The organism is Dyadobacter sp. CY356, from assembly GCF_021440195.1.
Classification (GTDB): Bacteria; Bacteroidota; Bacteroidia; order Cytophagales; family Spirosomataceae; genus Dyadobacter.
This window is the reverse complement of sequence record NZ_JAJTSZ010000003.1, coordinates 173,015-230,685: the sequence shown is the minus strand read 5'-3', so window position 1 is coordinate 230,685 and position 57,671 is coordinate 173,015. Positions and strand designations below refer to the sequence as shown.

47 protein-coding genes (2 of these 47 running past the window's edge) are annotated in these 57,671 nt (G+C 40.2%); 28 read left to right on the top strand and 19 right to left on the bottom strand.

Annotated elements, in window-relative coordinates; genetic code table 11:
• A protein-coding gene (locus LXL81_RS12805) for a SusC/RagA family TonB-linked outer membrane protein (protein ID WP_234647186.1) crosses the window boundary here: on the bottom strand, positions 1 to 1,836 show its 5' portion. 1,497 nt of this gene lie to the left of the window's left edge; 1,836 of the gene's 3,333 nt are visible here — the first part of the coding sequence; it begins with the start codon at positions 1,834 to 1,836; its stop codon lies beyond the left edge, outside the window.
• Between the two features lie 415 nt (positions 1,837 to 2,251).
• Entirely contained in the window at positions 2,252 to 3,040 is a 789-nt protein-coding gene (gene argB / locus LXL81_RS12800) for an acetylglutamate kinase (RefSeq protein ID WP_234647185.1), read from the bottom strand.
• Positions 3,041 to 3,355: 315 nt separating this feature from the next.
• Here argB and LXL81_RS12795 point away from each other — a divergent pair, with 315 nt between their 5' ends.
• Positions 3,356 to 5,446, top strand: a complete 2,091-nt coding sequence (locus tag LXL81_RS12795; RefSeq protein ID WP_234647184.1) for a cytochrome c biogenesis protein CcdA — start codon at positions 3,356 to 3,358, stop codon at positions 5,444 to 5,446.
• A 167-nt stretch (positions 5,447 to 5,613) separates the two neighbouring features.
• Positions 5,614 to 8,097, top strand: a complete 2,484-nt coding sequence (locus LXL81_RS12790; RefSeq protein WP_409013896.1) for a glutaminase domain-containing protein — start codon at positions 5,614 to 5,616, stop codon at positions 8,095 to 8,097.
• A gap of 39 nt (positions 8,098 to 8,136) precedes the next feature.
• Here LXL81_RS12790 and LXL81_RS12785 read toward each other — a convergent pair whose 3' ends face one another.
• On the bottom strand, positions 8,137 to 9,093 hold the full coding sequence (locus tag LXL81_RS12785) for a hypothetical protein (RefSeq protein WP_234647182.1): 957 nt from the start codon (positions 9,091 to 9,093) through the stop codon (positions 8,137 to 8,139).
• A 157-nt stretch (positions 9,094 to 9,250) separates the two neighbouring features.
• Positions 9,251 to 10,708 (bottom strand): M48 family metalloprotease, encoded by a 1,458-nt coding sequence (locus LXL81_RS12780; protein ID WP_234647181.1) that lies wholly within the window; start codon positions 10,706 to 10,708, stop codon positions 9,251 to 9,253.
• A 259-nt stretch (positions 10,709 to 10,967) separates the two neighbouring features.
• On the opposite strand from LXL81_RS12780, the gene LXL81_RS12775 reads away from it, so the two are divergent.
• The gene (locus LXL81_RS12775; RefSeq protein ID WP_234647180.1) at positions 10,968 to 11,780 is read left to right on the top strand and encodes a 1-acyl-sn-glycerol-3-phosphate acyltransferase; all 813 of its coding nucleotides are present in this window, start codon (positions 10,968 to 10,970) and stop codon (positions 11,778 to 11,780) included.
• Positions 11,781 to 11,828: 48 nt separating this feature from the next.
• Positions 11,829 to 12,743 (top strand): TIGR01777 family oxidoreductase, encoded by a 915-nt coding sequence (locus LXL81_RS12770; protein ID WP_234647179.1) that lies wholly within the window; start codon positions 11,829 to 11,831, stop codon positions 12,741 to 12,743.
• 67 nt (positions 12,744 to 12,810) lie between these two features.
• On the opposite strand, the gene LXL81_RS12765 is transcribed toward LXL81_RS12770, so the two are convergent.
• Positions 12,811 to 14,286 (bottom strand): M61 family metallopeptidase, encoded by a 1,476-nt coding sequence (locus LXL81_RS12765; RefSeq protein WP_234647178.1) that lies wholly within the window; start codon positions 14,284 to 14,286, stop codon positions 12,811 to 12,813.
• Positions 14,287 to 14,388: 102 nt separating this feature from the next.
• Here LXL81_RS12765 and LXL81_RS12760 point away from each other — a divergent pair, with 102 nt between their 5' ends.
• The 10 genes from LXL81_RS12760 (at position 14,389) to LXL81_RS12715 (ending at position 22,230) form a co-directional block, all read left to right on the top strand.
• Entirely contained in the window at positions 14,389 to 15,039 is a 651-nt protein-coding gene (locus LXL81_RS12760; RefSeq protein WP_234647177.1) for a hypothetical protein, read from the top strand.
• Between the two features lie 143 nt (positions 15,040 to 15,182).
• The gene (locus LXL81_RS12755) at positions 15,183 to 15,815 is read left to right on the top strand and encodes a NeuD/PglB/VioB family sugar acetyltransferase (protein WP_234647176.1); all 633 of its coding nucleotides are present in this window, start codon (positions 15,183 to 15,185) and stop codon (positions 15,813 to 15,815) included.
• Between the two features lie 145 nt (positions 15,816 to 15,960).
• Positions 15,961 to 16,515: a DUF177 domain-containing protein gene (locus tag LXL81_RS12750; RefSeq protein ID WP_234647175.1), complete on the top strand. Its 555-nt coding sequence runs from the start codon at positions 15,961 to 15,963 to the stop codon at positions 16,513 to 16,515.
• A gap of 70 nt (positions 16,516 to 16,585) precedes the next feature.
• Complete coding sequence (gene rpmF / locus LXL81_RS12745) at positions 16,586 to 16,780, top strand: 50S ribosomal protein L32 (protein ID WP_090337350.1); 195 nt, start codon at positions 16,586 to 16,588, stop codon at positions 16,778 to 16,780.
• A 131-nt stretch (positions 16,781 to 16,911) separates the two neighbouring features.
• Positions 16,912 to 17,850: a phosphate acyltransferase PlsX gene (plsX, locus tag LXL81_RS12740; RefSeq protein ID WP_234647174.1), complete on the top strand. Its 939-nt coding sequence runs from the start codon at positions 16,912 to 16,914 to the stop codon at positions 17,848 to 17,850.
• A 91-nt stretch (positions 17,851 to 17,941) separates the two neighbouring features.
• Positions 17,942 to 18,931, top strand: coding sequence for a beta-ketoacyl-ACP synthase III (locus tag LXL81_RS12735; RefSeq protein ID WP_234647173.1), 990 nt, complete (start codon positions 17,942 to 17,944; stop codon positions 18,929 to 18,931).
• Positions 18,932 to 19,015: 84 nt separating this feature from the next.
• Positions 19,016 to 19,582, top strand: coding sequence for an elongation factor P (efp, locus tag LXL81_RS12730; RefSeq protein ID WP_234647172.1), 567 nt, complete (start codon positions 19,016 to 19,018; stop codon positions 19,580 to 19,582).
• Positions 19,583 to 19,616: 34 nt separating this feature from the next.
• A complete protein-coding gene (accB, locus tag LXL81_RS12725) occupies positions 19,617 to 20,093 on the top strand; it encodes an acetyl-CoA carboxylase biotin carboxyl carrier protein (protein WP_234647171.1) in 477 nt (158 codons plus the stop codon).
• Positions 20,094 to 20,129: 36 nt separating this feature from the next.
• Positions 20,130 to 21,473 carry an acetyl-CoA carboxylase biotin carboxylase subunit gene (gene accC, locus LXL81_RS12720; RefSeq protein ID WP_234647170.1) on the top strand — a complete coding sequence of 448 codons (1,344 nt, stop codon included), beginning with the start codon at positions 20,130 to 20,132 and terminating at the stop codon, positions 21,471 to 21,473.
• 163 nt (positions 21,474 to 21,636) lie between these two features.
• Positions 21,637 to 22,230, top strand: a complete 594-nt coding sequence (locus tag LXL81_RS12715) for a Uma2 family endonuclease (protein ID WP_234647169.1) — start codon at positions 21,637 to 21,639, stop codon at positions 22,228 to 22,230.
• A gap of 86 nt (positions 22,231 to 22,316) precedes the next feature.
• Here the strand turns inward: LXL81_RS12715 and LXL81_RS12710 are convergent, their stop codons facing one another.
• From LXL81_RS12710 to LXL81_RS12700, 3 genes are all read right to left on the bottom strand, one after another.
• On the bottom strand, positions 22,317 to 23,627 hold the full coding sequence (locus LXL81_RS12710; RefSeq protein ID WP_234647168.1) for a Gfo/Idh/MocA family protein: 1,311 nt from the start codon (positions 23,625 to 23,627) through the stop codon (positions 22,317 to 22,319).
• Positions 23,628 to 23,891: 264 nt separating this feature from the next.
• Positions 23,892 to 25,379 carry an FG-GAP-like repeat-containing protein gene (locus tag LXL81_RS12705; protein ID WP_234647167.1) on the bottom strand — a complete coding sequence of 496 codons (1,488 nt, stop codon included), beginning with the start codon at positions 25,377 to 25,379 and terminating at the stop codon, positions 23,892 to 23,894.
• 24 nt (positions 25,380 to 25,403) lie between these two features.
• Positions 25,404 to 26,864 (bottom strand): TonB-dependent receptor, encoded by a 1,461-nt coding sequence (locus LXL81_RS12700; protein ID WP_234647166.1) that lies wholly within the window; start codon positions 26,862 to 26,864, stop codon positions 25,404 to 25,406.
• Positions 26,865 to 27,014: 150 nt separating this feature from the next.
• Between LXL81_RS12700 and LXL81_RS12695 the strand changes: the two genes are divergently transcribed.
• Positions 27,015 to 27,422, top strand: coding sequence for a gamma-glutamylcyclotransferase (locus tag LXL81_RS12695; RefSeq protein ID WP_234647165.1), 408 nt, complete (start codon positions 27,015 to 27,017; stop codon positions 27,420 to 27,422).
• Here the strand turns inward: LXL81_RS12695 and LXL81_RS12690 are convergent.
• Complete coding sequence (locus LXL81_RS12690) at positions 27,412 to 28,191, bottom strand: type III pantothenate kinase (protein ID WP_234647164.1); 780 nt, start codon at positions 28,189 to 28,191, stop codon at positions 27,412 to 27,414. The two genes, LXL81_RS12695 and LXL81_RS12690, sit on opposite strands and share 11 nt — an antisense overlap.
• A gap of 181 nt (positions 28,192 to 28,372) precedes the next feature.
• On the opposite strand from LXL81_RS12690, the gene LXL81_RS12685 reads away from it, so the two are divergent.
• Positions 28,373 to 31,810, top strand: coding sequence for a glycoside hydrolase family 2 TIM barrel-domain containing protein (locus LXL81_RS12685; RefSeq protein WP_234647163.1), 3,438 nt, complete (start codon positions 28,373 to 28,375; stop codon positions 31,808 to 31,810).
• Between the two features lie 28 nt (positions 31,811 to 31,838).
• Here LXL81_RS12685 and LXL81_RS12680 read toward each other — a convergent pair whose 3' ends face one another.
• From LXL81_RS12680 to LXL81_RS12660, 5 genes are all read right to left on the bottom strand, one after another.
• On the bottom strand, positions 31,839 to 32,405 hold the full coding sequence (locus LXL81_RS12680; protein WP_234647162.1) for a YceI family protein: 567 nt from the start codon (positions 32,403 to 32,405) through the stop codon (positions 31,839 to 31,841).
• Positions 32,406 to 32,416: 11 nt separating this feature from the next.
• Positions 32,417 to 33,319, bottom strand: coding sequence for a DUF5777 family beta-barrel protein (locus LXL81_RS12675; RefSeq protein WP_234647161.1), 903 nt, complete (start codon positions 33,317 to 33,319; stop codon positions 32,417 to 32,419).
• 11 nt (positions 33,320 to 33,330) lie between these two features.
• A complete protein-coding gene (locus LXL81_RS12670) occupies positions 33,331 to 33,855 on the bottom strand; it encodes a ubiquinol-cytochrome c reductase iron-sulfur subunit (RefSeq protein ID WP_234647160.1) in 525 nt (174 codons plus the stop codon).
• Positions 33,856 to 33,946: 91 nt separating this feature from the next.
• Positions 33,947 to 35,536 carry a hypothetical protein gene (locus tag LXL81_RS12665; RefSeq protein ID WP_234647159.1) on the bottom strand — a complete coding sequence of 530 codons (1,590 nt, stop codon included), beginning with the start codon at positions 35,534 to 35,536 and terminating at the stop codon, positions 33,947 to 33,949.
• Entirely contained in the window at positions 35,517 to 36,086 is a 570-nt protein-coding gene (locus LXL81_RS12660) for an RNA polymerase sigma factor (protein ID WP_234647158.1), read from the bottom strand. Before LXL81_RS12660 ends, LXL81_RS12665 begins: the two co-directional genes overlap by 20 nt.
• Positions 36,087 to 36,305: 219 nt before the next feature.
• Here LXL81_RS12660 and LXL81_RS12655 point away from each other — a divergent pair, with 219 nt between their 5' ends.
• The 8 genes from LXL81_RS12655 (at position 36,306) to LXL81_RS12620 (ending at position 48,385) form a co-directional block, all read left to right on the top strand.
• Positions 36,306 to 36,716, top strand: coding sequence for a nucleotidyltransferase substrate binding protein (locus tag LXL81_RS12655; protein WP_234647157.1), 411 nt, complete (start codon positions 36,306 to 36,308; stop codon positions 36,714 to 36,716).
• Between the two features lie 239 nt (positions 36,717 to 36,955).
• A complete protein-coding gene (locus LXL81_RS12650; protein ID WP_234647156.1) occupies positions 36,956 to 38,017 on the top strand; it encodes a restriction endonuclease in 1,062 nt (353 codons plus the stop codon).
• A 385-nt stretch (positions 38,018 to 38,402) separates the two neighbouring features.
• Positions 38,403 to 40,220, top strand: a complete 1,818-nt coding sequence (locus LXL81_RS12645; protein WP_234647155.1) for an ABC transporter ATP-binding protein — start codon at positions 38,403 to 38,405, stop codon at positions 40,218 to 40,220.
• Positions 40,220 to 42,034: a MutS family DNA mismatch repair protein gene (locus LXL81_RS12640; protein WP_234647154.1), complete on the top strand. Its 1,815-nt coding sequence runs from the start codon at positions 40,220 to 40,222 to the stop codon at positions 42,032 to 42,034. The genes LXL81_RS12645 and LXL81_RS12640 overlap by 1 nt, the downstream gene beginning before the upstream one ends.
• Positions 42,035 to 42,226: 192 nt before the next feature.
• Positions 42,227 to 43,558, top strand: coding sequence for an RIP metalloprotease RseP (gene rseP / locus LXL81_RS12635; protein ID WP_234647153.1), 1,332 nt, complete (start codon positions 42,227 to 42,229; stop codon positions 43,556 to 43,558).
• 76 nt (positions 43,559 to 43,634) lie between these two features.
• Entirely contained in the window at positions 43,635 to 44,126 is a 492-nt protein-coding gene (locus tag LXL81_RS12630; RefSeq protein ID WP_234647152.1) for a DUF6702 family protein, read from the top strand.
• A 171-nt stretch (positions 44,127 to 44,297) separates the two neighbouring features.
• Positions 44,298 to 46,775 (top strand): endopeptidase La, encoded by a 2,478-nt coding sequence (gene lon / locus LXL81_RS12625; protein WP_234647151.1) that lies wholly within the window; start codon positions 44,298 to 44,300, stop codon positions 46,773 to 46,775.
• Positions 46,776 to 46,873: 98 nt separating this feature from the next.
• Positions 46,874 to 48,385, top strand: a complete 1,512-nt coding sequence (locus LXL81_RS12620; RefSeq protein ID WP_234647150.1) for a tagaturonate reductase — start codon at positions 46,874 to 46,876, stop codon at positions 48,383 to 48,385.
• A gap of 71 nt (positions 48,386 to 48,456) precedes the next feature.
• Here LXL81_RS12620 and LXL81_RS12615 read toward each other — a convergent pair whose 3' ends face one another.
• The gene (locus LXL81_RS12615) at positions 48,457 to 48,840 is read right to left on the bottom strand and encodes a DUF3784 domain-containing protein (RefSeq protein WP_234647149.1); all 384 of its coding nucleotides are present in this window, start codon (positions 48,838 to 48,840) and stop codon (positions 48,457 to 48,459) included.
• Between the two features lie 7 nt (positions 48,841 to 48,847).
• Entirely contained in the window at positions 48,848 to 50,251 is a 1,404-nt protein-coding gene (locus LXL81_RS12610) for a S9 family peptidase (RefSeq protein WP_234647148.1), read from the bottom strand.
• A gap of 113 nt (positions 50,252 to 50,364) precedes the next feature.
• Between LXL81_RS12610 and LXL81_RS12605 the strand changes: the two genes are divergently transcribed.
• The 4 genes from LXL81_RS12605 (at position 50,365) to LXL81_RS12590 (ending at position 55,197) form a co-directional block, all read left to right on the top strand.
• Positions 50,365 to 52,806, top strand: coding sequence for a helix-turn-helix domain-containing protein (locus LXL81_RS12605; protein ID WP_234647147.1), 2,442 nt, complete (start codon positions 50,365 to 50,367; stop codon positions 52,804 to 52,806).
• Between the two features lie 10 nt (positions 52,807 to 52,816).
• Positions 52,817 to 53,398 carry a Uma2 family endonuclease gene (locus LXL81_RS12600; protein WP_234647146.1) on the top strand — a complete coding sequence of 194 codons (582 nt, stop codon included), beginning with the start codon at positions 52,817 to 52,819 and terminating at the stop codon, positions 53,396 to 53,398.
• A gap of 334 nt (positions 53,399 to 53,732) precedes the next feature.
• Complete coding sequence (locus tag LXL81_RS12595; RefSeq protein WP_234647145.1) at positions 53,733 to 54,659, top strand: hypothetical protein; 927 nt, start codon at positions 53,733 to 53,735, stop codon at positions 54,657 to 54,659.
• Positions 54,643 to 55,197, top strand: a complete 555-nt coding sequence (locus tag LXL81_RS12590; protein WP_234647144.1) for a hypothetical protein — start codon at positions 54,643 to 54,645, stop codon at positions 55,195 to 55,197. Before LXL81_RS12595 ends, LXL81_RS12590 begins: the two co-directional genes overlap by 17 nt.
• Before the next feature lie 81 nt (positions 55,198 to 55,278).
• Here the strand turns inward: LXL81_RS12590 and LXL81_RS12585 are convergent, their stop codons facing one another.
• From LXL81_RS12585 to uxaC, 3 genes are all read right to left on the bottom strand, one after another.
• Positions 55,279 to 55,953, bottom strand: a complete 675-nt coding sequence (locus LXL81_RS12585; protein WP_234647143.1) for a bifunctional 4-hydroxy-2-oxoglutarate aldolase/2-dehydro-3-deoxy-phosphogluconate aldolase — start codon at positions 55,951 to 55,953, stop codon at positions 55,279 to 55,281.
• A 230-nt stretch (positions 55,954 to 56,183) separates the two neighbouring features.
• Positions 56,184 to 57,179, bottom strand: coding sequence for a sugar kinase (locus tag LXL81_RS12580; protein ID WP_234647142.1), 996 nt, complete (start codon positions 57,177 to 57,179; stop codon positions 56,184 to 56,186).
• A 158-nt stretch (positions 57,180 to 57,337) separates the two neighbouring features.
• Positions 57,338 to 57,671: the final stretch of a glucuronate isomerase gene (gene uxaC / locus LXL81_RS12575; protein ID WP_234647141.1), read on the bottom strand. The gene runs 1,094 nt beyond the window's last position; 334 of the gene's 1,428 nt are visible here — the last part of the coding sequence; the start codon falls outside the window, past its right edge; its stop codon occupies positions 57,338 to 57,340.

Here is a 57,671-nt window from a genome sequence, read left to right as displayed (position 1 = left end):
TATATTATTTACAGAAGCAGACAAATCAAAGAAACTTTCTGTACTTAGTCCACCGTCTGTGGTCACACCGAGCATTGTGGTAAGTTCTTTACGGGCATTATACCCACCCATAACATTAACAGTTATGTCGGCATTCAATTTTTTAGTATAGGTCAGCAGGGCTTCACCAAAGACATTGTTATATAGATTATTACCCATCGCAAATGAACCTGTGTAACCAAAGGCAATCGGTTTTTCAGTAGCCTGTTTGTCTTCAATTCTTTCAGAAGTGAAATCCGATGCAATTCTTCCTCTCAATTTTAACTCAGGCGTAATATCCCAGTGCTGTGTCAAAGTTGCAATAATACGGTTGCTGTATTCGTCGTATGTATTTTTTCTTGTACTCCATACATAGTCAGCAATATCACTTTTGAAACCGTTGTATTTGATATTTTCATTTGGCGTTAAACTTGGGTTACCCGAAGCCGCCGTTACATATTTATATCCCTGACTTGTCTGGTATTTATTGAAGTACCAGTCAGCAGATTCAAAACGGTTCATCATACCTGTAAAGTTGTTGATCATACGATCTACTTTGTAAGGTCTGTTGTGCGTATGCTGATTTACATAGTTTACCGTAATGTCAGTCTTTAACTTTTTACCCGTGTTAAAGCTTGAATTAAGGTTTGCAATGTTTTTGCTGTTTTTAGAATCGTAGCTGATCATTCCGTTATCCTGACGCGTGAAAGAAAAACGAACATTCGCATTGTCAGTTACTTTTGAAACCGCAAGGTTAATGTTTGAGCTGCTTGCATTCTGGAACAAGTTTGCATAACTGTTGTTTGATGGAGAGTAAGGTCTGATTACACCATCAAATGCCATAACCGGCTGACCATCAAATTTAGGTCCGAAGTTAACAGTAGCTCCAAGTAAACCTCTTGTTTCCTTTGTTCCGTCACCATCTGTGTCATAATAAATAAATCCGGCTGCATCCTGTCCGCCATTAGCATAGTTCAAAGGATAACCCGGACCTCTGACGTTCTGGTATCTTGGAAGATATGCGATTTTATCCACGTTGTAACTTGCGCTGAAATCAACACCAAATCCTTTTTTACCTTTTCCGCTTTTTGTTGTTACCAACAATACACCATTCACAGCTTCAGAACCGTACAAAGCCGCAGCCGATGCACCCTTCAAAACAGTGATACTTTCAATATCCGCTGGGTTCAAGTCCAAAAGACCATTACCACGAATACGCTGATCACCCCAGAAATCAGTATTTCTTGATTCTCCGTTACGGATCGGTACACCATCCAATACCAAAAGAGGCTGGGTATTTCCAGAAATCGAACTGAACCCACGGATACTAACACTTACACCACTGGTTGCTCCACCCGGTGTAGCATTGATCGTAACACCAGGAGCTTTTCCATACAATGCGGTTGCAAAGTTTGGAGAGGCCGTTTTAACAATTGATTCGTTATTGATTGTTGACGTAGCATAACCTAATGCACGTTCTTCTTTTTTGATACCAAGTGCGGTTACAACAACTTCATTTAATTGAGATGCATCCTCTTCAAGGGCAACATCAATTACTGACTGGCTTCCTACAACAACCTCACGTGTTTTATAACCAATGAAAGAAAAAACGAGCGTGTTTTTTCCGGATGCTGAAATACTGTATGCCCCACCGGCATCTGAGGTGGTACCCGAAGTGGTACCTTTTACAAGAACCGATACGCCTGGCAACGGTTGCCCGTCAGGAGTACCGGAAATTTTTCCTGTAATCGTCTGAGCGAATACTGGAGTGCTCATTACCATAATCATGACAACAAGCTTAAGTAAATTTTTTCCCATAGAGAGTAAAAAAGGTTTTTTAGTGAACAGGAAGTATTCTTAATAAAAACATAATACAACACAAACTTAATAAAATATTTTAATAAATATCAAACGCATTTAAAAAAAATTATGTTTAGTCAAATTCTTATTAATAAATATCCCAAAGTTTACTTAATGAAGAAGAATCTTTCGTTTTATAATAAACGCTGAATAACTTCATCCACAAGATTTTATGAAATGCATTATAATTTTAGCCGGAATAATTTAATTAAATGACACCAAGATCCAGCATTACGAATTTACAGTTAACATTGAGTGCAGCTGGATAGTGACAAACAGAAACGTAGATATAAATTCTGAATAATTTGAGTTATACAGAATCTATATGCAGCTAATAGAATAAATACTATAATTAAAATATCTTTATTAAACCTTACAGCTTAGAAATAACGGTGCCGGATTCTCCAAAGACTGCTGTTTCCAAATCATCAGCGTGACAAATAATCACATTGGCTACACCTTGATCCAAAGCGGCAAAAGCGTTATCAAGTTTTGGAATCATTCCTTTATTAATAATGCCCGATGCTTTATATTCCGCATAAGTTCCTGGTATTAAAGACGATATTACAGAATCATCATTATCCGGTTCCGATAAAACACCTTTTTTCTCAAAACAATATATCAGTTTCACCTGATAATTACCTGCCATAGCCACTGCTACCGCCGAAGCCATCGTATCTGCATTGGTGTTTAAAAGTGACCCCTGGTCATTATACGTCAACGGCGCGATCACAGGAATCAGGCTACTGTTTAATATAGATGTGATCTGATTATCATTAACTTTTTCTATATCGCCTACAAAGCCATAGTCAATTGTTTTCACCGGTCTTTTTACAGAACGGATGATTCCTCCGTCCGCACCTGTAAGCCCGATAGCATTGCAACCCATTGATTGTAGACCAGCGACAAGATTTTTATTAACAAGCCCACCGTAAACCATTGTTACCACATCCAGCATCGGTTTATCCGTAATTCGACGCCCGTCAACCATTTGTGTTTCAATCTGAAGTTTCGAAGCAATTTGTGTGGCTACTTTCCCTCCTCCGTGTACCAGAATTTTCATACCGGGCAATTTGGCGAAAGCAGCCAGAAAACGAGAACACGCCTCGGTATTATCGATTACATTGCCGCCTATTTTTATTATGTAAAGAGATTCAGACATCGAATTGTGGTTAATATACTTCATTTGAGCTCACAAAGTTAGAAGAAATCATGAACAGGAATTTAAATGTGCCCGAAGGTTTTAATAAATAAATTTGTCCAAAACTACACTTCATTCTATTGCCGCTGGACCGAAGCTTTTATTTGTACGATCCGGCCTGTGTAATTGATGATAGAATTTATGTTATTTTACATGATGAATTTTTTTAGAAAAATTACGTTGAATAATTAAATCCGGGCACCAAAATCGCTGCCTTCAATCTTATAAATTAGAAACCTGAATGATTCCATTCAGCTCCTACTATCAAAATATCCAATGAAACGAAGTCTTTTTCTATTCATTACTATTGTTCTTGCAGTTCTTGCAAAAACCGATGCTATTGCCCAAATTCAAAAACATGCGCAATGGACTTATACTTTCTCAAAAAACGAAGTAAAACAGGGTGAAACGGTAGATCTGGTTTTCACAGCCGTGCTTGATAAAGACTGGTACATCTATTCTTCCGATTTTGATCCCGAACTCGGGCCCATGTTAACCACCTTTAATTACACCAAAAATAAATCTCTTGAACTGGTAGGTAAACTGAAACCGCAAAACCCGAAGACGAAATATGAAGAAATCTGGGGTGGAAATGTCAAATTTTTTGATGGAAAAGCTGTTTTCAAACAAACTATAAAAGTATTAACCGACAATCCGGTTATTAAAGGAAGTTCAGAATACCAGACCTGCAGCCATACTTCTGGTACCTGCGTACCGGGAGGAGATGACTTTGAATTTAAGGGTTTAAAAGTCGTAGCCGGAATTTCTGCTGAGCAATCCGCTGGTACAACACCTGCTGAAACAAATACAACAGCTTCTGCTGAAATAAAAGATACAACGTCTCAGGAAACAGCTGATATCTCCCTGTCTGCCGGAGATTCTGCAACGGCTTTCAAAACAAAATCAGACGCTCCAAAAATAGATTTGACCGCCGAAGACACCGGGGCACATAAATCTTTATGGGCATTTGCACTGGCCGCATTTCTTTCTGGTTTGGTTGCTTTGTTAACACCTTGCGTTTTCCCTATTATTCCAATGACGGTCAGTTATTTTACAAACCAGACGAATGGAAAAGTAAAAGCCCTATTATATGGAGTATCAATTGTATTGATTTATACGCTTATTGGAACTGTCGTTTCCCGATTAAACGGTCCGGCTTTTGCCAATTTCCTGAGTACACACTGGATTCCAAATGTATTGTTCTTTGCTATTTTCTTCGTCTTTGGATTATCATTTCTGGGACTTTTTGAGATCGTTCTGCCGAGTGCATTTGTTAATAAAATGGATGCAAAATCGGATCAGGGCGGCTATGCCGGGATTTTCTTTATGGCTTTTACATTGGTCCTAGTTTCGTTTTCGTGTACAGGGCCAATTGTTGGTAGTCTGTTGGTAGCCTCAGCCGGTGGTGCCGTTGTCAAACCGATTGTTGGTATGGCGGCCTTTTCTTCTGCTTTCGCCATTCCTTTTACTTTGTTTGCCTTATTTCCACAATGGCTCAAATCTTTGCCGAAATCCGGTGGTTGGTTAAATACAGTAAAGGTGGTACTTGGATTTCTGGAACTTGCGCTTGCGCTTAAATTTTTAAGTATCGCAGATCAGGTATACCACTGGCATTTGCTGGATCGTGAAGTTTACCTGGCGTTCTGGATTGTAATTTTCTCTATGCTAGGATTTTATCTGTTAGGAAAAATCCTGACACCGCATGATTCTCCAATTGAGCGCGTGAGCGTTCCCCGGATTTTGCTTTCGATTATCACTTTCACTTTCGTAGTTTATATGCTTCCTGGTATGTGGGGCGCGCCGTTGAAAGCTTTGGCAGGGTATCTGCCTCCGCAATCCACAATTGATTTTGATTTAAGTAAAAGAGTAGGCGGAGTGGCACCGTCAGCTTCATCAGGCGAAAATAAAAAGTATGCGGATCTGTTCCATTTACCGCATGATCTGGATGGTTTTTTTGATATCAAAGAAGCGCAGGCTTATGCTAAAAAAGTAAACAAACCGGTTTTTATCGATTTTACGGGCCATGGTTGTGTCAATTGCCGTGAGATGGAAGCACGCGTTTGGCCTGATCCGGAAGTTTTGAAACGTCTTCAAAATGATTTTGTTATTGCCGCACTTTACGTGGACGACAAAACAGAATTACCTGAAGCCGACTGGTATACATCTAAATATGATAACAAAGTAAAGAAAACGATTGGGGCTCAAAACGCTGATTTACAAATCGTTAAGTATAATAACAATGCGCAGCCGCATTATTGCATCGTGGATCAGAACGGGGATCTACTGGTCGCACCAAAAAATTATGATTTAAATCCGGCCCATTTCGTAGCGTTTCTGGAAAATGCAAAAGCTGCTTTTAAAAAATAATTTCATTTAGATTCTTCTAAGTGGCTTCATTGTTGAGACAGTGAAGCCACTTTTTATTTATAAATATCAAGAAAATCAGCATATTTTCCAGAACTTCGTATTTCGCTAAAACGTTTTTCCTAATCGCTTACTGATCCTAAAATTTCGTGAAGACAAATTTTTATCAAATAACTAAAACCTACCTTCTTGCATTATTGCTATGCGGATTTGGCACGTGCTTTGCTCAGAATTTTCAGCCGCCGGCTGTCCCGCTGATAACTGTGGATCCCTACACAAGTGTATGGTCATTTGGTGGTGAGCTTAATGGTTCGCCAACCAGGCACTGGACCGGCAAACCAAATCCAATAGACGGATTGATTCGGGTTGACGGAAAAACATATCGATTTATGGGTGCGGCTGTACCTGTTTTGAAATCTGTAATCGGTACTGCAAAAGTTGAAGTATATGAAGCTGCCTATACCACCGAAAAACCCGCTGCGGACTGGAATAAAGAGAGTTTTAAAGCGACTGGCTGGAAAAATGGTAAGGCTCCATTTGGCACAAAAGACCGGAATGATAATATGTTGAAAACGGGTACAGTTTTTCCAAAAGAAATCTGGTATCGTCGTGAATTTATGCTGGACAATATCAATTTTGAGAAGATCGGTCTGAACATTTTTCATGACGACGACGTCTCCGTTTTCATAAATGGTATCTCAGCTTACGAATGTTCTAATTGTTTTACAGGTGGTTATGAAACAAAAAAGATCAGTGAAGCCGCCAAAAAATCGTTAAAGAAAGGAAAAAACATACTGGCTGCATATTGTAAAAACGGAGCCGGACCAGGATATATAGACATCGGTTTGACAGACGAAATCGCGCCAAAAGGTGCAGATGTGATCATGTCTGCAAAACAGACTAGTTTTGAAATGAAAGCCACACAAAGCATTTATTCATTTAATGCAGGTCCGGTGCAGATCACAGCAAGTTTTGTCGCTCCGCTGCTAATGGATAATCTTGCATTACTATCGAGACCGGTAAATTATATTGTTTATGATGTTAAATCGAAAGATGGAAAAGTACATGACGTCCAGGTATTAACTTCTGTTTCCGGCCTGTTGGCTGTTAATGAGGGAAATCAGGAAGTAACTGAAAGAGCTGGAAAAGATGGTGGTTTGATTACACTTGCCATCGGAAGTCTTGATCAGAAAATTTTGCAGCGCAAAGGTGATGATGTGCGGATTGACTGGGGTTACGCCTATTTGGCCGCTTCTGAAAAAACAGTTTCAGGTTCAGCTTTCGGAACACCGGCCGGACTGATCAAAAGTTTTTCTCAAAAAGGCGTACTTGATCCGGTTAATACCATGATGATCGGTAATGGCGAGAACAGGGCAATGGGAATAATTTCGAATGTTGGAAAAGTGGATAGCAAAGGCACTTCGAATCATGTTTTGCTTGGTTATGATGATGAATTTTCTGTTCAATACTTTGGAAAAAATCTGCTTCCATGGTGGAATAAAAATGGCGATAAAACAATTCAGGGTGAATTAAAAGATGCTGAAACAAATTTCATTCAGATTGTGGATGCCTGCAAAACCGTTGATACAAAAATTTATGATGATGCATTGAAGGCTGGTGGCAAAATCTACGCTGAGCTTTGCGTTGCTGCTTATCGTCAGGCCATTGCAGCGCACAAACTGGTTGCCGGTCCAGATGAAACGCCGCTATTTCTTTCCAAAGAAAACTTCAGCAACGGCTCCATTGGTACAGTGGATATTACTTACCCATCAGCACCGCTATTCTTAATTTATAATCCAACATTGCTTAAAGGAATGATGGAACCTATTTTCTTTTATTCAGAAAGCGGAAAATGGAAAAAACCATTTGCAGCGCATGATGTGGGCACTTATCCACTGGCCAACGGACAAACTTATGATGAAGACATGCCAGTGGAGGAATCAGGAAATATGCTGATTTTGACCTATGCAATTTGTAAAACCGAGAAGAATATTGAGTTTGCTAAAAAACATTGGGAAACTCTGAAAATCTGGGCTGGTTACTTGAAAAAAGAAGGTTTTGATCCGGCTAACCAACTTTGCACGGATGACTTTGCCGGACATTTGGCAAGAAATACAAATTTGTCTATCAAAGCCATTATGGGTTTGGCAAGTTATGCAAAAATGGCTGAACAGCTAGGTGACAAAAAAGAAGCGGCTGAGGTCAACGGTTTGGTAAAGGAGTTTGCACAAAAATGGATGGCTATGGCCAATGACGGAGATCATTATGCTTTAACATTTGACAAAAAAGGTACCTGGAGCCAGAAATACAATCTGGTTTGGGATAAACTATTGGAGCTGAATGTTTTCCCGAAAGAAGTGGCCAAAAAGGATATTAATTATTACCTGACAAAACAACTCGCTTTTGGTTTACCACTGGATAGTCGTCGTACCTACACAAAATCTGACTGGATTCTCTGGACAGCAACGATGGCCGATAATCAGAAAGATTTTGAAGCGCTAATCAAGCCAATTTATCGCTACGTAACAGAAACGCCTGACAAAATTCCCTTATCGGACTGGCATGAAACCACAGACGGGAAATCAGTTGGCTTCCGGGCGCGTTCGGTTGTGGGCGGATATTATATGAAGGTTCTGGAAACGAAATTGAAATAAAAATCAGTGCAGGGTGGGTAGTCAAATTACTCACCTTGTTTACTTTCTAATAATATCTTCCTTAACTTCTTTAACAAATGATTCTGGACAATTAACAAGCGCTGCGACTTTTGGGACGTCGAAGTCAGTATTAAGCAAAAGATTTTTGACAATCTCATACGTTTTTCTTTGTTCACCCTTTTCAATACCTTGCGACATACCCTTTTCCATCCCAGTTACGACGCCTTTTTCAAAACCTTCCTCCAAAGTGATCATCTTGATTGCTTCTATAATTCCCATAGATGTCTCATTTCCAGTTAATAAATTTACCTCACTATCAAATTTACTATTTATTTCAGTATTTTCAATGTAAATAAAAGTCTTCAGAAAAAAGAGAAAACGTCTGATTTTTTCACTGTCATAGCGTTTGCTTTCTATCAACGTCCGTACAATTCCCAGTCTTTGTCTGCCGAGCTCTGACTCCGTAATTTTATCTGCTGAAATAACCTTTTGAGCTGCCAAAATTACCAGAGCAAAGAGATTATCCATTCCCTTTAATTGATCCTCATCGTGATCAAATATGTGATAAGAGTTGTATTTGTAGATTATCTCAGTGCCAAGAAAATTTTTTCGATATTCAGACGGCCACTTTTGTTTTTCTTTTCCGGTAAATACTGCCAATGCTGCCACCTCAACTTCAAATCTGTCCAGTATCCTGTAATAATATTGAAACATGCGTTGCGGGAATTTTTTTATGGCGCCGTCCTGTATTTCAATATGAACCAGAATATATTCTTCTGCACCGGTTTTCAGGTAAGTTTTTACCAGCATATCTACGAACCGGCTTCCTCCCTTCTTCTCTAAATCAGGAAAAAGTTCGGTCAGTTCCTTATCCATAAAATCGAAACCGCGTTCCAAATCAAAAATAAGTGCTGCGTCATTGAAGAAAAAAATTAAAAGGTCTGAAAAAGATTCTTCAAATGCACTTTTTAGCAAAATATCATTTTTCTTACGCATAAAAATATGAGTAATTTACTTTCAAACCGATTGACAGATAAGAGCCTGAACAAAATAAAACCACTTGCAAAACTGATATTTCAGTAATACAAGTGGTTTTATTTGTATCGATATCCAGACGTAAAATCCAGCTATTTGTCTCGCAAATGACTGCCTTTTATTTACTCAAAGTTTTGAAAAGCATCCCTTTTTCAACTTTATCAGTCAGAGCCATTCCATTAAGTATTGCTATATCGTCCAGTTTATTATCCGGCATATTTGCATCCTTCAAAAGGTCACGAAGTGTAGCGTCGCGTTGCGCAGTTTTTATTCTGATACGGTCCGGCTCTCTGTTAAGCTTGGATTGATCCGTTATCGATTTAAAACCTTGTGCAACGGATTTGAACTGATTAAAATTCGCTCCGAAATCAGCACTTGCCGCAACACCGTGAATGGCATATATGGACCCGTTATATTGAATTAACCAACTCGCAATCTGCGCGGCATTCGCTGCCGGCGCAGTCTGTCCCTGAGCCACTTGTTTTGCGATCATCGCAATGGCAGGAAATCCGTTAATTGTTGTTTTATTATTTTCAGAAGTTTGCAAACCGTAATTTTTGATCACAGTTTGTGCAGCTTCATCCAGCGTTTTCCCTTCGGCAATTGTAAAAAGCATCATTGCTTTTCCATCTTTGGATGCCATTTGGAATTGTGCAGGCGTATTTTCTGACTGCCAATCCGAAGGAACCGGGAACTGGAATTTTAATTCCGGATGATAAAATTGTCCGCCTTCCACAAAACCTTGTTTCGGATCAACACCATAAATTAATCCTTCGATTTTTCGCAGATAAACATCACGATTGACATTATATTTTGCCTGATGTGCTGATTGATAGCTGGTAGCCAGTTTTTCAACGGTCACCTGGCGATTTCCCGGATCCGGGTGAGTCGACTGGAAAGTTGGGATACTTGCTCCGCTCTTATCACTGATCCTTTTTAAGGTTCCAAAGAAATCTGCCATTTGATGCGCGTCATATCCGATTTTGCTCGAATATTCCACACCCAGTTCATCTGACTGACTTTCATGATCACGACTATATTTCAAAAGTAATAATCCCAAACCTTGCGAAGCCTGATCCGATAAACTTCTGAAAGTGGGAGAAAGTACAGATCCGGCCAATATTACGCCCTGCGTAAAAACCTGTTTTGTCTGCTGACTTGCAGAGTGACGCGCTGCTATGTGACCAATTTCATGGCCCAAAACACCCGCAAATTCTGCTTCATTATTAAAATGAGCCATAATTCCCCGCGTGAAATAAACATATCCGCCAGGCACTGCAAAGGCGTTCACTACCGGAGAGTCTACGATGAAAAATTGATAGTCAACTTCCGGACGATGCGAAACTTTACCCATTGCTTTTCCCTTTTCATTGATAAAAGCAGTCAGATTTTTATCATCATACAATCCCATAGAAGACACAACGGACGGATGGGATTCAGCTCCCAATGCCTTTTCCTTTTCGGGCGACATAAAAATGATTTCTTTCTTTCCCGTTACCGGATTTCTCGAACAACCGGACAGAATTCCTGCGCCCAAAACACAAGCGAGTATGTGTAACTGAAATTTGGTATTCATAAAAATTTGTAATGTTTTTGTTAGTGAGCTCGTCAAAATTAAGTAAGTATAACGCCGTAATCAAAGAATCATGCCAAATGACATGACAATTACTATGACTAAAAAACATACTCCCGGTTACATTTTACGGTAGCATAGTTATTTTATTAATTTATCAATCTCTTTATTAACTTACCCCTGCATACTTGATTGTGGCTCAATATTATCAAATAATTGACGAAAATTAACCCAGACACGATTTATCGAAAGACTTTATCTCATGACATCAAAAAAAAGTACGTTCAGCGCGCTTCCAACCTGGTTGGCTCGATTTGATTTTCTTGGGATATTCGAAAAGGACCCTTTCGGCAATTTTCTGACTGTAAAACGTTTCTTCATTTTTGTGATCGGCTGGTTTACCTATTATCGCTATACGGCAGTCAATAAAATTAAAATTACGGGAAGTGAGCAGCTCGTTGACCTTCCGGATCATGGTGTCATTTTCCTCTCCAATCACCAGACTTATTTTGCAGATGTCATTGCTTTTTACCACATTTTTTGTGCTACGAAATGGGGATACAAAGATTCTATTGCCCCACCCTTTTACCTGTTTTCTCCAAGAGCCCGGTGTTACTACGTGGCTGCGTCTGAAACGATGAAAGAAGGTATTTTACCAAAACTGTTTAGTATCGGCGGAGCAATCACCATTGATCGTTCCTGGCGGGCCAATGGTGAAAACGTAAAACGTGAACTTGATAATTCTGCGCAGGATAAAATCGGTATGGGCCTCAAACATGGTTGGGTTGTCAGTTTTCCGCAGGGTACTACAAAACCATTCGCTCCGGTTCGAAAGGGAACAGCTTATCTGATCAAAGAACATCAGCCGATTGTAATTCCGGTGGTAATTAATGGTTTCAGAAGGGCATTTGACAAAAAGGGTTTACGATTTAAAAAGAGAAATACGATTCTTACAGTTCAGTTTAAAGCACCGATGCAATTTTTACCCGGCGAATCGGTGGAAGATATGATTGACAGGATCACAAAAGCTATTGAGCAGGAACCTCCGAAGGAAAATAGTACCGCAACTCCATAGCAGGGCATCATTTTTGTATTCACTTATTATACCCTCATTTAAAATTTTATGGCACAAAAAGTTGTAATCACCGGCGGAACAGGTTTAATAGGAAAACGTTTAACAACATTGCTTCTGAAGAAAGGCTATGAAGTAGCGTACCTAAGCAGAAGAAAAATAGATATCCCATTTGTCAAAGTCTTTGAATGGGACGTGAAGAATAAATATATTGAGGCAGGTGCTCTTAAAAACACCAGTTATTTAATCCATTTGGCCGGAGCTGGTGTTGCTGACGAAAAATGGACAGAGGATAGAAAAAAACAAATATTCAGCAGCCGGACAGACAGTATAGAACTGATCTGTCAAAAGCTGAAACAAGCGGATATCAGACCGAGATCATTTATCTCGGCTTCCGGAAGCAGTTATTACGGAGAAGATACCGGCGATATTCAACATACTGAAATGTCCCCTCCGGGAAAAGACTTTCTTTCAGAAGTAACCATTGAATGGGAAAAAGCTGCGGATTCCATCAAAAGCCTTGACGTAAGAACTGTAAAACTGAGGACAGGGATTGTTTTAAGTAATGATGGCGGAGCTGTTCCAAAAATGGCCTTACCTGCAAAATTCGGTTTCGGAGCTCCGTTGGGAACAGGCAAACAATGGCTTTCCTGGATTCATATTGATGATCTTTGCCGGTTGTATATTGAATGTATGGAAAAAGATTCCTGGGAAGGCGCTTATAATGCAGTGGCTTTCCCGCCCGCAACGAATGAAGATTTCACCAAACAGATCTGCAAGGCACTGAACAAACCACAATGGCTGCCCAATGTTCCATCATTTGCTCTCCGTCTGGCTTTCGGAGAAATGGCTAACGTAGTTTTGGGAAGCAATTATGTGATCAATCAGCGGATAAAAGATGAAACGGATTTCAAATATGAATTCCCGGATTTGCTGGAAGCGTTAAAGGATGTTTTATCAAAATGATTTTATGAAAATCGAGGATTAAAAATTGACTATTAAAAGCTTTATATAATAGTCAAGAATACACGCACTATTCCTCCTCTTCTTCGTCATTCAACACCTGCCTTGTTTCCAGCCATTTATCCCGCTGTACTTTTGCCCGAAAATCATCCTGAACGTTAAGCTGAATATTTCCATTACTAAAAATCGTCATTTGTAATCCCACAAATGCCAGTGCTTCATTTAGCCTTGTTTCGAGTGGTTCGTTGGTAAAAATGCATTCCTTCCAGTACCAGTCAAGACTCTCACCTGCGATTTCTTCAACAACATTTTTGTAATCTTCAATAGTATAACCAACAAACGGTTTACCATAACGTTGCCATAAAACCTGCATAACCGTATCCAGGGATGATCCATGATCGGATTTTTTCCGAAGATATAAATCCAGGATCAGAGCCACCAAAGCACCTTTGTGATATACCGAAACTTTACGGTGTGGAATTCCCTTTTCATATCCATCAAGCCAGAGATCAAAAGAAGATTCGGCCAGTGATTGTGAGGCCAGTGCATTATTTTCAAAGTGACGTTTCATGTAAACCTGTAATTCTTTGACATAAGCTTCGTCATCGAAAACACCTGAACGTCTTAAAAATAAATCACCATAATAAGTCGTGCAGCCTTCGGCCACAAAACAGGTTTCAAAATAATTTTCTTTTGTAAAATCGTATGGTAAAAGTTCAATGGGACGGATTCTGATGATATTCCAGGCGTGGAACAGTTCGTGAGAGCTTACGCCAAGCAGATCGGTATATAATCCTTCCCCTTCATCGTCCGGACCAAGAACGATCATGGTAGAATTGTGATGTTCAACGCCATGATAAAAAGCATTGGGCAAAATCAGGTTCAGGAAATGATAATCTGATTCAGGAAATTCTCCCATGGTAGCAATCTGCTCTCTGGAAAATCTTCTGAAATCGCGTTGAATACGCTTCCAGTTTGGTTTCAGATTTCCATGCATCCAGATATGAAACTGTACACCGCGTACGATGTAATCAGACTTTTGCAAAGATTCTGATGCAAGAAGCGGACTATCAACCAGTTGATAAAAATCCTTCGCAATAAGTTTATGGCGACCAGAAGATTCCAGTCCGCAGGCTATCTCAAAATTTTCAGGCAATGCCAGAGAAACCGAGCATGGATCATTAATTCTTCCTTCGGTATAAAAACAAAAATTGATAAAATTCAGATACCAAAGATCTTCATCTACATAACTGCTGCCGGCATTTTGTATCGCCGCAAAGAAAGAATAGCGTATTTGAACTGTTTTTTCATAATTTGTTTTAACCTCCCAACGATCCTTCGTGATTTTGCGTAATGGTAGTTTATCACCACTTATTGAAATTGCTTCAATAAATTGAATATTTTTGGCAAAATTTTGAATTTCATAACGTCCGGGACGCCATGCAGGTAATTGAATTTCAATACGATCCGCAGTTATATCAGGAACAGTATAAGTAATCGATAGAAAGTGCGAAACAGGGTCAGTTACTGAAATTTGATAGTGCATAAACGTTGTAATGAGGCGTAATAATGAGGGTCAAATCAATAATAAACCAAAAGTTAGGCATTTTGCGTTAGTATTAACAATATTAAAATAAACCATTTAGAAATGAAAAGGAAAATCCTCCTATCCTGCTTATTTATCATCACACTAGCTATTAAAACAACTGTATTTGCTCAAACTGATGAATACTACCGCCCTGATACTGTAAAAAAGGAAAGGCCGGTCAGAAAGGAAATGCCTCCGGTTGAAGACAAGGCCCCGGTTGAACAAAAAAAAGTTGAAAGTGATTTGAAGAATCTTGCGTTTAAAGAAAGGATACGTTTGGGCGGTAGTTTCGGCCTGAGTTTTGGTACGATCACCAATGTAAACCTTTCACCGATGGCAGGTTATCAGATTACAGACAAACTTGTTGGGGGTGTTGGTGCTACGGTAATGTGGTTTAAGTCAAAATATTTTGGATACAATACCATCAATTATGGCGGCAGGGCTTTCCTGATGTACCAGATTGTGCCGGTTGTCAATATAATTGCGGAGTATGAAACATTGAATGTCCCGATGTCTTATCAGAAAAGAACCTGGCTGAGCTCTCCAATGATCGGTGCCTCATATAGTCAGCCGACTGGCGGGAAATTAATCCGCGCTGTTCATTTTACAGCACTTTATAATGTTAATTATAACAATCAGATTGATCCGTATAATCAGGAAAATCTTTCGCCATACGGAAGTCCTTTTGTTTTCCGCGTGACGTTTCTGTAAATCAATCTGTACTTTTGCAAGAATTTTTTTCTGTTGCTTTTGGTATCTTTTTTATAATCGGTACAGAATGCAATCAGGTTCATTAACAAATACGATTACCAATTTCATTTTCGGTTTAATCCGGAATATGAATCTTATCAATTATGGAAAATCCCGTTTTAATTTTTGGTGCAGGCGCATTAGGTATGCAGGCACTTGATATTTTCAGAAGAAATAATGTGCTCGTCTATGGAATCCTGGACGATAATAAGGAATTGCATGGTAAAGAATTTGGCGATGTAAGTGTTTTAGGCGCAACAGACGACGAAGGTTTTATCAACATCATCGGAGAAAAGTGCGAAACTTTTGTAGCCGTTGGCGAACGTTCTGTCCGCAAACAATTAACAGAAGGTTTGAATGAGCGATTCAAGAGCATGCCCGTCAACGCGATACATGAAAGCGCTATCATTTCAGAAATGGCCGCTGTTGGACATGGAAATCTCTTTGCCGCACGTGCTGTCGTGGGTGCAACATCAAAACTGGGAAGTCATTCATTATTTCTGACAGGATCCATTATTGAAACTGCTGTTCAGGTTGGCGATTATGTCACTGTAGGCGCTGGTGCAATTATCGGCGATAGGGTAAAAATTGCTGACGGCGTATTTATCGGCTCAGGAGCTATCATTGTTGCAGGCATTGAAATCGGGAAAAATGCCCGGATCGGTGCCGGATCGGTTGTTGTGGAAAATGTACCGGCAAATGCAACATTTTTTGGTAACCCGGCCAAGAAGATTTAACTCGGATTGATACGGAAAAATCCAATGCTTGCTGAGTAAGAGCGGGTTCAATGTTAAATACCTCAGTTTAAATCAATAAAATTCGTAGATAGTTTTTTTATTCACACGAAAAGACACTACCTTTGCAGTCCTTTTGACAGAAATAGTGAAAGAGCTAAGTAAATACAACATAGACATTTACGGTTTGGAAGACAAACAGTATGACTATGATATGGAGTCCGGAGACGCTTTTTTTGAAGAATTAGAGCAGGATCTTATTGAACGCGGCCAATTTAAAACCCATGTGGTTTTAAAAAAATCTGCAACAATGCTCCAGTTACATTTTCATACTGAAGGTTCGGTTGAATTGACCTGTGACCGTACTTTGGAACCGTTTGAGGAGCCTGTTATTTCGGACGATCAGATAATTTTAAAATTTGGCGACCGCGATGAAGAGCTGACCGATGAAATAGAAATCATCAACCGAAACACGAACCGGATTAACGTTGCGAAATATGTTTTTGAGTTTATCGCACTTTCGCTTCCGGTAAAAAAATTGCATCCAAGTCTGAGGACAGAAGATGACGCTGACAACGAATCAGAAGATGAAGAAGTGATACTGGTGTATTCTTCGGAGGCAAAAGATGATGATGTCGACAGCGATTCAGAAGAAAAAATTGACCCGCGTTGGGAAGCATTAAAAAAATTAAAAGGGCAATAAGGGATTAATAATCCTGAGCCGCATATAAAAGTTTTTCAAACCGAATATTAACAACCGAACATAAAGCATCATGGCACATCCTAAGCGGAAAATTTCCAAAACCCGTCGCGATACACGCAGAGCACATGACTTCCTGACAGGCAAGCAATTGTCAGTTGATTCTTCAACAGGGGAAATTCATCAGTTCCACCGTGCGCACGTACACGAAGGAAATCTAGTTTATAGAGGCAAAGTTGTTGTTGAAAATTATGCCAAAACGGTTTAATTTTTGATGATCAGAATGCCAATTTCGCAGCAGCCTTATAAAAGTTGTTGCGAAATTCTTTTTTACTAAGGCACAACTGCTAAATTTACACCTTCGATTTCTAACTTTTAGTACAAAATAACAGCGTGTAAATGAAAATTGCGGTAGATGCTATGGGGGGAGATTTAGCTCCACAAGCAATTGTTGAAGGGGTTATGCAAGCCACTTCAGAACTGCCATCGGACGCCCGAATCGTGTTAATTGGCCGGGAAAGCGCTATTTTGGAGATATTTCGCCAAAATAACTTTTCTTCATCAGTTGTTGACATCATTCATGCCGAAGATGTTATTGAGATGGGTGAGCACCCAACAAAAGCTCTTTCTCAAAAGCCTAATTCAAGCATAGGAATTGGATTCAAGCTTCTGAAAGATAAAGAAATTGACATCTTTTGCAGCGCAGGTAATACCGGAGCAATGCACGTAGGTGCTCTTTTTAGCATAAAAGCTATTGAGGGAGTTTTAAGACCAGCCATTGCAGGTTATGTACCGCAGGTTGGAGGCGGATATGCCATCATGGTGGATATTGGTGCTAATGCAGATTGTAAGCCTGAGGTATTGGCGCAGTTTGGAGAAATCGGCTCACTATTTGTTCAACATACATTCCAGATTGAGCGCCCGCGTGTAGCATTAATGAATATCGGTGAAGAAGAACAGAAGGGTTCATTGACTGCTCAGGCGACTTATCCGCTGCTCAAGGATAACAAAAAAATCAATTTTATTGGAAATATTGAAGGGAAAGACCTCTTCACTAATAAAGCAGATGTGATCGTTACTGACGGTTTCACAGGGAATGTATTGTTTAAATTAGGAGAGTCTTTTTACGAAATTGCCAAACAAAAAGGGATTCAGGATGATTTTATTGATCAGACAAATTACGAATCCATTGGCGGAAGTTCAATTATTGGAGTAAATGGTAATGTAATGATTGCTCACGGTATTTCTTCGCCGCTGGCCATCAAGAACATGCTTGGATGGGCATATAAACAAGTCAAATCAAAAGCATATCTGCACATTGCAAATGCGTTGAGTTAACACGGCATGACCGAAAAGTTATAATTGCTAATAAACTCTGATACTATTTTTTACCAAAATTCATATGAATTTTGAATGCTAGAAATTAACCATGACCCACGCAAGAGCCTCTATAACAGGAATACACGGGTATGTGCCTGACTACATTCTGACAAATGCTGAATTGGAAACGATGGTGGCGACAAACGATGAATGGATCGTTAGCCGCACCGGCATTAAGGAACGTCGCATACTTAAAGGAGAAGGTTTAGGAAGCTCACATATGGGCGCTGAAGCGGTAAAAGGGTTGTTGGCAAAAACCAATACCGCTCCGGAAGACATTGATTTGTTAATTTGCGCCACAACAACCCCTGATTTTATATTTCCGGGTACTGCCAATCTGATCTGTGATATGACAGGTATCAGAAATGTGGGAAGTTTTGACATTCAGGCTGCATGTTCCGGATTTGTTTATGCACTTACGATCGGTTCCCAATTTATTGAAACCGGAAAATATAAAAAGATCATTGTAGTTGGTGCTGATAAAATGTCGGCAATTGTAGATTATACGGATCGTAAAACCTGTATCCTTTTCGGCGACGGCGCAGGTGCCGTACTTTTGGAACCGGATACTGACGGATATGGTATTGTAGATTCTATTATTCGTTCTGATGGCGTTGGATATCCTTATCTACACCAGAAAGCAGGAGGAAGCCGGTACCCGCCTACACACGAAACAGTCGACAACAAATGGCATTCTGTATATCAGGATGGCGCTCAGGTTTTTAAATTTGCTGTGAAAAATATGGCTGATATTTCAGCTGAGATCATGGAAAAAAATAACCTGACAAGTGAAGACGTAGCGTGGCTTGTTCCGCATCAGGCAAACAAGCGGATCATTGAAGCAACCGCAAACCGCATGGGTGTGGGAATGGACAAAGTGATGGTGAATATCCAGAAATACGGAAATACAACTTCGGCCACGATCCCCCTTTGCTTGTGGGATTATGAGTCACAGTTGAAAAAAGGAGATAATCTTGTGTTGGCTGCCTTTGGTGGAGGATTTACCTGGGGAGCTATATATTTAAAATGGGCTTTATAATAAAGAAATGAATAATGGACATGCTTCATTATTCATTTTGTGTTTAAGATTTTACAAAATTTTTGCTTTAATTATTAATCAAACATGGCAACGACCGCAGATTTACGTAACGGACTAGTTATACATTTTAACCATGACCTGTTTCAGGTTATTGAGTTTCAACATGTAAAACCTGGTAAAGGAAACGCTTTTGTTCGTACTAAGATTAAAAGCCTTACAACAGGAAAAGTACTGGACAATACTTTTTCTTCAGGTGCTACGATTATTCCGGTTCGCGTAGAAAGACATAAATTCCAGTTTTTATACAAGGATGAAAGTGGATATAACTTTATGAACTCAGAAACGTTTGATCAGGTATTGATCGACGAAAAACTTGTGACAGCTGCTGATCTGATGAAAGACGGACAAGAAGTAGAAATCCTGATCAATACCGAAACGGATGCTGCTTTACTTTGTGAATTGCCCCCATTTGTAGAATTAGAAGTGACCTATGCTGAACCAGGCTTAAAAGGAGATACTGCAAACTCTCCGAAAAAAGCGATTGAGGTAGAAACAGGTGCACGTATCATGGTACCTTTATTTATTGAAGAAGGTCAGAAAATCAAAGTAGATACACGCACGTATGACTACGTTGAAAGAGTAAAATCATAGGCTACAATTCCTACAACTGTATAAACTTGACTAAATGGAAACTAAAGAAATTCAGAAACTAATTGACTTCATCGCCCAGTCTGGTCTTGATGAAGTAAACATTGAAACAACAGATCTTAAAATTAAGGTAAAAAGATACGGTTCCGCTCCGGTAGTATCTGCTGCTCCCGCACCGTTTTCTGCTCCGGCACCTAACACGCTTTCTGCATCAGCCGCTATAACTGCTGCCACCGCACCTTCTGCGCCTGTTGAACCTGCCGTATCTTCAAATCTTGTTACAATCAAGTCGCCTATGATCGGTACGTTCTATCGTGCCTCAAATCCTGAAACGCCTGCTTTTGCAAGCATCGGAGATGAGATCACGCCTGGAAAAACGGTTTGTGTGATTGAAGCAATGAAGTTGTTCAACGAAATCGAATCTGAAATTTCAGGAAGAATTGTAAAAGTTTTGGTTGAAAATGCTACTCCGGTAGAATTTGACCAGCCTTTATTTCTTGTTGAACCAATATAACGGTAATGACCGGTCTTAAAAACTAAATTAAATTTCATGTTTAAAAAGATTCTCATTGCCAATAGAGGTGAAATCGCACTACGTGTGATCAGGACCTGCCGTGAAATGGGTATTAAAACGGTTGCAGTTTACTCAACTGCTGATCGTGACAGCCTTCACGTACGTTTTGCTGACGAAGCTGTTTGTATCGGGCCTCCGCCAAGCCGTCAGTCTTACCTGAGTATACAAAATATTATTTCTGCTGCCGAAGTTACAGGCGCAGATGCAATACATCCGGGATACGGGTTTTTGTCTGAAAACGCTGAATTCTCTCAGATTTGTGCTGATTACGGTATTAAATTTATTGGAGCAACAGCCGCTCAGATCAACGGAATGGGCGACAAGGCAACTGCCAAAGCAACCATGATCAAAGCAGGCGTTCCGGTTGTTCCGGGCTCGGAAGGTTTGCTTGAATCAGTTGAACAGGGCAAACAATTAGCCATTGGTATCGGATATCCTGTTATTGTGAAAGCAACAGCCGGTGGTGGTGGACGCGGTATGCGTATCATCAACAAACCGGAAGAATTTGAAAAGGCATGGAACGATGCACGTACAGAATCTGCTGCGGCTTTCGGAAATGACGGTTTGTATCTTGAAAAATTTGTTGAAGAGCCTCGCCACATTGAAATCCAGATCATCGGTGATCAATATGGTAAAGTTTGTCACTTGTCAGAACGTGACTGTTCTATTCAGCGTCGCCACCAGAAACTGGTTGAAGAAACGCCTTCTCCTGTGGTTACGCCTGAACTTCGCGAAAGAATGGGTGCAGCTGCTATCAAAGGTGCGCAGGCAATCGGTTATGAAGGTGCGGGAACAGTTGAGTTTCTGGTCGACAAATACGGTGAATTCTTTTTCATGGAAATGAACACGCGTATTCAGGTTGAACACCCGATTACGGAAGAGGTTACTGATTTTGATTTGATCAAAGAGCAAATTAAAGTTGCTGCCGGAGATCCGATCAAGGGTATTAATTATACGCCGAAATTATTTGCAATGGAATGCCGTATCAATGCGGAAGATCCTGCAAATGGTTTCCGTCCTTCACCTGGAAAAATCACGAATTTGCATTTTCCGGGTGGTCATGGTATTCGTATTGATTCGCATGTTTACAGTGGATATACTATTCCGCCAAACTATGACTCAATGATAGCAAAACTGATCGTTAGCGGCCAGTCGCGCGAGGAAGTTATTACCAGAATGAAACGTGCCTTGCAGGAATTTGTGATTGAAGGTATCAAAACGACCATTCCGTTCCATATCAAGTTGATGGATGATCCTGGTTTCCAATCCGGAAATTTCACAACGAAATTTTTGGAATCATTTGATTTCACGACGCTTTAAATTTGTTTTAAACGCAGCGTTATCGGAGTTTCGCGCAGAATAGCTGGGAGTTTTATTTGATATAATATTTTGAAAAGGTGTCTGGTTTATAGAACCGGGCACCTTTTCTGGTTTTGAGGTTTATCTTAAATTTAAGTAGCTTTACCTTACTAACTTACATACTATGTCAACGAATGTAACGGATATTAATCAGCTGGATCTGGATGGGACTTATACCTATGCAGATTATTTGCTATGGCGAATTGAAGAACGCCTGGAACTGATCAAGGGTAAAATTTTTACAATGTCACCTGCGCCTTCTTTGCGCCATCAAAAGATATCGGGTAGGTTGCATTTAGAAATGGGTCAGTTTTTTAAAAATCACTATTGCCAGATTTTTTACGCTCCGTTTGACGTAAGGCTTCCCAGAAAAGATTCGTTGGCAAGTGACGGTAAAATATTTACTGTGGTCCAGCCGGATCTTTGTGTGATCTGTGATGAAAATAAATTGGATGAAAAAGGCTGTATAGGGGCTCCGGATCTTGTTATTGAAATTCTCTCTCCGGGTAACTCAACGAAAGAAAAAAACGAAAAATATAATTTATACGAAGAAGCCGGTGTAAGAGAATATTGGTTGGTTGAGCCTTCTGTAAATACAATATACATATATGTTTTAAATGAAAGCGGAAAATACGTTGGATTGAAACCTGCGACTTCAACGCTCAAATCCAGCATTTTTCCGGATCTGGAAATAAATTTAGACGAGATTTTTGACTAAGGAAATTCTTATTTTTATCACTAAAAAACAGCCCGGACAAATTTCATCCGGGCTGTTCTGTTCATAAACACACACACAAATTTTTTCTAAACGATCTCCGGAACGGTATAGGGCGCTCTGTATTTCCTTGTCAGATAGGTATTGGCGTCATTGTCTCCGACAAATTTTTCTGTTTTAGGATCGAAGGTTAACGCTCTGCCTGTCCTGTATGCAATATTTCCCAAATGTGCCAGACCAGATGCCAAATGAGCTGTTTCAACCGGGGCATTTACTTTTTTAGGATCTCTTGCGATGACCGCTTCAATAAAGTTTTTGTAATGATCACCACCTTCCTTACGCGTTGGCCCCGGCTTTTTTTCTTTACCCAGGAAAGTTTCGTAATAATCATATCCCTTAACTACCAGGTAACCTTCACTTCCATAAAATATATTGCCAATTCCTACCCCACCTTCTTCATTGGTCATCCAGGGGCGCACTTCAAATTCGATTATCTTTTTTTCTTTCGGATAAACAAAGGAAGATGTTAAAACCTCAGGTGTTTCCTTTGCATCATTCCATAGGAATTTCCCGCCAGATGAAGTTATTTTTTCCGGGAAACTTTCAACACCCAATCCCCACATACACATGTCGGTTTCATGAATTCCCTGGTTTCCGATATCACCGTTTCCATAATTCCAATGCCAGTGCCAGTCATAATGCACGTAGTTTTTTGAGAAAGGCTTCATTTCTGCCGGACCTGTCCACAGATCGTAATTCAAACCTTCCGGTACCGCAGAAACGCCTTTATCTCCTATGTCCGGTCTCCATTTATAAACAAGGCCACGTGCCATATAAACATTTCCAATCAGTCCATCCCGCATGTGTTTCACAGCTTCCTGCAAAGCAACAGAACTTCTGAGCTGCACACCGTGCTGCACTACACGTTTGTATTTATGTGCCGCCTCTATCATCTTGCGCCCCTCATGCAGGTTATGAGATCCCGGTTTTTCAACATACACATCTTTTCCTGCCTGGCAAGCCCATATCGCCGCCAGAGAGTGCCAGTGATTTGGTGTGGCAATACTAACCGCATCAATGGATTTATCTTCATAAACTTTACGAAGATCGTTTTCAGTTTTGAGCTGTTTGCCGTTATATTTTTCAGCATATTGTTTTGCACGGGTTTGCAAAACGTTGTTATCCGGATCACAAATCGTTACCAGTTCAACATTGGGAAGATTAGAAAAACCTTTGATATGATCTTGTCCACGTCCATTTACTCCGATTACTGCCACCCGTACACGATCATTTGCTCCAAAGGCACTGGCTGGAATAATAGAAGGAATGGAAAGCGCAACAGCAGCACCGGTGGTACTTTTGATAAATTCCCGTCGGGAAACTTCGTTTTCTTTATTCATGAGATATAGATTTAGGAATTTCGTTCTTTTGAAAATAATTACTTTTCTATTTTATCGTCCTGATAAGTAACTCGTTAGACGCACGTATAAGAATTCTACCCCGAATAGTTACTGATAAAAAATACAATTATTTTGAATTATAATTATATACAGAAAACAAAAAAGGACGAATCTCCTAAAACTAAAATAGAATAAGTTTGGCCGCTGTCAGCTTGGATTAAATTGGCAGGACAAATGAGAAAGGATAAGTGAAGGCAAATGAAATTATTTTCCATCTGTATGGAAAACGCCATCATAATACGTTCCCATATAAGCACCCCAACGGATGGGCTTCGTGATTTTTATATTCGTTTTGATCAGACTAACCTGCATACCATCGAAAGCATAGGTCCGGTATTTATTTGTACTGCTGCAAAAAACAATATCCAGCATATTGTCATTATCAATGTCTCCGATCCATGGCGTGGAAGAAAGATTATGTCCGGGAAGCCCTTTTATTAACTCAACAACTTCATTCGTTCTGAAACCAATAACTGCCAGCGTATTTAAAAACTCTTTTCTGCCAAACTGATCCCTGTTTTCGTAATTAACGCTCATAATTACCTCTTCCTGATCATCCTCATCTATATCGACAACGACCGGTGTGCTTGTCTGATATTTGCCCAGAGAATCCCTGAACGCAACCTCACCGTTTTTTCCATTGATCATATATTGTTCTGTCGTTTCCAGTTTAGGCCACCGTCCCTTGGCGACTGAAACAAAGAAATCGGGAATTTTATCAGGTGTAAAATCGCCCACCGCGATTGAAGTATATGCTTCCGAGTTGGGAATTTTAACATTCCAAAGTGGTGCCAGCGTTTTGCCGTCAAAAGCTAAAACACGACCGTCCACGGCATTGGCTACAACATCAGCAATGCCATCTTCATTAATATCGACCCAAACTGCGGGGGCAATAAATCCCTTGTCCGGGCTTGTGGCAATTTTAACGGAAGCAGATAAATCTCCTGCCAGAATATCTTTTAAAGACCCTACATAAAGATTTCCGCCAATGGTTTCTCCACCGGTTCCGAATATCACTCTGTAATCATCACTTGAGAAATGTTTTATAACAGAAACTGACATATAGGTTTCCTTTCCATCGGGCATCATGGCTTCTGCAATTACCTTTCCGGTTGCGGAACTTAGTATCGCCAGTTTCCCGGCCGGACGTTTGGGATCATAAGGTTTTACAGTTACATCACCGCCATTGGAAATCAGGATATCTTCCATTCCATCACCATCCTGATCCGGAATCAGTTGGGGATTATAGAAATTATACCACTTTTTACTTTTCTGAGAAGGCGTTTTTTTATCGAATTTCCAGATAATGGCTCCGGTATTTCCATTGATCGCCTGCAACTCTCCTACCCTTCCGCCAATGATAATATCATCAATGCCATCTTTATTCAGATCTTTCAAAATTGCGGAACCAAAGATCTGGTCCTTCGCAGGATTCTTCCAAAGCAACGCACCCGTTTTTCCATCGAGCGCGATGATAGCCGAATCACAGGCCATAAATTCCAATCTGCCAACGCCAAGCACGATATCTTTTACACCATCACGGTTAAGATCGGTAACTCTGGGAGAAGAAAAAGTAGAAACCTTCGGCAGCATTTTTGACCACAGAGTCTGAGAAATTCCTGCAAGCGGAAACAAAACTGCCAGAATAAACAACAGCGATTTTGAAAACAGCAAACTTTGTCTGAATGACATGGAATTAATAAACAATGATTTCTACTACATATTACCAACCACCTGATGAATAGACTTCACCACATTGGTGTTTGATTCCTCGCTTGGTAATCCAAAAAGTGATTTTTCTTTGATAATTTTTGCTACATTTTCCGGCACGAGGTTTTCCCATCCAGGCTCTCCTCTTTTTATCTTTTCAAGAACACTATCCGTTGTAATATGCATATGTTCTTTATTATAATTAATTATATCCTCAATTTTATTATTGATGATCAGGTATTGGAATAACGGACGCAGATGGTCATCAACAATGAAATTCTCGCAACTATACACCGAGCCATCCGGCTGTAAGGTCGGATAAATAAACAGTTTCACTTTACGACTGAAAAGTGTTGCAAAGGATTCTAAAATACCACCCGGAAGAAACTCATAATGTTTTTCATCAAAAATATCCTGCAAGCTCGGACTTCCCAAAAGCAAGCCGGCTTTTAATTTCGACAAACGGGAAAGGTAAGCAACCAAACGGAAATATTCGTGGTGGTTGGATATCATTACCATATGCCCAAGCGAGCACAGGATATCCACACGGTCAAGAAAATCCTTTTCGTCAATATCCTTGTCAGAACCTTTCAGGTTGTGTAAAGTCAGCTCAGAAACAAGAACCACCTTGGATTCGTCCACATCAGGCTCAGCTAAAAACTGCTTTTGTCCGTTACTGATCAAATCAATATGCACATTGGTGATCGGGCGCAAACGGCCACGCATCATCAGAATATGTTTTTTGTATAAGGCTTCCGAAGGCTGCAAAACGCCACCATCAGAACCAAAAAGTGCTGCATCGGTAAAACCGTTCTTAACCAGACGAAGGCTCATCAAACGGTTATCAACCTTCACAAAATCCGGCCCGCTGAAACGAACCATATCAATTTCAATACGATCCGGTGTTAAATCGTCCATTAGGGACAACAACAAAGTTTCAGGAGATTTATGATAAAAGAAACAGCCATACATCAAATTAACGCCGATTATCCCCAAAGCCTGCTGCTGAAGAAGATTTTCGTCATCCCGCATACGTACGTGAATCACGACATAATTTGACGGTCCGAGTGGTGTTAACTGAAACTGAAGGCCTATCCAGCCATGCGATTCATTCGTTTTTTGAAAATTTAAAGCAACAACCGTATTAGCAAAAGCAAAAAACTGGCTTTCTGAACCCCGTTTTTCCTGAAGACGTTTTTCAACAAGATTATATTCCCGGTTCAACATTTTCATCAGCCTTGACTCCACTACGTAACGCCCGCCTTCCTCTGTTCCGTAAATTGCGTCACTGAAAGTCATGTCATAGGCCGACATGGTTTTGGCCACCGTACCCGATGCACCACCTGATTTGAAAAAAAATGCTGCTGTCTCCTGCCCTGCGCCGATTTCAGCAAATGAGCCATAAATCCGACGGTCGAGATTAATTCTTAACGCCTTTTGTTTAGTACCAAGATTCTTTTCGTACATATCAATTCTGGGTTAGATGAAGAGCTTTACACGTAAATATAAGAAAAATCCCATTCCGAATAGTTAATAACAGTTACAGAATATATATTAGAATCGAAAAATTCTATAATTTATTACTATTAACAGAAGGAATTAAACTATTTTATTTCTATGCCTTCACACGCTGATTTTCTGTTTACATACGGGACACTGATGCAGGGATTTAGCAATCCATTTGCCGAGCGCCTCCATACCTTATCAACATTTACAGGGAAAGGATCATTCCCGGGAACGCTGTATAAAATTGACTGGTACCCTGGTGCGGTTTATGAAGAGGAAAATCAAAGCCGGATTTTTGGCGAAGTATATAAAATCACAGTTCCGGAAATTCTTTTCCCTGAACTGGACGAGTATGAAGATGTTTTTGACGACGAAGAGAAAAGTCTTTATCTGCGTAAGATCATTCCGGTTTTAATGACCGACGGATCTACTATAAATTGCTGGATTTATCTTTACAATCAGGATACCACAGACCTTGAAATCATTGAAAGCGGAGATTTCCGGCAGGTTAATTTGTAATCTTGCCGCCCACTTTTTCTCCGATAATACGCAATCCGTCCAACGTGAGTTTCCTGTCAATTTCAACAAATTCATCGCGGAGTGTATCGATAATTGAAGATAATCCGCCGGTGGCTACGGCGATACATTGCCCACCCATTTCTGCACGAATACGCTGGATCAGCGATTTTACCAGACCTTCATATCCGAGTAAAATACCTGCCTGAATGGATTGTACTGTATTTTTTCCAATAGCAGATTCTGGTAATTTTAAAGGAACTTCCGGGAGTTGCGCAGTATTGGCAAACAATGCTTTTACGGCGGTTAACAGTCCGGGCAAAATGGCGACCCCTAAAATTTCACCTTCTTTGGAAACGGTTGTAAAAGTTAATGCGGTACCAAAATCAACTACAACACAGTTTTGCTGGTAACGTGTAATTACCGCAACGGCATTGGCAATTAAATCCGCGCCCAATTCGTGTGGATGATCGATTGCAATAGTCAATCCGGGAAAGGTATTGGGGCCGACAACAATCGTATCATCACCAAACAGTGACCGGAGCATTTTCTGTATGACAGGAGTAAGTGCAGGAACAACACTGCTCAAAACCACCGTTTTCACCTCATTGAATGAAATTCCTGCTTCCAGAAAATGCAGCATTAGCTTCGACGCGTAGTGCGACTCACTTTCCTGGGCCAGCGATCGTTCACGCCAGACATGTTCCCACACGCCGGTTTTGTATAGCCCAAAAACAGTATCCGTATTACCAACATCGACAGCTAACAGCATAATCAGATTTTATATGAGAGGACAAATAAAAGCATAATCGAAATAAAACGGCAATTGCAGGCGTTTTTAAACATGGTTTCTTTTTGTTTAAACCTACTTTTAATACTTTTACGAATATCCCGCTCCGTGCCTTACGGTTACTTTTGTAATAAGTAAAATTCACTCCGATTTAGTAAAAAACATGTATTATTTGAATAGCTGCCGGTTTTTAATCCTTTATACTTTTCTCTTTTTTACCACAATTACGCTTAAAGCCCAAAGAATTCCTGAATGGAAAGATCCGGAAGTGATCAGCGTCAATACAGAAAAAAACCGTGCTGATTTTGTGCCATATGCTGACGAAAAAAGCGCACTTAAATTTGATAAAAAATCACCTTTTGTAAAATCACTAAACGGAACCTGGAAGTTTAAGTGGGTTTCCCATCCGTCCAAAGCACCTTCCAATTTTTTCCAGCCAAATGTGCCAACGTCAGACTGGGATGATTTGCCTGTTCCATCCAACTGGCAGGTTTTCGGAGCAAGAGAAGGCCGCGCTTATGATAAACCGATTTTTACCAATATAAAACATCCCTTCAAAGCCAATCCTCCCGGGATTGATGCGGATACCAACGCCACCGGACTTTACCGAACCACTTTCAACATTACCGACGCGGATAAGGGAAAAACGTACTTTCTTCAATTTGGCGGTGTTCAGTCGGCTTGTTACGTTTGGCTGAATGGAGAAGCGATCGGTTACCATGAAGATGGGATGACACCTTTTGAATTTAATGTCACCGACGATATCAAAACGGGTATTAATCATTTGGCTGTTGAAGTAATCAACTGGTCGGATGGCAGTTATCTGGAAGACCAGGACTTCTGGCGTTTGTCAGGGATTTTCCGGGATGTGAACCTGATCACTGTTCCCGATGTGCACATGAATGATTTTTCAGTCCGGACGGATCTGGATGCCAATTATCAGAATGCAACTTTAAAGATCAGCACCTTCATCAAGAATTTTTCAAAGCAGGCCGCTGCCGGAAATCAGTTGGTTTATACTTTATACGATGCCAATAAATCCGTTGTCATTTCTCCGGTCAGTCGCCCGATTACTACGATTGAACCATCAGGAGAACTGCCGGTCCGTATCGATCTGCCGGTAACCAATCCTTATAAATGGAGCGCAGAATCTCCGAATCTTTACACGCTGACAATCCAGATTTTAAATTCAAACGGGAAAACAATTGAAGCAGTAAGCCAGCGCGTTGGTTTCCGTGAGATTAAAATTTCCGGCGGACAGCTGATGGTTAACGGAAAACCGATTATGATCAAAGGTGTGAACCGCCATGAATTTGATCCGGAAACAGGCCGTGTGATAAACCGCGAATCCATGATCAAAGATATCGTTTTGATGAAACAACACAACATCAACGCGGTTCGGACTTCGCATTATCCAAACGTGCCTGAGTGGTATGATCTGTGTGATGAATATGGTCTGTACGTCATGGACGAAGCCAATATTGAAAGTCATGAATTGTGGGGCAAAAACATAATCCTGGCCGATAAGTCCCAGTGGAAAGCTGCTTTTCTTGCGCGGGGCACTGCGATGCTGGAACGCGATAAAAATCATCCTTCCATTATCATCTGGTCTCTGGGAAATGAATCCGGTATGGGTGCCAATTTCACAGCCATGGCCGATTATATCCGCCTGTCCGATCCTACACGCCCTATTCATTATGAAGGAAGAAGTAATTACAAACCGACCACGCTGAGCAATTTTGATATTATTTCGGTGATGTACCCGTCGGTTAATGACATGATCGAACTGGTAAAAAAAGATAAAAACCGGCCGTTGATCGTTTGTGAGTATGCACATGGAATGGGTAACAGCATCGGAAATTTTAAGGATTATTGGGACGTAATTGAAAAATATCCGACCATGCAGGGCGGTTTTATCTGGGACTGGGTAGATCAGGGGCTTAGCCTGAAAAGAGCCGACGGAAAACAATACTGGGATTATTTTAATTATATCGACGGTGCCAATGCCGGCGACGGACTCGTAAATCCTGACCGCGTTCCTCAGCCTGAAATCAATGAAGTTAAAAAGGTTTATCAAAATATAAAATTTGAAATTCCAGATACATTACGTGCCGGACAACATCAGATTACAATTAAAAACACTTATGATTTTATTTCATTAAGTGGATTTGAGCTGATTTGGTCATTACAGGAAAATGGTAAATCAATCGGGGAAGGGACGATTTCAAATCTGACCGCACTTTCAAAACAATCGCAGCAGCTTACGATTCCTTACCAGATACCTTCCAATCCAAAACCAGGTTATGAATATTTCCTTAACCTGAGCATACGGACAAAAAAGGCTAATTTATGGGCTTCTGCCGGTCATGAAGTGGCCTGGTATCAGGTTCCGCTTCAAGTTTCTACGGATGAAATGAAAGACATTGCCTACACACGCAGCCCGGCGTTACGTTTGTCGCTGACACGTGGAAAGGGAATTACCATCAGCGGGCAAAATTTCTCTGTTAGTTTCAATAAGAAAACGGCACGGATGTCTTCTTTTATGTACAAAAAAGAAGAGCTACTGGAATCGGGACCATTTGCAAATTTCTGGCGTGTACCGACAGATAATGATGAGGGTGGAAAAAAACAAAGTTTTGCAACCAGCTGGAGAAATGCCAATCTGGATTCTTTGAGGCTGACAGGTTCTGACCTGCGTGTGGAAAAACTGAACCCCCATGTATTCAAAGTAACGATGATGAAAAGTCTGCGCAGCAAAGCCGGTGCGATGATCGTCAGTTCAATTTACACCATTTACGCGTCGGGAGATATTGAGGTAAAAAACACTTTTACACCAAGCGGAGAATGGCCTTCACTGGCGAAAGTAGGTATGCAGCTGCAAATGCCCGCGACTTTTGACAAATTTGAATGGTATGGAAACGGGCCTTACGAAACCTATGCCGACCGGAAAAGCAGCGGGCGAATCGGATTATATTCCGGAACTGTGGCAGAGCAGCATTTTCCTTATATCAGTCCGCAGGAAAATGGGAATAAAACCGACGTTCGCTGGGCGAGTGTTACTAACGAAGACGGCCTTGGTTTGCTGGCAATCAGTGATTCGGTTTTAAATGTCAATGTCCACGATTATACGGACAAGGAATTGGTGGCTGCCAAGGAAAGAGCTTCTGATTTTTCAAGAGGAAATACAACCGTTGTCAATCTGGATCTGGCGCAGATGGGACTTGGCGGCGATGATAGCTGGTCGCCGCGGGTGCATGACAAATACAGATTACCCGCCAAACCCTATTCTTATTCTTTCCGATTGAAAGGTATTGATAATTCCTCAAACGTTGAGCAGATTGTTCATACCAAACTGCCTGCAATCGCCCCAAAACCAATTCCAGGTGTTACTGCCACCACCGCAGATGAAACCGAAGAAGTGGCTGGCGACGATGCCGAAGAAGAGGAAGTTGTTAAACCGACCACCAGAAGATATTCTTCAAAATATTCTAAAAAACGCGTTTCACACAAAAAGAAACCGACCCGTAAAAAGAAGTCGGTTTCAAGAAAAAAATCAAGCTCGAAAAAGAAATCATCTTCAAAAAAGAAAAGAAGAAGATAGACTTTCACTAACCTGAATACAGCCTTTGTTACTTTTTATATGGAGCAAGGATGTATTCAGATTTTACTTTTATAGACTGCGCGATTTTAACAAAAACGATGGAAGGAACTTCAATTTTATGATCCGTCAGCGCCACTTCAAAGTCAGAACTAATCGTAATTTTTGATCCTTCTACTTTCAGTTTTCCCTTAATCGTTCTTGTTTTAGCCACGCCGTGAATGGTGAAACTTCCGGTTACAGAAGCATCATAAGTACCATCTTTTGTAAAATCAATTGTCTGGTCAAGTTTCCCGCTGAATGTCCCTGTCGGATATTTCGCAGACTCCATATAATTTTCATTAAAATGTTCCTGCATCAGTTTGTTTGGAAAAACAAAATCACGCATCGTCATTCGGATAGCAATTTCGCCTGTTCCGGTATTAAGTAAAACCTGCGTTTTCTTATTTTCGGCATAAATGTTTTCCATCGGGGTTTCTGACGAAAAACGTGTATTGCCGGTCGCCGTTGCGAACATCCCTCCCTGCGCAAAAGCTTTGCCGGATATTCCCGAAATCGTCATCAAAAAGATTACGCTCAGGACTATATGTCGTTTCATAAATCTCGTGTTTAGTAATTAACCTTTCCTCTTGCTTTTTTGTCAAAACTGAAAGTCCTGGAAATATTGAAGCCATAGTGCACATCACCTTTGCCCCAGCTTCCGGTTGTCTCACCAATAAATTGCTTTTCGATCATGCCCAGAGAATTGGTAAAATGAAGCTGAAAAACGTGGCCACCTGTATCAATATCAACACCCAATGCCATAGAATCATGGTATGGAAGGGAACTGTTATTTCGGGCTGTCCAGAAATATTCTGCGTTAACAGAAACCCGTTTGCTGATCTTTAACCGGCCACCTAAACCAAGGGAGAAAAGACCCCGCTCCTCTCCCGTCAGTTCAGGCAGGTTTCGATATAGATAGGTTGGTGTAATTTGCAAAGAGAGTTTTTCACTGAATTTCCGGGCTATCAGGGCCTGATACACGTAGGTAAGCTTATTCTGGAAAGTCCTTGGTATTTCCTCATCCGAAACCGGCCTCAAAGTCCGGATGGCACTGCTTGCAAAAAGTGTAACAGAAACCGGAATAACTTTGGCTCCGGAAGTTTGTTTTAACAATCGATATTTGGCAAAAAAGTCAAATGCTTTTTGCTCTGTACTTCTTCCAACACCGATCATCAGATCATCGGTAAGTCCGTATTCAAATCCTAATCTCAGCGTTGCCTGGTCCAATCCGTATAGTTGGTAGGAACCAGAATTCAGCCGCCCAAAACGGTGAGAAATCCGGAAATCCATATGGTTTTTCTTCACCGTTTCCACAGAATGCCCGTTTATGATTCTTGTGGATTTAAAAGTAGCCTCGACAGGAACGGTTGTGTTACTATCCAGTTTGTTCAATTCCCCGAGTAAGTCATTCTGGGCGTGCAGAACAGTTACCGGAAAAAATAAAATGATTGCGAGGCGGAGTGCTTTCATTGTTTTCAAGATTATGCTGATACGGTTAAAGTGTTACCATCTGTTGAGAGCACGGTCTTGTAAGCTTTCAGAGCGGCCACTGCCGGGCCTTTATCTACTGCGCCTGTCAGATTAAATTCTGATCCGTGATTGGAACAATAGATATCATTTTCAGAACTTCTGTATTGGACCGTTGTTCCTTCGTGCGTACATACCTTGGAAAGTGCTGCATAAGTATTTGTCGTGGAAAGTGCCACGATCAAATCGCCGATGATAATATAAGAACCAGCCGTTTTCAATTTGGAATAGGTTGCATTTGTAAGATCAACAGTAAAGCTGATCGCTCCGGCAGAAGTCGTTGCATTTCCGGTTAAACCAGATGTTCCGGTTCCCGTTGTCGGTGTAGTAGGTGTTGTTGTTGTTAAAGGATCCATTTCTCCGGAGCTGCACGAGGTCATCGTTCCCATGCAGTAAAAGGCCATTAATGTTGATGTTCCGAGGCTCAGGCTCCTTAGAAATTCTCCTCTTTTCATTGTTTCTTTTTGCGAAGTGTTCATGATAATATTAAGTAGGTTAGTGAAAATTTGGACATACTTTTCCTGTTTCCCGATTTTGCAGGAATTGACAAAATGATCTGTACAGACCTTGTTATTTTTTAAAAAGAGGGGTGTATCTTATTGAAAACCACACGCCGGTCGTGAATAAATCTACTTTTCCAAAGCCAACTTTCTTAACCGGAATCCGCACATAAGGTTCTGCTAAAAGTGATAAATTTTTTGAAACCCGGTACTCATATCCTGCCGAAGCATTGATGTGACTGAGCCAGTACCAGCCTGTTGAACCTTCCCAGCCGGGCCACTTTACTCCGGTTGCATTTGGCTTATAATTATAATCATACTTTTCGTTTTGCATGTAATAAGAAGAAGCTCCTGCTCCTGCAAACCATCTTGAATGTGTCCCCTGAAAGATGTCATACCTAAGATTTAAAGGAATCTCGATTACTTTACATGTCCCATCAGTACTGTAAGGTCTGACAGTCTGATCATTCCAACTGCTCGGCCACTCATACTCACCACCTTCCGCTTTATAAACCTTTGAACTTCTGGCGACACCCGTCTGAATATACAATTTCTTCAAAACCGCGTATTCAACTAATAGCGAAACTGCCGTTCCCGGTTTGGTGAAATTCTTTAATCCTACACTGCTGATATCAGGCGAATAACTAAAACGTACGGCGAATTTTGGCGTTGCCTCTTTTTCGCCGACTGCTTTAACTGGTTCAGAAACCGGTAGAATATCAGCTTCCTTCACTTCAATTTCTGGTAACGAATTTGACTTTTTCCATACCAGTGATCTGGATTTTAAATTGCTGGCAGAAATATTTAATCGGCTTAATTCATCAGTACCTGATGTGTTTAACACATTCTCTACCTCTTTACGATCAATTGGAAAATTGTTTTTACTATTCTTCGGTATTCCAGAATCCATAAGATTTGGGATTTCCTGATACAGCTTTTCCGGATTTGTTTTTTTAAAATCCTGTTTTAAAAATCCATCAATCTTCAAATCGGGATCAGATAAAAATGCCCCGTCGCCCCTTCTCCCAATAGAATGGTTTGGTGCTAAGTACACTCCGCCTGCCTTAGACCGGCGCCGGGGCAGTATCTTTCCGTTCTCCGATTTCGCAATCCTGTTTTTATTATTGGATATTCCTTCTAATTCGTTTTCAGATTTATTCAAGTGGTCTGTCTCCGCATTCTTTGAACCACTGGCCAATACCTTTCTTTCTTCCGAAGAAGCTGATTTGGAATCTGTTTGTTTTCCAGCAACTGTTGATAAATCCTTACCTGATCTTAGTTCAAACGCATTTTTTATATCATTTTCAATTCCAGCCGATTTTGTATCCGCTGTGTCATTTTCTGATTTCTCAGCTATTCCAGTATTCTGTTTTTTGTTTAAAACTGCTGATTCAGGGAATTGATTTTCATTCTTAACCACAGCCTTATCCACATTTCCTTCTTCATTTGTCAACAAATAAGTTGTCAAACCTGCCAGCATCAAAAGCGCAAGCATTCCGGCCGGCCACCATTTTTTAAACCAAGCAGCAGGTGTTCTTCCGTCATTTTCGTCTAACCTGTTTCTTAACGCATTCCAATCCTCCGGATCAAAATTCGAATCAAGCTCTTCCGCAGACTTTCTGAAGAGCTTGTCCAGTTCGTCATCTGGAAACTCTTTCATAATTGTCTATATTTATTTTGGATAGCATCATTCTCAATTTTTCCCTGGCCCGCGACAAATTCGACTTTGACGCGCCAACGGAAATGTTTAATTGCTCGGCAATCTCTTCGTGTGTGTAACCGTCTATTACAGCCAAACTAAAAACCAGCCTGTATGCCGGCGTCAGTTCCTGTATCAATCCGATAATCTCTTCATGTGCCATTTTAGTAATTACTGTTTCATCTACAAATACCTGATCCGCAGCTTCAACATCATCTAAAACTTCATGACGGATTTCGTGCCGGTAATGATCCAGTGCGGTATTAATCATTATCCTGCTCAGCCAATTTTTAAAAGAACGACTCTGGTCAAAACTATCCAGCTTTGTAAAAACCTTTAAAAACCCATCATTCAAAATCTCCTTTGCCTCTTCCCGGCTCCGTGTATAACGCAAACAAATGCTCATGGCATAGCCATAAAACTGCTTATACAACAGCTCCTGACTACGGCGGTTCTTTTTCAAACAGCCGTCGAGTAGTTCATGAAGAACGGCGGAGTTATACTCGGGCATGTCTTTTGTTTTTTTAGCACTTACGAGCCAAGTGACAAAACGGTTGCGTGAACTGAAATCTTTTTTTAATTATTTTTTAATTGTTTGTTTTCTTAACCGATGCTCCTCATTATTCCCGTTTTTCCTGTCGAAGTCCGGATTCCCTGCTTATCACAAAACTTTCGTTAATTTTAAGCAAATGTAAATGAATTAAAAGTGCTAAGTATTTGATTTATAATTATGGAGCAGGATATTCGCTGGATACAACGGTTTCAAAATTTTAATAAGGCTTTTACAAAACTTGAAAGCGCAATCTTGGTACTGGAAAAAACGGGATTGTCTGAATTAGAAAGAGAGGGGCTTATACAAAGATTTGAATATACCCACGAGCTGGCCTGGAATGTAATGAAGGATTTTTTTGAAATGAAAGGAACTTCCACAATCATGGGATCCCGAAGCGCAACCCGCGAAGCTTTCAAAAAAGGGCTGATAATTGATGGGGAAAACTGGATGGATATGATCAATAGCCGGAATTTGACAACGCATACCTACAATGAAGAAGTTGTTGACGAAATAACAAATAAGATAATTGCTTCATACTATCCCGCATTCAAAGAATTTCAAACCAAAATGACAGCGTTCCTGGGCTAATATGGAATACGGTTTAAAAGAAAATGTAATTCAGCGTATTCATTCAGTTTTGGCAAATTTTCCAGAAATTGATGAAGTCATTCTTTAAAACGAAAATTGAAGTTCTTACCCAGCGAAATTAAATTAAACATCAATTAGAGGTATGGTGTACGGGAGATAACAGGCTAAATTGGTGTACAGTAAAAATTATTCAATTAAGATGTTTAATAACTTTAAGGTTTATCTTATACACTTTATTCATGGCAAGGGGCAAAAAGAATGCTGATAACACAATAATTTTAATGGGTTTATTTTTATTGGCTGGGTATGTGATCTATAAGAGTCTATTGCAAGCCATCTTTTGGATAAAGGAAAATAGCAACGTCGTTCTGGGATCGTTGATTCTAATCGCGGCAGTAATTTTTCTATTAAAATATTTCAAACACAAGACTCAAAGTGACCAAGCTGAAAAAGAAAAGCAACTTGAACTCGAAGCTAAAAAGCTTAAAGAGATTCTGGCAAACAAAAGACTTAGAGCAGTAGACGCTTTTGTAGAATCACAGGATTATAAGTTGATTGAAGGTTATGTCACTAAGAATCCTTTCGAAATAAATTCAAAACATAATTCTGAATTCTTAAAAATGGTTGAAGTCATTTCTTTTGATTGGGATTTGGATATAGAATCAATATTAGAAATAACAAGATTAGAACACAGCCGTCAGAAGAAAATTTCCTTTAAAACCAATCTAAAAAAACATAATCCAATATTATATAACGAATACTTAGATGCAGCATTAGAGCAGTATGGTGATAATGTAACTGATTATCTAGATCTTTTACATCAGTTGTTAATTGAAGAAAATATTATAATTCCACAAACTCCACCCTCACAGATCCTGGCAGATGCTCAAAATATTAGGCGAGTAAAACTAAAAGAAGGTTTGAAGAAACAATTAATATCTGAGCGAAGCGAAGTTGATATTTATACTATTGACCAAATGTCTCCTTACCAATTTGAGACATACATTGCAAATCTATACAAGAATAATGGATATCGGGTTGAGACAACAAAGATTACAGGCGACCAGGGTGCAGATGTAGTTTTAGAAAAATTCGGGGAGCGATTTGTCATTCAAGTGAAATTGTACAGTAGTCCAGTCGGCAATAAAGCAGTTCAAGAAGTTTGTGCCGCTATAAAACATTACAACGCTCACCAAGGTATAGTGATTACGAACAATTATTTCACCCCTTCTGCAAGAGAATTGTCTATTTCAAATCAGATCACCCTAATTGACAGGAATCAGTTAAAAGCAATGATTTAAATCCAATTGATCCATCGGCAGATTTTCGGTGAAAGCTCCATCGGAGCCTCCTGGCTAAAATCAAGGAAACTCCGATGGAGTTAAAACGGTACAAACAAATCTATTGCTATAAACAGGAAGCCTCTCTGAGGCCCGCACCTCAATGTCTTCTCCTAAACACGGCAATCCTTGGAAATCCAAAAACTGACTTTTCCCCAAAACAATAACAAATCTCGATTACCAGACTTCCTATTCTTACTACTTAATTATCAATTATTCCGTACTTTTGCCGTTCTGAATATAGTATTATGGTTACCAGTTGTTTGAAATAATTTTTATCTACTGTTACATACATAATTTCTAGTTCAGCATCATTTAAGTAACGCATGTCGAATACCTTTTTGTAATGGCCAAAAGAAGAAACAGTGATGAAGGAGACTCAGCATCTCCCTTTGCGGTGAAAAAAATAAGTTGGGAAGGACTCAAAAAAACATTTGCCCTTTTTCGTTACATACTTCCCTATAAGTGGGTTTTTATCGTCGGGATGGTATTCCTGACACTTTCAACTTTTACATCTCTTGCCTTTCCAAAATTGGTAGGAAGTATTGTGGAGGTAATTGAAGGAAAATCAAAATACACAATCAACCAGATAACAGGCTTTTTAATTCTAGTCCTCGTTTTCCAATCCATATTTTCGTTTCTACGCATATTTCTTTTCACAAGAGTAAGTGAAAGAGCGATGGCGGATCTGCGCCGGGATACGTACAGCAAAATAATTACGCTTCCTCTAGGATTTCTGGAACAACGCCGTGTTGGCGAATTGACAAGCCGGGTTACTTCCGATGTTTCCCAACTGGAAGGTGTTTTGTCATTCACAATTGCAGAATTTTTCCGTCAGGTGGCAACGCTGATTGTTGGTATTGCCATTATCTCCTATACTTCCTGGAAGCTGACACTTTTCATGATGGGGACTTTTCCGATCCTGGTTATTGCCGCTGCTTTTTTTGGAAGATACATTCGTCGTTTGTCAAAAAAGGCGCAGGACGAACTGGCGGCAGCCAATGTAATTGTTGAAGAAACTTTGCAATCTGTTAATGTTGTAAAAGCTTTTACAAACGAACATCTGGAAGTAAACCGTTACGAAACAGCTTTGGGACGTGTTGTAAAACTGGCACTTCATGCGGCAACTTTCCGTGGCGGATTTGTATCCTTCATCATCTTTGCCATTTTCGGTGGTATTGTAGGTGTGATCTGGTTTGGAGCCGGTCTGGTACAATCGGGTGATATGAGCCTTTCCGATTTGTTTACCTTCATTTTATACACAACATTTATCGGCGCTTCCATCGGTGGTATGGGTGATTTGTATGCACAGATCAACAAAACTGTTGGTGCGTCTGAAAGAATATTTGAGCTCCTTCTGGAAACCTCCGAAGTTTCTGTGGAAGAATCTGCCAAAGAGCCGGAAAGTCATGTACTTGGTGAAATTCAATACAATGATGTTCACTTTGCCTATCCGTCCAGAGCGGATCTTCCGGTTTTGAAAGGAATTTCGTTTCATGTGAAGGCGGGAGAAAAAATTGCGCTGGTTGGATATAGCGGTGCCGGGAAATCGACGATTATTCAATTATTGATGCGTTTCTATAACCATCAATCAGGCGAAATACTGATCGACGGAAAATCTGTTTCTGATTATGGCATTTCTGAATTGCGTAAAAATATTGCCATAGTTCCTCAGGAAGTTATGCTTTTTGGTGGTACGATTTATGAAAATATCGCTTACGGCCGTCCATCAGCTACTGCGGCTGAAATTTTTGATGCGGCTAAAAAAGCATACGCTACCGAATTTATCGACACTTTCCCGGAAAAATTTGAAACCGTTGTGGGTGAGCGCGGGATAAAATTATCAGGCGGCCAGCGTCAGCGGATTGCTATTGCGCGTGCCATTTTGAAAGATCCTAAAATCCTGATCCTTGATGAAGCAACCAGCTCCCTGGATGCAGAATCGGAAAAACTGGTACAAATTGCCCTGGATGAATTGATGAAAAACCGCACGACGATTGTCATTGCCCACAGATTGGCAACAATCCGGAAAGTGGATTCAATTTATGTAATCCGCGAAGGACAGATCGCAGAATCCGGTTCTCACCAACAATTATCGTTGCTCGACAATGGCTTGTATGCAAGTCTGATTAAATTACAGTTTGAAACCGCAGAAAGCCATTAATGGATAATCAAAAGGAAATTACCAACCCACACACTTTTTTTGAAGCAGAATTTCAAAAGGCAAAATCAGCCGAAGCCGTTGCTGCTGAAAGATTTAATTTGCTGTCAATTGGAAGAATTGCTGCATTTCTGAGCATTTTCGGAACGGCCTGGCTTTGGAATCATTTCAACCAACCGGGCTGGGGAATTGGTACTGCCATTGCTTTTGTTTTATTTTTGATACTGATGCGTCTTCAGCAGACAGCCAAAACGAAACGTAATTTCCAGCGGAATATCCAGACAATAAACGAAGATGAAATCCAGCGGCTTTCTTTTAAATTTTTAAGAAAAGATACCGGAATTCACTTTCAGGAAAAGAATCACTCCTTCGCCACCGATCTTGATATTTTTGGCGAGTATTCATTATACCGCTTATTAAACCGGACAAGAACTTCCGAAGGCAGCCGCCGGCTGGCAAACTGGCTGAAACATCATGCTTCACTGGAAGAAATTTTGATGAGACAGGAGGCGGTGGAGGAATTCAAAAACAATCCTGAACTCAGACAAACCTGGGAAGCGACTGCACTTTTACATGAACACGCAGCCCAGCAGGTTGGTGCATTCAGGGATTGGTCCGCAGAAACTTTACCGGATTCGCTACAATCCTCACTCCGCTGGCGGTTTTTTCCGTTGGTGACTTTACTGATCGGCGGACTCTTTTTCGCAGGTTTTATCCCTGGCTGGTTGCTGATTTTGAGTCTTGCCTGGCATCTGGTTATTCTCAGGCGTTATCAGGAAACTTTGCAGAATATTGTAAACCGGACCACAGCACTTGGTTTTACACTTTCTGCCTATGCTGATTTGCTGGATATCGCCGACGCCGCTCCATTCCGGTCGCGCTGGTGGAAACAAAGACAAACCTTAATCCGCGGATCTGCGCATTCACTTAGAAAAGCAGGCATGTTGTTTGAAAGACTTGATTACAGAAATCATCCCTTCTTCGCCATTTTTGTTGGTATCACTACGATGTGGGATTTGCACTGTCTGGCTGGTTTGGAAAGCTGGAAAAAGAATAACAAAGAACATTTACATGACTGGCTCGACGTACTTGCCGATACCGAAGCCATGAACAGTTTGGCCGGAAATGCCTTTGCTTATCCGGATTCAACGGTTCCTCAGGTAACCTGGGAAAAAGGTGTTTATATTGAAACCAGTCAAATGGGACATCCGCTTATCCCGAAAGAAAAACGGGTAAGCAATAATTTCGGCATGAATGGCCTGGGACAAACCATATTGGTAACAGGTTCCAATATGTCGGGTAAAAGTACATTTTTAAGAACCATTGGACTAAATCTTGTTTTGGCGCAAATGGGCGCGGTAGTATCCGCAAGCAAATTTGCCTGTTCGCCGCTACGCGTTTTCAGCAGTATGCGTACGCAAGATTCTCTGGAAGAAAGTACATCTTCTTTTTATGCTGAATTAAAACGTTTGCGTCAGCTCTTGGAATTGGCTGATGAAAAGAATGAATCGCCGGTTTTTTATCTTTTGGATGAAATATTAAAAGGAACGAATTCGGCCGACAGGCATAAAGGTGCAGAAGCTTTAATCCGTCAGCTGCATGCAAAAAGTTCAGCCGGGTTGGTTTCAACGCATGATCTGGAATTAGGTGAGTGGGGCGCGACTGAAACTTATGTCCGGAACTTCCATTTCCGTTCAGATGTAGAAAACGGACAGCTCAAATTTGATTATCAGTTACACGACGGAATTTGTAAATCCTTCAACGCATCCGAATTGATGCGCATGATGGGAATTGATATTGACATGCAAAAATCCTGATCAGACTACCGTTCATAAAAGGTTTTTGAATGAAATCATGCCTTTTGAGTAACTTTACTGTACGACTTTACGTTTATTTGTATTAGCAAGAAAAATAAAAGTTTAATATTTGAAAATAAAGAACCTTCCTCGCCTTGAGATATGGCTCCAATTTTCAATATCCATTATCAATTTCAATAATTTCAAGACTGAATGGAATACTTAGAGTACCTGATTATGGCCGGACAGCTCATCCTGGGTTTGTCTATTTTGGTAGGATTGCATGAATGGGGGCATATGTATGCCGCTAAGACGTTTGGTATGCGTGTTGAAAAATACTTCATCGGTTTTCCTCCGAAAGTATGGAGTATTCAAAAAGGAGAAACAGAATATGGAATTGGTGCAATTCCACTGGGTGGATTTGTAAAAATATCGGGTATGATTGACGAATCCATGGATACCGAGGCCATGAACAAAGATCCCCAGCCATGGGAATTCCGCTCAAAACCAGCCTGGCAACGGTTAATTGTTATGCTTGGTGGTATTATTGTGAATGTCATCGTTGGTGTTTTCATCTTTATCGTCCTGGCGTATATTGATGGAGAAAAGATTTTATCCAATGCCGAAGTAAATAAATATGGAATTGTAGCCGGAGACCTTGCCAAAGAAATTGGTTTGAAAACTGGTGATAAAATTGTGAAGATCAACGGAAAAAGCTTTGCTGATTTCAACGATGTGGTTAGCTCGGATGTCTTCCTTGGAAGTAACAGCTCTTATACTGTAAATCGTGGCGGGCAGGAAGTTGATATCGATATCCCTAATAATTTTATCGAAAAGCTTTCAGAAGCAGATCGCGAAGAGAAAAATACTTTCATTATGCCTGCTATGCCGTTTAAGATCAGGGAACTGGTTCCGGGCATGCCAGCCGCGAAAGCAGGTATTAAAGCGGGCGATAAAATTGTTTCAATCAACGGTGCTCCGATTCATTATTATAATGAGTTGCAGGAAACACTTCCCAAACTGAAAGGACAGGAAGCCAAAATCGTAATTGACCGCGCAGGAGTTCAGCAAGATGTAAATGTGAAAGTTTCTCCAGACGGAACAATTGGTTTATATCCTGAAAGTCTTCTGGCGTTTACAACAATTAAATTTACAGTTGGCCAGGCAATTTCTGAAGGTACGGTAAATGCTTTCAACGTTGTTTTCAATAATATCAAAGGTTTTGGTAAGATTTTCCGCGGAGAAGTTTCGGCTTCAAAAGCATTGAGCGGCCCGATCGGGATCGCGCGTATGTTTGGCGGCGTTTGGGACTGGAACCGTTTCTGGCACCTGACTGGTTTGCTTTCCATGGTTTTGGCATTTATGAATGCTTTGCCAATTCCTGCTCTCGATGGAGGCCACGCCGTTATTCTTTCTTATGAGATTATTTCCGGCCGTAAACCTTCTGATGTTTTCCTTGAAAATGCACAGAAAGTAGGTATGGTCCTGTTGCTTGGACTGATGGCCTTTGCCATTTTCAACGACGTTTGGAAAGCTGTTTTTTAAAATATTCTTCATTGACCGGCTTATGCTGTAAGCCGGTCAATGTTATAAATTATCCTCATCTTCTTACAAGTTTGCATTGAAGATCACCCGTCTCACTTTTCTGCTCCTTATTTTCTGGCTCACAAGCTCTTTTGCGCCCAAACATCAGTATCATGTAAGCGTAACGCAAATGAAGTATGACAAGCCTGCGAAAACCTTTGAAATAAGTATTCGTATTTTTACGGATGATCTGGAAAAAGGGCTTTCAGAAGATAACAATAAACGTGTTTTCACGATCAAAAATAATGATCAGAATAATTCCTTTGTTGAGCATTATATCCGCAAACACTTTGCCCTGAGCAACGCACAGAGAAAAGCAGAAATCCAGTATGTTGGCAAAGAAGAAGAAGCTGATGCAACCTGGATCTATCTTGAAATTCCATTTTCGGAAAATCCGGAAGGCTGGAAACTTCAAAATAGTATATTAATGGAAACGTTTGATGATCAGGTTAATATGATGAATCTGAAACTTCCTTCCGGACCAAAAACCTTTTTATACAAAAAAGGACAAGCCGTTCAAACGCTTTAAAAAAGGTGAATATTGACATTTTGCCTGACAACATTTGGCTGGCATAGCAATTTTGTTGTATTTATCCCTTTCATTTGAAAGTCATTATTTATAAATTGGGAAAAGATTATCTGTCATTATGGCAGAATGCCTATGAAATTTGAACCTTCTGACCTCTATAGTCGGCTGCTTATGTCCGATTCGGATTTAGATAGCCTTGAAATTGTTCCCCTGGGTGGTCCCGAGGGCTCTGATGAACCTTTTGAAGTACCTAATGAACTTGCCATTTTGCCAATCAGGCAAACGGTACTTTTTCCCGGAATGGTTATTCCGGTTACCGTAGTACGCCAAAAAGCAATCCGTCTGGTCAAAAAAATATACCGTAATTCGGATATTAACATGCGGATTTTAGGTGCGGTTACCCAGGCAAAACCAAATAAAGAAGATCCTACCGCAGACGACCTGCATAAAATCGGAACGGTTGCACATATTCTGAAAATGATCACGCTTCCGGATGGAAATGTCACGATCATCGTTCAGGGACGTCAGCGTTTTGAAATAAAAAAGATTTTAAGTGAAGATCCATACCTGACGGCAGAAGTTCAGGCTATTGAGGATTCGTTTGTTGCGCCTACCAAAAAGGAATCCAAAGCACTTTTGCAGTCACTTCGTGATGGCGCGCATAAAATTATGCGTCTGAATCCGGAAATTCCGCAGGAGGCCAGAATTGCGCTTGATAATATAGAAAGCCCTGTTTTCCTGATCCATTTTCTTTCTTCAAATATTAATGTTGAAGTAGTAGACAAACAAAGATTACTGGAAGAGAGAAACGGTCATAAACAGGCCACACTTTTGCTTCAATACATGATGCGGGAGATTGAGATGCTTGAATTAAAGCGTGAAATCCAGTCCAAAGCAAGTTCTGATATTGATCAGCAGCAGCGTGATTATTATCTGCGTCAGCAAATTAAAGTTTTACATGACGAGCTGGGAATTGATAGTCCCGAGCGCGATATGGATGATATCCGTGCCAAAGCTAGTCTGAAAAAATGGTCAGATACCGTTCGTGCGCATTTTGATAAGGAACTTGCCAAATTGCAGCGCATCAATCCCATGGCACCTGAATATCCGGTAACCCTAAATTACCTTGAAACACTGGTTGATCTGCCTTGGGGTGAATATACAAAAGACAATTTTGATCTGGTCCGAGCACAAAAAGTGCTGGACGCAGACCACTTCGGTTTAGAAAAAGTGAAGGAAAGGATCATCGAATATCTGGCAGTTTTGAAACTGAAAGGTAATCTGAAAGCTCCGATCCTTTGTTTGTACGGTCCTCCCGGTGTTGGTAAAACTTCCCTTGGAAAATCAATTGCAAAAGCACTGAACCGGGAATATATAAGAATGGCGCTAGGTGGTGTGCATGATGAAGCCGAAATTCGCGGCCATCGTAAAACATACATTGGCGCAATGCCGGGAAAAATAGTGCAGAATATCAAAAAAGCAGGTTCAGCAAATCCTGTTTTCATTCTGGATGAAATTGATAAAGTAAGCTCAGATTATCGTGGCGATCCTGCTTCTGCCCTGCTGGAAGTTTTGGATCCGGAACAGAATTCTTCTTTCACTGATAACTATCTGGAAGTTGAATACGATCTTTCCCGCGTACTTTTTGTAGCCACTGCCAACGCACTTGATACAATCCACCCGGCACTCCGCGACCGTATGGAAATTATTGAGATGACGGGTTACACAATTGAAGAAAAATTGCAGATCGCCAAGCGTTATCTGGTTCCAAAACAGCGCAAAGATCACGGTTTAAAAGCAACGGATGTGAAGTTCGATGATGCAGCTTTGTTACGCGTTATCGAAGGTTATACCCGTGAATCAGGTGTACGGAATCTGGAACAAAAAGTAGGAACGCTGGTTCGGAAAATCGCAAAATCCGTTGCGATGGATCAGGAATATCCGAAAACGATAAAAATTGAACATGTTGAAAAATTCCTTGGTGCAGAGGTTTTTGATAAAGATCTGTATCAGGACAACGATTTTGCAGGTGTGGTTACAGGTTTAGCCTGGACTTCGGTAGGTGGAGAAATCCTGTTTATTGAAACCAGTTTAAGCCGCGGAAAAGGTAGTCTGACACTATCAGGACAACTGGGTGATGTCATGAAGGAATCCGCTATTACGGCTCTTTCCTATCTAAAAGCACATTCTGATAAGCTGGATATTGATTACCGTCTTTTCAATCATTACGATCTGCATGTCCACGTCCCGGCCGGAGCAGTTCCCAAAGATGGTCCTTCTGCTGGTATTACCATGGTTACTTCGATGGCTTCTATTTTTACGCAGCGTAAAATTCGTCCGTTTTTGGCCATGACCGGTGAAATTACTTTACGTGGAAAAGTACTTCCAGTGGGTGGTATCAAAGAAAAGATCCTTGCAGCAACGCGTGCTGGTGTGAAAGAAATTATCATGTGCTCAAAAAACCGCAAAGACGTTGAGGAAGTACCGGCCAACTATATCAAAGGCTTAACTTTTTATTATGTGGATAAAGTTGATGAAGTGTTAGAGATTGCGCTTCTTCCTGAAAAAGTATCAAACGCCACAACTTTTGTTTTTCCTGACGAAAAGAAAGAAAAAGAAGAAAGTGGTTATGTAACATTAACCGTATAAAAGTTGACCTGATTTATTTCAGCATATTATCCCCAAAAGAGGCGCCCAAAAGGTGCCTCTTTTTTTAGGGGTTTGATCCGGGAAAAAGCGTCATATTTATGAACAAGAAATTTAGAAAAATGAGCGTATCGCAGCTATCTCCCGAATTGTTAAAACAACATCCTGAATTATATCCCGACCTAGATAAACTTTTGGCCTTACCTGAAAAAATAATCCAGTTTGGTACAGGCGTACTTTTACGCGGACTTCCTGATTATTTCGTCAACAAAGCCAATCAGCAAAATATTTTTAATGGCCGGATTGTCGTTGTAAAATCAACGGCACAAGGAAGTGCTGATGCCTTTGAAACGCAGAAAAATGTTTTTTCTCATGGTATCAGAGGTATCCAAAACGGGGAACATATTGATGAAACGGTGATCAATACCGCTATTAGCAGAACACTTTCTGCAAGTAATCATTGGCCCGAAATTCTGCAATGTGCTCATAATCCGGAAATGCAAATCGTCATTTCCAATACAACAGAAGTTGGTATTCAGTTTGTGGAAGATAACTTGCAGGCTTCTCCCCCAACCTCTTTTCCTGGAAAATTAACAGCTTTTTTATACGAGCGTTTTAAATTTTTTAAAGGATCAAAAGAATCCGGAATGGTGATCGTACCTACTGAACTTATTGTTGGTAATGGTACGAAACTGCATGAAACTGTTCTAAAACAAGCACAGGAACATAACCTCGGAAATGATTTCATCAACTGGATTGAACAGCATAATCAATTCTGCAATTCACTCGTTGACCGGATTGTGCCAGGCAAACCTGATGCCGAGACGGTCGCGGAGTTATCAGAAAAATCGGGGTATAAAGATGACCTTTTGATTGTTTCAGAAGTTTATAGTTTGTGGGCCATTGAAGGTGATGAACATGTTAAATCTGTTCTAAGCTTTGCGCAGGCTGATAACGGAGTCGTGATCGAACCTAATATTGATCTTTTTAGGGAACTGAAACTTCGTCTGCTTAACGGTACCCATACATTAGCTTCCGGTTTGTGTTTTTTACATGGATTAAATACGGTTCGTGAAAGCATGGAAAATCCGGAAACATCTGAATTTATCGCGGATGTTATGCTGAAAGAATTAGCTCCGGCCATTCCCTATACAGTTGAACCTGCCCGCGCGCAGGAATTTGGGAATCAGGTTCTGGATCGTTTCAGAAATCCATTTATCCGACACCAACTAATCGATATTACAGTTCAGTATACTGCTAAAATGAAGATGCGTAACATACCTACGCTTTTAAATCATTATCAGAAATCAAGTGAGGTTCCTGTTCTTTTCGCCAAAGGATTTGCCGCTTTTTTACTATTTATGAAACCAACGCAAATTTTAGATGGTATTTATTCAGGTGAAAGAAACGGGGAGTTATACCCGATCCGCTGTGATTCAGCAGCTTACTTTGCAGAGAAATGGGAAAATACAGAATCTAAATCCGGACTGGTCCAAAAAGTTCTGAGTGACGATTCACTTTGGGGAGCTGATCTGACTTCACTACCAGGTTTTAGTCAGGCAGTGACAGAAAATCTGGAATTGCTTTCAAAGAAAGAAACAATTATTAATTAGCGTTATCTGTAATATTAAAAACCACTTGTTGATGGTCGGCAAGTGGTTTTTTGGTTTTTATAAGCTTTAAATTATTTAGTGCCCCGGGTCTCGTAAGATTGATTTTTTTTCCACATCTTAACATTGGTCCAGATCTTACGGTTTTTAATATCAGGTAAATATCTATTCCCTTTTAATACAAAATAACAGTAAGCCAACAACGGATATGTACCCAAAATGACAGCAGCAAAATTCGCGTTAAAAAGGCCTAAACCTATGACAAGAGCAAAGACCGAAATTCCCAGAAACAGATGAAATCGTTTAAAAAATCGCAAATAACCATCAATATCTACCAGCGACCGTTGCTGTTCCGACATCGTATTATAGCCCGAAAGAATATATCTGGCGTTATCTTTCGTCACCAGAAATCCCATTGAAATAAAAACGACTGATAGAAGTATGGCAGGAATTATCATAATCCGATTATTTTGAAACGATCATTTTGATCCAGTCGGAGATTTCAGTTAAAGCCGTCGGTGAAAATGTTTGCTCAATTTTATCATATTCTGTTGGTGAACCTGTGGTGCATTCCTGAAAAAGATGGTTCAGATTTGGCAATTCCTTAATCTTAAAGTTTTTATTTCCTCCTTTTTTTAATGCCCTTCCGATTCCTTCCAAATCCTCTTTTGGAGGCACTTGTAAATCTTTTTCTCCGTTTAATGCCAGGACTGGACATTTTACTTTTTCCAAAGTTTCAGCAGGATTATATCTCAAAACAAATTGATACCAAGGCGTAGCGATCTGATTTATTGACTTCATCAAATACTCATTTCGTTTATCAGCTGGTGGTTGCTGGTTAGCCGGAAGCAATTTAAAGGCCTCATCCATAATGGGTAAAAGTTCCTTTTTTATTTCAGCAAAATCCGATTTACTTTTTAAGATATCATATCCCTTTTTATTTAATGCGTCAATTTCATTTAAAACACTTTCAGAAATACCATTAGCTTTAAAAATTAAATGCGCTTGTTTTATTAAAAGCTCATCGCCGGGAAGTCCAGGCCCTGCCAATAAAACAATAAAAGCAACCTTATCAGAACCAGCCGCAATCATAGGAGCTATTATACCACCTTCACTATGACCGATCAGGCCAATTTTCTTTCGGTTAATTTCTTTTCTAGTTTTTAAATACGCCACCGCTGCTTCTGCATCCGTGGCAAAATCTTTGGTTATTGCAGTGTTAAAATCGCCTGTTGACTGCGCAGTTCCGCGGTCGTCATATCTCAAAACTGCAATACCATTTTTAGTAAGATAATCCGACAGAACAAGAAATGGTTTATGACCTAATAATTCTTCATTCCGGTCTTGCGGGCCACTTCCGGAAATCAATATCACAGCAGGGAAATTTCCTTCTTTTGCCGGTAGGGTAAGCGTTCCGGCCAATGTTATTTTGTCTTTCGCATTATCAAATTTCACATCCTCGGAATAATATGGATACGGTTTCACAGGCTCCTGCGGTCTGGAAAGTTTCGGTTTTTCTAACGCTCCCCGCCCTAGATCCAAAGGATAAGACTGGCCGTTTTGCTTGAAAATTCCTTTAAAAATATTGTCTGCACCTAATGTTCCTGCATATTCTGCATTTAGGCTTGTCATTGTAAATTTCAAAACGGAATTATTGTATTCAACTGTATTGACAGGAATGCCTTTCGCACCTTGACTGGGGCTATCCAAAGTGGCCGAATAACCTCCGTTTATCTTTGTTACATGAAGCACCAGTCCTAACTGTCCGCGTGGAACTTTGAGAATTCCTGACCATTCGCCGGAAATATCCTGAGCTGAACAATTAAGAAATATGAGAATTAGGAATGTAAATAGTAATGTGTTTTTCATTGTGATATATTTGTGAAGGGGTAAAAAACAATCTCTTTTTTAAGTGTAAGCAATTACGTTTAAAGAAAAGAGAAAGTAAACAAGAATGTGATAACCGGAATCAAATAACCGTCATGGAGCAAAACACACAACTCGAACTGGCAGCTCAATTCGTTCACAATACCAATAAAAACATCTTTTTGACAGGAAAAGCAGGAACGGGAAAAACAACTTTTTTGCATAACCTTAAAAAGACACTTCATAAACGGATGGCGATTGTGGCACCTACGGGCGTTGCTGCAATTAATGCCGGCGGTGTAACGATCCATTCTTTTTTCCAGTTACCATTTGGTCCTTATATTCCTGAAAGTAATCCGAATGAACAGCGTTACAGCCGTTTTAACAAGGAAAAAATAAATCTGATCAAAAGTCTGGATCTGCTCGTGATTGATGAAATCAGTATGGTGCGGGCCGATATGCTGGATGGAATTGACGAAGTCCTAAGAAAATATAAAGACCGGAATAAGCCTTTTGGCGGAACGCAACTGCTTATGATCGGTGATCTGCATCAGCTTTCTCCTGTTATCAAGGATGAAGAATGGAACATGCTCAAACCGTATTATGATACCGTTTTCTTTTTTAGCAGCAATGCACTCCGGCAAACAGATCCGGTCAGGATTGAGCTGAAACATATTTACCGCCAATCGGATACTTTTTTTATTGATCTGTTGAATAAAATCCGTGAAAATCAGCTCGATAAAGTTAGTCTGGCAGCTTTGAACGAACGTTACATTCCCAATTTTAAACCCGCAGAAGATGAAGGTTATATCACTTTAACGACCCACAATAACACAGCCCAGGAAATAAACAGTGAAAAACTGAATGAACTGAAAGGCAAAACACAGCATTTTGAAGCGCAAATCCATGATGATTTCCCCCAATTTGCTTATCCGACTGAACAAAGTCTGGCGTTGAAAATTGGGTCGCAGGTCATGTTTGTTAAAAATGATTCATCGCGTGACAAGCTTTATTATAATGGAAAAATTGGTACTGTTACACGTTTCGACGACGACACCATTTTTGTAAAATGCAAAGGTGATTATACTGAAATTGATGTACATCCGGCCGAATGGAAAAACATTAAATATGCTTTAAATCCGCAAACAAAGGAAATTGACGAGCAGGTTATCGGTAGTTTTATCCAATATCCACTAAAACTCGCCTGGGCAATTACCATTCACAAAAGTCAGGGTCTGACATTTGAAAAGGCCATTATTGACGCGAACAATTCTTTTGCACATGGCCAGGTTTATGTAGCATTGAGCCGTTGCAAAAGTTTTGAAGGCATGGTTTTACGCACGCCGATTTCCCAAAACAGCGTAAAAACGGATGGAACCGTAGCAGCTTATACCAAAGATGCCAGTGCAAATGAACCCGACAGCGACCAGCTTACAAATTCTAAAATGAATTTTCAGCGTTCGTTGTTACTTGAATTATTTGATTTCAGTGAAATGAAATATGCTTTTTCAAGACTGAACCGGGTTGTTGCGGAACATGAAAATGTCATCAATAAATCGGTCAGTATCACTTTGAAATTGATTCAGGCCACAGCAGATCAGGATATTTTTAATGTTTCGGATAAGTTTAAAAATCAGCTGAACCAGTTTTTCGTTGAAGCCGGTCTACCGGAAGAAAATGAAAACCTGAACGCGCGCGTCCAAAAAGGATGTGTTTATTTTTATGATAAAATCGAACAATCCATTTATCCGGAAAGTCGGGCGTTAGAAATTGATGTGGATAACATCGCTGTAAAAAAGGTAGTAGAACTGGCCTTGGAAAACTTTCAGCGGGCTGTTTTCACCAAGCGATCTGTTATGCTGGCTTGTAAGGAAATTTTTAATACTGCTACTTATTTACGAGCGAAATCAAATGCCGAAATTGACTTTAAGGTCAGTATAAAAACCGCAACACCGGTTACCAAAGCAGCTGCCGCGCTTAAAAATATTCCAAATGCAGAGTTATATAAAACAATTCGCGACTGGCGGAATAACCTGGCCACAGAAAAGGATGTTCCGGTTTACATCATTTTGCCGCAAAAAGCATTGGAGGAATTGGTATCAAAATTACCAACTACGCTGGCTGAGCTGGAAGCCGTAAAAGGCATTGGAAAAACGAAGGTAAGGCAATTTGGGAAGGAGCTGGTGACGATGATCGTAACGTATTGTGAAGATAATCAGATTGAAAAAAATACTTCGCAGCTGACATTGACCAAAGAAAAGGCGGATACAAAAAAAGTAAGTTTTGATCTTTTCAATTCCGGAAAAACGGTTGAAGAAATTGCAGAAGAAAGAGGTTTTGGTGTGACGACGATTGAAACACATCTGGCACATTACATCGGCACCGGCGAACTGGATATTTTCGATATTTTCCCAAAAGAAAAGATCAACAAAGTGATCGATTATTTCATGGAAAACAAGCAGGTTACTTTAAGTGAGGCCAAAGCGGCGTTAAGTGAAGATGTTACTTACACGGAATTACGGGCTGCTTTGAAACATTTGGAGTTTTTGGGAGTGTAACTAAATCATTATGGCCGTTCCGCTAAATCTTCCAGGTATTCAATCTTTCTCTGATATTGAGTTACTCGAATTAAGTCTGGCTAATCCGGATCTAATTATTGAACGAGACAATAACGGTCAGCTTTTTATAAAAATAATTTCCGTCCCGGTATTAACGAGTGCCAATAAAAGTGAATTAATTGGTGAAGTCGGGATATGGAATAGAAAAGCCCATTCGGGTAAGATATTAGGACCAGGTTGTGGTTATTTTCTAAAGGATACTTCCATGCGCGTTCCTGACGTTGCATGGATAAGATTAGAACGCTGGAATGCACTTTCCATGTCCGGGAAAAAATCTTTCCCGTATCTCGTGCCGGACTTTATTATTGAGCTAAAATCAGAAACGGATAGCTTGATGGAACTGAAAGCGAAGATGCAAAAATGGATCGATAACGGGGTCAGACTTGGCTGGCTTATTTCCACCGAAAAGCAGATCACTTATGTTTACAAACCTGATGAAGAGTTGAAAACGATTTTGTTTGACGAATTGATTTTTGGCGAAGAGGTTTTGGATGGTTTTTCTATTCGGTTGCGTGATATTTTGGAGTATTGAACTTCTAAAAATATTTATCAATACATTCGCAAATCCACTTATAATCAAATTTCAACTAATTTATTCAAAGTTTGATTATACCCCTTTTCCGATTTGGTGTATAGTCTTAGACTATTTATTATTGTTATTATAATTAGTCTAAATAAATACCGCTATGAGAAAGAAATTTTTATTATTCGCATTTTTACTTAATTCGCTCTTGATTTAAAGCTGCCAGAAAGATGAAATCAGCCAGCAACAGCCCAAACCCAATCCTTTATTAAGCAGTATCCAATGGGATTATTACAACCATACCAAAGATTTTCCATTTAATAAGGAATATTTAAATAACCCAATGTGGGATAGTACTAAAATTTTGAAAACTGGCGACAGCACATTACTAGAAGTGCCAATTCGGAATTCTGATATTTTTCTAAAAACAACAATGAAAGTAAGCACAATTAATGGTGTGAACAGATTTAAGGTCAAAATTCTAAATATCGCCCCTCCATACAGCACATTTATTCCGCTAGTAAAATACATAGAGTTCCCCTCTCATTCAGTTCAATCTAATGCCAAAGAAATGGCTATAATGGGAGGAGCACCACACGACTGCGGATCATGTCATAATTTTGCCTGGTGGGATACTTTTAATGAGGTAACAATAACTGGTTCCAAGCCGGTAGAAGCTGACGCGCCTACCACTCCTAATTATTCAGGTGGAATTGGTACAATCTCTAACAAAAGTATATTTATTGACAATAAATTAACAAATCCATGCCTGGCAAATGTACTTAGTAAGATGCGCTCCGCTCGTTTTGATAATGCGGTACAGACCATACTTAGCAACTTTGATAAATCACAAAATCTCGGTTTTAAGATTCAAGACTTTTACCTTTCACAAGATCCCGCAGAAAATGCAACAACAGATAACACTAGCAAAACCATAACTTTAAATAGTTTTGCCTTGGCAAATGCTTCGAAGGAGTTTATTGCAAAAACAATCTATCATGAAATACTTCACATATATCTAAATACCACAGAAGAAAGTGATCATATTAAAATGGCAAACAACTATGTTAATCCGATTGCAAATGCCCTAATGTCTCAATTTCCAAATTTGGGCGCAGCAAACGCAGAAGCCTTGGCTTGGTCCGGTTTATACAACACCAAAGCTTGGGATAAATTACCCGGAGAAAAACAAAAATCAATACGTGATATTAACGAGAGATTTAAAAATTTAAACAATAAATACAATCATCAATATGGCATACCATGTTAATAAAATCATTCTCTTAATTCTCTTGGCTAGTTGTTTTCAAGAATTATATGCTCAAAAGAAGAGTTGGCGTCCAGAGTTTAAATCAGGAAAAATCCATCCTTTCAGAGGAACCGAAATTAATTTACCTGATTACTTATCCGATGGCGTCGCTCATATAATTTCGGATAATGACTGTAAAATATATCAAAGCCACTTTTTCTTTCGGGTAAATTATTTGGGGAAAGTAGATAGTGTAAGTTACAATAACAGCACTTTTCATGATGAAATGGCTAAAAAAATTATTGCTAATATTAGAAAAACAGAAGGGCACTGGATAATTCCCAAACATACAAAGCAAAAAGATTTTTGCTGGTTTGTATATCCTTTCGTTGATGTCGGAATAAATTCCGATTGTGACGTAAAAGAAGAAATTTTAAAGTCGCACTTGCTCCAAATTTTATATCTAATGTCCAGCTTGAAGTCTATAACACAAACTACTGATGAAAGTTATTTTATCATTGCACCCACTTTACGTGGAAGTCCTTTTGAACGTGAATAAATAAAAATCTTACGTTATTATAAGAAAGAGGCTCAACCAGAAAATTTCCAGTTGGGCCTCTTTCTTAAACATAATTTACAATCAACCCTGCGCCCGAAACTCTTTAATCAACTTAATACTCTCAGCCACTTTCTGCTCAATCCATCCATAATTTCCTTCGCTGATCACATTTTTTGGAAAAAGATTTGAACCCATCCCTACACCATAAGCACCGGCACCAAACCATTCATCGATACTTTCTTTTGTTGGCGCAACACCGCCGGTCACCACAATTTTCACATGCGGCATCGGGCCTTTTACTGCCTTTACAAATGCAGAACCATAAACTTCACCAGGAAATAATTTAACCACTTCTGCTCCGCCTTTCAACGCGTGGAATATTTCGGTTAATGTGGCAATTCCAGGGATCCATGGAATATTTGCTTTCAAACAAACTTGCCCGACTTCCGGATTTGTAAACGGAGCCACGACGAAATCTGCACCGGCATCAATATATTTCTGCGCTGTTTCAGCGTCATAAACGGTACCGATTCCCAAGGCTAATCCCGGAAGGTTTTCAAGGCTGTAAGCGATCAGTTCCACGAAAACTTCGTAAGCATTTACACCGCGGTTTGTAAATTCAAATGCGCGGGCTCCTCCATTATAACTGGCCGTTAACACTGCTTTTGCTACCGCAATATCTGCATGGTAAAAAAGTGGCAGTAAGCCGGTTTCGTTCATCAAAATGATGGTGGTATCTTTATCTATTGTTGCCATAAGGTTATTTCAAATTTTGATATCCATGTTATTACGGGGCGTTGCACCTTTGATTTCCAGATTTGCCTATTCGATTGCTACCGCGCGGCGGACCGCAACTATTACGGTGCTCCGCACCTTTGTTTCAGATATAGCTTATCTGGTTTTATAAATATTTTGGTACTCTGCACCTTTATTAGAGAGCAACCTCTTGTTTTATTAATTATTTTGGCACGCTGCACCTTAATAACCTACCTTCTAATTCTTCCCGAAGTTTCTCCCTGACGAATTGCCTCAACTTCTGCAACCGTTGAGATCAATGCATCTCCCTCAATAGTATGTTTCAAAGCAGAAGCAGCAACGCCAAATTCCAATGCTTTTTGTTCATCATTGAAAGAAATTAATCCATGGATCAATCCCGCGATAAACGCATCTCCTCCTCCTACTCTGTCCACAATTGGATTGATATCAATATCTGCTGTTTCAAGCACCGATTCACCATTCCACAAATAGGCTCGCAGTAAATTATGTGTCGCGCTGATGGAAGTTCTTTTTGTATCAATAACGCGGCTCACTTGTGGAAAAGCTGCTTTCAGATTAACACAGGATTCAACAAAATCTTTCCCTTCAATACCAAATATTTCGCTGATATTTTCCCGGTTTGCGATGACAATATCTGTTCCGGCAGTAAGCGCAGGAAGTACATCCGAAGGTTTTTTACCATATTTCCACAAATTCGAGCGGTAAAAAATATCACCTGAAACGGTAATCCCTTTTCTTCTTGCAGCCTCGATTCCAGCCAGACATGCATCCGCAGCACCCTGGGAAAGTGCAGGTGTAATTCCAGCCCAGTGAAACCAATCCGCATCTTTCAATATTTCATCCCAGTTTAATTCACTTGGATCAATTGTGGCTAATGAAGAATTTGCACGGTCGTAGACAATCTGGCTTGCTCTTAACGCTGCTCCGGTTTCCAGAAAATAAACGGCCATTCTCGGACCGCCATAAATAATATTGGAAATATCAACACCATGAAAATGAAGAAATTGCGCAGCCGAGCGTCCGATTGGAGAATCCGGGAAACGCGTCACGTGCGCCGTATGATGGCCCCAATATGCAAGTGCAGAAGCTACGTTTGCTTCACCGCCTGCGTAGGTAACATCCAATTGTCTTGCTTGTTCAAAACGGGAAAAGCCGGGGGTTGACAGGCGCATTAAAACTTCCCCGAAGGTTACTATTTTAGACATAAATACTTTTCAATTTTAATCAGAAATGGTTAGGTCAGCATTACTTTAATGCCGGAATAGGATATAAATAACTGTCCGCTAAGTTATACCAAAAGCCGGCCGATTTCCAAAATCAGACCGGCTTTCTGCAAGAAGGTTTTGAAAACGATTACCTACCTTCAAAAACCAAAGTAATTTTTGGCATTGTTATAAGAAATATCCTGAACCAGTTTTCCAAGCCAGGGAAGATCTTTTGGCAACTCACCGTTTTCCACATCATTACCAATCAGGTTACAAAGTATTCTGCGGAAATATTCATGACGCGGATAGGATAAGAAACTTCTCGAATCGGTCAGCATCCCTACGAAACGGCTTAAAAGTCCGATATTTGAAAGTGCGTTCATCTGCTTTTCCATGCCATCTTTTTGATCCAGAAACCACCAGCCTGAGCCGAATTGCATTTTACCCGGTACCGTTCCGTCATTGAAATTCCCGGTCATAGTTGCCAGCACT

Coding starts and splice junctions, on each gene's coding strand:
- LXL81_RS12715 (WP_234647169.1), top strand. CDS start 21,637: ATGTCAACGAATGTAACGGATATTAATCAGCTGGATCTGGATGGGACT.
- LXL81_RS12600 (WP_234647146.1), top strand. CDS start 52,817: ATGGCCGTTCCGCTAAATCTTCCAGGTATTCAATCTTTCTCTGATATT.
- LXL81_RS12705 (WP_234647167.1), bottom strand. CDS start 25,379: ATGTCATTCAGACAAAGTTTGCTGTTTTCAAAATCGCTGTTGTTTATT.
- LXL81_RS12615 (WP_234647149.1), bottom strand. CDS start 48,840: ATGATAATTCCTGCCATACTTCTATCAGTCGTTTTTATTTCAATGGGA.
- efp (WP_234647172.1), top strand. CDS start 19,016: ATGGCAACGACCGCAGATTTACGTAACGGACTAGTTATACATTTTAAC.
- LXL81_RS12590 (WP_234647144.1), top strand. CDS start 54,643: ATGGCATACCATGTTAATAAAATCATTCTCTTAATTCTCTTGGCTAGT.
- LXL81_RS12640 (WP_234647154.1), top strand. CDS start 40,220: ATGGATAATCAAAAGGAAATTACCAACCCACACACTTTTTTTGAAGCA.
- LXL81_RS12665 (WP_234647159.1), bottom strand. CDS start 35,536: ATGAAAGAGTTTCCAGATGACGAACTGGACAAGCTCTTCAGAAAGTCT.
- lon (WP_234647151.1), top strand. CDS start 44,298: ATGTCCGATTCGGATTTAGATAGCCTTGAAATTGTTCCCCTGGGTGGT.
- LXL81_RS12655 (WP_234647157.1), top strand. CDS start 36,306: ATGGAGCAGGATATTCGCTGGATACAACGGTTTCAAAATTTTAATAAG.
- LXL81_RS12680 (WP_234647162.1), bottom strand. CDS start 32,405: ATGAAACGACATATAGTCCTGAGCGTAATCTTTTTGATGACGATTTCG.
- LXL81_RS12755 (WP_234647176.1), top strand. CDS start 15,183: ATGGAAAATCCCGTTTTAATTTTTGGTGCAGGCGCATTAGGTATGCAG.
- LXL81_RS12595 (WP_234647145.1), top strand. CDS start 53,733: ATGTGGGATAGTACTAAAATTTTGAAAACTGGCGACAGCACATTACTA.
- argB (WP_234647185.1), bottom strand. CDS start 3,040: ATGTCTGAATCTCTTTACATAATAAAAATAGGCGGCAATGTAATCGAT.
- LXL81_RS12620 (WP_234647150.1), top strand. CDS start 46,874: ATGAACAAGAAATTTAGAAAAATGAGCGTATCGCAGCTATCTCCCGAA.
- LXL81_RS12670 (WP_234647160.1), bottom strand. CDS start 33,855: ATGAACACTTCGCAAAAAGAAACAATGAAAAGAGGAGAATTTCTAAGG.
- LXL81_RS12780 (WP_234647181.1), bottom strand. CDS start 10,708: ATGAATACCAAATTTCAGTTACACATACTCGCTTGTGTTTTGGGCGCA.
- LXL81_RS12765 (WP_234647178.1), bottom strand. CDS start 14,286: ATGCACTATCAAATTTCAGTAACTGACCCTGTTTCGCACTTTCTATCG.
- accB (WP_234647171.1), top strand. CDS start 19,617: ATGGAAACTAAAGAAATTCAGAAACTAATTGACTTCATCGCCCAGTCT.
- LXL81_RS12660 (WP_234647158.1), bottom strand. CDS start 36,086: ATGCCCGAGTATAACTCCGCCGTTCTTCATGAACTACTCGACGGCTGT.
- LXL81_RS12650 (WP_234647156.1), top strand. CDS start 36,956: ATGGCAAGGGGCAAAAAGAATGCTGATAACACAATAATTTTAATGGGT.
- plsX (WP_234647174.1), top strand. CDS start 16,912: ATGAAAATTGCGGTAGATGCTATGGGGGGAGATTTAGCTCCACAAGCA.
- LXL81_RS12795 (WP_234647184.1), top strand. CDS start 3,356: ATGAAACGAAGTCTTTTTCTATTCATTACTATTGTTCTTGCAGTTCTT.
- LXL81_RS12700 (WP_234647166.1), bottom strand. CDS start 26,864: ATGTACGAAAAGAATCTTGGTACTAAACAAAAGGCGTTAAGAATTAAT.
- LXL81_RS12585 (WP_234647143.1), bottom strand. CDS start 55,953: ATGGCAACAATAGATAAAGATACCACCATCATTTTGATGAACGAAACC.
- LXL81_RS12605 (WP_234647147.1), top strand. CDS start 50,365: ATGGAGCAAAACACACAACTCGAACTGGCAGCTCAATTCGTTCACAAT.
- LXL81_RS12610 (WP_234647148.1), bottom strand. CDS start 50,251: ATGAAAAACACATTACTATTTACATTCCTAATTCTCATATTTCTTAAT.
- accC (WP_234647170.1), top strand. CDS start 20,130: ATGTTTAAAAAGATTCTCATTGCCAATAGAGGTGAAATCGCACTACGT.
- LXL81_RS12675 (WP_234647161.1), bottom strand. CDS start 33,319: ATGAAAGCACTCCGCCTCGCAATCATTTTATTTTTTCCGGTAACTGTT.
- LXL81_RS12580 (WP_234647142.1), bottom strand. CDS start 57,179: ATGTCTAAAATAGTAACCTTCGGGGAAGTTTTAATGCGCCTGTCAACC.
- LXL81_RS12645 (WP_234647155.1), top strand. CDS start 38,403: ATGGCCAAAAGAAGAAACAGTGATGAAGGAGACTCAGCATCTCCCTTT.
- LXL81_RS12685 (WP_234647163.1), top strand. CDS start 28,373: ATGTATTATTTGAATAGCTGCCGGTTTTTAATCCTTTATACTTTTCTC.
- LXL81_RS12690 (WP_234647164.1), bottom strand. CDS start 28,191: ATGCTGTTAGCTGTCGATGTTGGTAATACGGATACTGTTTTTGGGCTA.
- LXL81_RS12770 (WP_234647179.1), top strand. CDS start 11,829: ATGGCACAAAAAGTTGTAATCACCGGCGGAACAGGTTTAATAGGAAAA.
- rseP (WP_234647153.1), top strand. CDS start 42,227: ATGGAATACTTAGAGTACCTGATTATGGCCGGACAGCTCATCCTGGGT.
- LXL81_RS12735 (WP_234647173.1), top strand. CDS start 17,942: ATGACCCACGCAAGAGCCTCTATAACAGGAATACACGGGTATGTGCCT.
- LXL81_RS12710 (WP_234647168.1), bottom strand. CDS start 23,627: ATGAATAAAGAAAACGAAGTTTCCCGACGGGAATTTATCAAAAGTACC.
- LXL81_RS12775 (WP_234647180.1), top strand. CDS start 10,968: ATGACATCAAAAAAAAGTACGTTCAGCGCGCTTCCAACCTGGTTGGCT.
- LXL81_RS12695 (WP_234647165.1), top strand. CDS start 27,015: ATGCCTTCACACGCTGATTTTCTGTTTACATACGGGACACTGATGCAG.
- rpmF (WP_090337350.1), top strand. CDS start 16,586: ATGGCACATCCTAAGCGGAAAATTTCCAAAACCCGTCGCGATACACGC.
- LXL81_RS12760 (WP_234647177.1), top strand. CDS start 14,389: ATGAAAAGGAAAATCCTCCTATCCTGCTTATTTATCATCACACTAGCT.
- LXL81_RS12785 (WP_234647182.1), bottom strand. CDS start 9,093: ATGCGTAAGAAAAATGATATTTTGCTAAAAAGTGCATTTGAAGAATCT.